Below are 56,247 nucleotides of genomic sequence, written 5' to 3' on the forward strand. Positions count from 1 at the left end.
CGCTACGACCGTTACGAGAAGCTCCTCGCCGCCCAGCCCCCCATCCACGTCCCCACCATCACCCTCGACCCGGCGCTCGACCCGTTCACCCCGCCCGGCAACGGATCCGCCTACCGCGATCACTTCACGGGCAAGTACGAGCACCGCACCATCGCGGACGTCGGTCACAACCTGCCGCAGGAAGCGCCCACCACCTTCGCCCAGGCCGTCGTCGACGCAGCCCGCCTTTGAGGACCACGGGGCGCGCCGGCTTCCGAGGAGGGGTTTCACGCGGGGTGGGGGTTCGTCACACTCCGGCGACGGTCGCCGGGGGTGGGCACGTTGGTCGCCGGTGCCGGCGCCGGTCGCGAACGGTTCGGGGCCGTGCGGGGAGCACGTGCGGCGGGTGCCCCGCGGGAAGTGTTTCACGCGCCCCTCTCCGTGACGGCCGCAGCGGGCCCCTCCGGGACGGATTCGCGGCCCCGCAGGCCGGTTCGCGGCTTGATACCAGGCAAGGCGCGCATCTCCGGGCGGTGCGGCGTAGCGTGTGGGGGCGGGGGCGCGCGGTGGAGCGGTCTGCCCCCGCCGTGCAGGAACAGCGGGCCATCGATTCCCCTGCCCGCCCATCGTCCGAGACAGGAGCGCCACCCATGACAGCACGTGTCCGCCGGCCAGGAAGGGGCCGTTCGGCGGCTCTGCGCACCGGCATCCCGCTCGTCACCATGCTGCTGACCGCGGTCGCCTGCGGCGAACCGGCCGCTCACGCGCATACCGTCCAGCCGGCCCGCGCCGTCGCCGACCCGGGCCCAGGGGCCCTCGCCACCACCTGCGCCGACCGCGTCTACTCCGGTATGACCCAGGCACAGCGCATAGGCCAGCTCTTCATGGGCGGAGTGTCCGCCGCGGCCCCCAGCGCGACCGACCTGCGTACGCTGCGTGACAACCACGTGGGCTCCGTCATGCTGACCGGGCGCAGCAGTGCCGGCACCAAGGCGACGCGCAAGGTCGTGGACGGCTTCCGGGGCCAGGCGGACACGGTCTCCGGCCGGCGGGTGGGCCTGATGGTCGCGACGGACCAGGAGGGCGGCCAGGTGCAGGTGCTGAGCGGCCCCGGGTTCTCCACCATCCCGGCCGCGCTCACCCAGGGCAGCTGGTCCACGTCGACGCTGCGCACCCGGGCCGCGGGCTGGGCGGCACAGTTGAAGTCCGCCGGACTGGACCTCAACCTCGCTCCCGTCGCGGACACGGTGCCGGCCAGCCTCGGCACGCGCAACGCGCCCATCGGCCGCTACCACCGCGAGTTCGGCCACACCCCCGACATCGTGGCCTCGCACAGCGGGGCCTTCTCCGCGGGGTTCAAGCAGGCCCACGTGATGACGACGCTCAAGCACTTCCCCGGTCTCGGCCGGGTGATCGGCAACACCGACACCACCGCGAACGTCGTCGACTCGGTGACGACGACCTCCAGTTCGTACCTCGAGCCCTTCCGGTCCGGCATCAAGTCCGGCGCGCCGTTCGTGATGATGTCCTCGGCCACCTACTCGAAGATCGACGCCCGTCACATCGCGGCCTTCTCACCGACGGTCATCCGCAAGCTGCTGCGCACCCAGCTCGGCTTCAAGGGCGTCGTCATCTCGGACGACCTCGGGCAGGCCGTCGCCGTGCGGTCCTTCACCCCGGGCCAGCGGGCCGTCAACTTCCTGTCGGCGGGCGGCAACATGATCCTCACCGTGAAGGCGTCCACCGTACCGGCGATGACGCAGGCGGTCAGCGCCCGGATGAAGACCGATGCCGCGTTCCGGGCCGATGTCGCCGACAGTGTGCACCGCATCCTCGCCGCCAAGTCCGCCGCCGGCCTCCTGAGCTGCGGCTGAACCACCCCACCGGACGCCGTCGAGCCCAGGCTTCCTGGGCCGATGCCGAGCCGTGGCTCCCTCACCGGCCGGGAAGGCTCCCTCCGCCGTCCACGCCGAGCACCTGGCCGGTGATGAAGCCGGCGTCGTCGCTCAGCAGGAAGGCGATGGCCGCGGCGACCTCCTCCGGGCGGCCGAAGCGGCCCATGGGCACGGAGCGGAGCATCCTGGCCTCGTCCGCGCTGCCCACCGGGTGCTTCTCGCGCAGGAGTTCGGTGTCCACCGGGCCCGGGGCGACCGCGTTGACCGTCACCCCGTGCTCCGCCAGCTCAAGCGCCCATGTGCGGGTCAGCCCCACCAGCGCGCTCTTGGCGGCCGCGTAGCTGCTGCGCGTACGCGAACCGTGCTGCGCGCGGCTCGTCACATTGACTATCCGGCCCCAGCCGCGCTCCCGCATCCCGCCGACGCACGCCTGGGTGACCTGCACGGCGGCGCGTACGTTGAGCTCGTACACCTCGTGCAACGCGTCGAGGGTGATCTCGCCGAGCGGTTCCGGCAGGACGATGCCGACGTTGTTGACGACCGCGTCGACGCGCTCCTCGCGGGTGACCGTCTCCAACAGCTCGCGCGTCGCCCCCGCGTCGGCGAGGTCGCACGCGTGCAGCACCCCCGGGAAATCACCGTCCGGGACACCGCGGGCGATTCCCAGCACCCGGTGTCCCTGGTCGGCGAGCCGGTGCGCGGTGGCGAGGCCGATCCCCTTCGACGCTCCTGTGATCAGCACGGTACGTCCGGACAACAGCGGTCTCCTTCTCCCTGAGCATCCCTGGCCGAACCCTGCCACAGATGCTTTCACCCGCCGCGTCCGGCATCACACCGCCGTGCGTGCGCCCCCGCGGAGGCCACGGGGTACGCAAGTGCCGGAGACCGGGTACGGAAAGACGTCAGGAGGGCGATTACGCCGTAATAGACGATGGCGTCGGACCGGTTCGCCTCGGAGTGGTCTCCGTCAAGAAACGCGGTGCACAGCGGACTTGGGTGCGGTGACGGTGCCGACCGCGTGCCGGGCCTGGTGGCGGGCCGGCGGTCCGAGGCCGGCTCCCGGGTGCTGCCGGGGCCGACCCCTACGACAGGACAGCCCCGGCGCACTATGAGGCGGCGGGCGGCCCCACATTCCGCGGGGCTGTCCTGTCGCGACCGGGGACAGCGGGCACGGCGGAGGAGACGCGCCTCCCGCCGGTGATCAGGCCCGGTGCACCGGCGCCTGCAGTTCCGTCACCCAGTCGTCGCGGTTCTCGGGACACTCCAGGTTCACCTCGCGGGGGTACCCGGCCGAGCGGTAGCCGCCCGCGTCGATCCAGCGGGCCAGGGTCTGGGCGGTGGGCAGCACGGTGTCCATCGAGCCGCGGTGCACGATGGTCGCCGCCTGTTCGAGGGCCGGCAGGTCGAGGACGCGGAAGGCGCCGCCGTCCTGGAGGGGGGCGGAGACCTGGATGGCGGCGTGGACGGTGATCCGGCCGCCGCCCTCCGGGGCGTCCTCGTAGTAGGCGATACCGGGTCCGGTGGGCGTGATGCCCGCCGTGTCGAGGCGTCGGAACAGCTCCTCGTAGAGCGGTCCGATGACCGGGCCGATGTCCTGGGGGCCGAAACCGGCGGCGGTCGCGGTCAGTTCGGCCACCCGGACGCCGGGGACCTTCTTGATGACGACGTCGTTCGTGGGCATGTGCCCCTCGCTCTCGATCGCTCGGAGCCTCGCCTCGACCTGGACCAGCCGTGCTCCCGCGGCGGCCATGGCGGTCTCCAGTTCGGCCCGCCGCAGCCGCAGCATGCCGCGCAGTTCCTCGGCGCCGACCTTCTCGTCCACGATGTCCCGGACCTGCCGGAGGGAGAATCCGAGGTCCTTGAGCGCGATGATCCGGTTGAGGCGGGCGAGCTGGGCGGCGGTGTAGTGGCGGTAGCCGCTGGCGGGGTCGACGTGGGCCGGGCGCAGCAGTCCGGTGGCGTCGTAGTGACGCAGCATCCGGACCGAGACGCGGCCGTGCCGGGCGAAGTCTCCGATGGTGAACATGATGTCTCCGAGCTGACCGCCTGACACGGTGTGAGGGTCAAGAAGCTACCCGGCGGCCGGAGAGCGGCGAGCACACGGGGCGGGTCCGCGGATGCGGACCGGACCTGCTGACTCGTCAGGCCGGCCTCACGAGAGGGGCGTTGGCTCGCATCGGTCGCGCCATCGGCGGCAGCGGAGGCATGCTGGAGTCAGCGCGAGTGACGGCAGCAGGTGGGTGACGTCACCTCGTGACGACCATGTGTCGAAAGGTGGTTCCTCATGGCCGGTTCCGCTCCGTACGGTGACGTTCCCTCCTACCGCCCGCGGGGCGGCCCCGGGTACCAGGCGCCCCCCGGCCCGCGGTCCGTCGCGGCCGGCCGGCTGTGGGCCACCGGCGCCGCGACGGCGGTGGTCGCGGCGCTGGTCGCGGTCGTGGCCACGATGTTCGTGCGCGGTGTCCTCGACGTTCCGCTGTTCGCACCGCGCGGGGCGGGCGTGTGGGGTGACGTGACGACGGGGTACCTGGCGGCCTGGGCGGCGGCCGGCGCCGTCGTGGGCACCGGGCTGCTGCATCTGCTGCTGCTGACCGTGGCCCGGCCGCGCGCCTTCTTCGTCTGGATCGCCGGCCTGGTGACCGTGGCGCTGGCCCTGCTGCCGTTCACCACGGACCTCGCGCTCGACGCCCGCCTCGCCATCGCGGCCGTGTTCCTGGCCATCGGCGGGACGATCACCGGCCTGCTGTCGGCGACCGCGTACAGTGTGGCGCCGGACCGTGGCGGCGACACCTGGTGACGTACGGCCCGGGAACACTCCGGCCCACTCAAGTCAATGGGTCGGGCCCCCGGCGATGACATTGACATAACATGTGCCACCCACTCCGCTACTTCACCTAACTTCGCCGGGCATATGCGGCTACATTGCGGTTCATGACTGTACGACGGGGGTACGGGAGCCGGCGGCTGGGGCTGACGCGACTCACGATCGTGGCGAGCGCTCTGCTAGCCCTGCTGATAGGTGTCGCGTTCGTCGTCCTGCTGTGGGCGATCGACGACGCGAACGATTCCACGTCGGCGCGCCGCGCCTCCCGCACGGCTCTCGTCGAGGCCGGGAACATGGAGCAGCTGCTCCTGGACCTGGAGACCGGGCAGCGCGGCTTCGTGATCACGAAGCGGGAGGACTTCCTGCAGCCGTGGCAGACGGCGCGGAAGGCGCTGCCCGCCGAGATCCGGCGGTTCACCGACTCCGCCACCGCCCCCGCGCAGCGACGCACCGCCGAGCGGATCTCGCGGGACCTCCAGTCCTTCCTGGACGACTACTCGGTCCCGCTGGTGGAGTCGGTCCGGCGAGGCGATCCCGCCGCGTCCGGTCTGGCGGTGACGGCCGAGGGGAAGCGGCGCGTCGACGCCCTGCGGACCCGGTTCGACGCCTACACGGCGGGCGAGCGGGCCCAGCTCGCCGCGCGTGAGGACACCGCCGGCGCCAACGCCCAGCGGGCGGTGATCGCGGCCGGCGTGGGCGTCGCGGCGTCGACCGCGCTGGTGGCCGCGTTCACGGTGCTCCAGCACCGCGCCGTCGTACGGCCCGTGCGCGGGGCGGCGGCAGCGGCCGGGCGGCTGGCGGGCGGCGACCTCGGTGTCCGGATCCCGCCCAGCAGGGTGGCGGAGATCGACGCGCTCGGCGCGTCCTTCAACACCATGGCGGCCTCGTTGCAGGACAGCCGCAGACGGACCATGGAGAGCGTCGAGGCGGTGCACCGGCGTACGGCCCGCGACCTGCACGACGGGGCACAGCAGCGCCTCGTCAGCCTGATGATCGGACTCCGGCTGGCGCGGGAGATGATGCCCGACACGGAAACGTCCGTGACCGAGCTGATGGACCAGTCGATCGACAACGCGCAGACGGCGATCGACGAGCTGCGGGAACTGGCCAGGGGCATCTACCCGCTGGTGCTCACGGTGAAGGGCCTGGCGGCGGCCGTGGAGGACCTGGCCGCCCGGTGCCCGATACCCGCCACCGTGCGCAGCGACCACCCCCGGCGGCTCTCCACCACCGTGGAGTCGAACGCGTACTTCGTGGTGGCCGAGGCCGTGACGAACGCGGTCAAACACGCCCAGGCGTCCAGGATCGACATCTTCCTCGACGTCACGGACGTCCTGCGGATCCACGTCGTGGACGACGGAGTCGGCGGTGTCGACGGTGCCACCGCCGGCAGCGGCCTGACCGGCCTGGCGGACCGTGTGTCCGCCTTCGACGGCACCTTGACCATCGACTCACCCCCCGGCGCCGGCACCTCCGTCCTGGTGCGGATCCCGATCCCGTCCTGAACGGAGACCTCTTCACGACTCAACTAACGTGTGTCGGGCGGCGCGTCCAACCGCCGCCCATGCCACAGGAGTTGAGTTGCCCATATCTCTGCTCGTATCCCGAGGCGCTGTGCCAGGCCGGCGCAGACGCGTGACCGCCTGCGCGGTCGCCCTGGCCACCGCCTTGCTGGCGGCCCTCGCCGCCCCCACCCCCGCCCGCGCGGAGGCCGGTGAACGGCCCGTGGAACCCGCCACGCAGACCGCACGGGACCACGTACGCCCCCTCTGCGGCCCGCCCGAGCCGCACGAGTTCACCTGTTTCGGCCTGCTCCGCACGGACGTGACCGATCGTCAGCGGCTGCGCGGCACCGATGACGCCCCCCAGGGCTACGGGCCGTCCGACCTGCGCAGTGCCTACGACCTCCCCGCGGACGGCGGCGCCGGCGCCACCATCGCCGTGGTCGACGCCTTCGACAACCCGAACGCCGAGGCGGATCTCGCCGTCTACCGCGCCCAGTACGGGCTGCCGCCCTGCACCACCGCCAACGGCTGCTTCACCAAGACCGACCAGCGCGGCGGCAGCCACTACCCGGACCCCGACCCCGGCTGGGCGACCGAGATCTCCCTCGACCTGGACATGGTCTCCGCGGTGGCGCCCAAGGCCCGGATCCTGCTGGTCGAGGCGGACACCGCCACGATCGACGACCTGGGAGCGGCCGTGGACCAGGCGGTCGCGCTCGGCGCGAAGTACGTCTCCAACTCCTACGGCTCCAACTACACCTTCTTCCCGGAGGACCCGGCGGAGTCGGCGGCCGACGTCCACTACGACCACCCGGGCGTCGCCGTCGTCGCCTCCTCCGGCGACTCCCGCTACGGCGTGGCGTACCCGGCCGCCTCCCCGCACGTCACCGCGGTCGGCGGCACCACGCTCACCAAGGACCCGGCCGCGACGCGCGGCTGGTCGGAGTCGGTGTGGGACCACGACGGCAACGGCACGGGCTCCGGCTGCTCCCGGTACGAGCCCAAGCCGGCGTTCCAGCGGGACACCGGCTGCGCGGGGCGCACCGTCGCCGACGTCGCCGCCGTGGCCGACCCGGACACGGGCGTCGCCGTGTACGACAGCTACGGCGACACCGGTGGCTGGGGGGTGGCCGGCGGCACCAGCGCCTCGGCACCGATCATCGCCGGCGTGTACGCGAACGCGGGCACCCCGGCGGCGGGCTCCCGGCCCGCCGTCTACCCGTACGCCACCGGCGGCCGGGGACTGCACGACGTGACCGCGGGAGCCAACGGCACCTGCGCACCGGCCTACCTGTGCACCGCGGGCCCGGGCTACGACGGCCCCACCGGCCTCGGCACCCCCGACGGCCTGACGGCCTTCACCATGGGCCCGCACGGCACGCTGACCGGCACGGTCACCGACGCGGGCTCGGGCGCGGGCGTCGCGGCGGCCGAGGTGACGGCCGGCCCGTACAGCACGGCCACCGACGCCCACGGCCGCTACACCCTGCCGCTGCCCGCCGGTGACCACGACGTCCGGGTGACGGCCTACGGCTACGCCCCGGGCACCCTGCCGGGCGTCCACCTCACCGACGGCGGCACCGCGAGCGGCGACCTGGGCCTGCGCAAGCTGGCCACCCACCGGGTCTCCGGCACCGTCACCGACGGCTCGGGGCACGGCTGGCCGCTGCACGCGAGGATCACGGTGGCCGGGGTGCCGGGCGCCCCGGTGTGGTCCGACCCGGTCACCGGCGCGTACCGCCTCGACCTCCCCGAGGACCACACGTACACCCTGCGCGTGGTCAGCGACGACAGCGCCTACCAGTCCCTGGAACGCGAGGTGAAGGTCGGCACCGCGGACCTCACCGTGGGCCTGGCCCTGCCCGTGGACACCTGGGCCGAGGACGATCCGGCGTACACCGTGCAGGCGGACACCGTCGGCAGCGAGCCGTTCGACGACACCTCCGGACCGCCCCCCGGCTGGAGCGTGACCGGCACTCCGGGCTGGACGGTCGACGACCCCGGCGGCCGGGGCAACACCACAGGCGGTTCCGGTGGCTTCGCCATCGCCGACGCCGACCACGCCGGGACCTCCCTGGACACCTCCCTCATCAGCCCCGCCTACGACTTCGGCAGCGCCGGAGACCCGGCGCTGAGCTTCGACACCGACTACGAGGGCTCCGCCGAGCAGAAGGGCGAGGTGCAGGTCAGCGCCGACGCCGGCCGGACCTGGACCACGGTGTGGCACCAGGATCAGCTGTGGACGAGCGGCCGGGTGGAGATCCCGCTGACCAGCTACGCCGGCGAGCGCGCGGTACGGGTGCGGTTCCACTTCACCGGACCCGGCCTGTTCTGGGCGGTGGACGACGTCACGGTCACCGAACGGGTGGCCACACCCGTGCCCGGCGGGGTCCTCACCGGCACGGTCACCGACGCGAACACCGGCAAGGGGCTGATCGGAGCCGTCGTACGCACGGGCCCGGCGGACGGGCCGGCCGCGCCGACGGTCGCCACGACCGGTGACCCGCGCCTAGGAGACGGCGCCTACCGGCTGTTCGTCCCCGGCTCCGGCCGGTCCGCCACCGCGACGGCGGCCAAACCGTCGTACGCCACGGCCACCCGCACCGTCCAGGTGCCCGCCGACCGGGTCACCGAGGCCTCGTTCGTCCTCAAGGCGGGCCGGCTGACGGTCCGGCCGGCCGGGATCGACGCCACCTCCCGACGGGCCACCGTGGTACGGAAGGTGACGGTCCGCAACACCGGCACCGCGCCGATCCGGCTCCGCGTCGGCGAGCGCACCGGCACCGTGCCGGGCTCCCCGGCCCCCGGCACCGCCTGGCGCACGCTGCCCGACCTGCCCGCCCCCGTCATGGACAACGCGGTCGACACCTACGGGGGCAGGCTCTACTCCGCCCTCGGCTCCGACGGCCAGGAACCCACCGCCGACCTGTACGTGTACGACCCCGCGACCCGCGCCTGGAAGCGGGGCCCGGCCGCACCCGAGCCCCGGCAGGCCACCGCGCACGGATTCATCGGCAGCCGCCTGTACACCGTGGGCGGCTGGGGCCCCCAGGAGACCGTCAGCCGGACCACGCAGGTCTTCGACGCGGTCACCGGCCGCTGGTCGAAGGCCCCGGACATCCCCGAGGGCCACTACGGCGCGGCGAGCGCCGTGCTCGACGGGCGGCTCTACGTGGTCGGCGGCTGCACGAACACCGACTGCTCGGACACCGTGTACGTCTACGACCCGGGCGCGCGGTCCTGGTCCCGGGCCGCCGCCTACCCGCAGACCGTCAGCTGGGCCAACTGCGGTGCCGTGGACGGCAGGCTGTACTGCGCGGGCGGCGTCCACGACTACGTGGAGACCGGCGCCGCGTACGTCTACGACCCGGCCTCCGACAGCTGGCAGCCCATCGCCGCCATGCCGGTCGGCCTGGCGACCGGCGCCTACACCGCCGCCAACGGACAGCTTCTCGTCTCCGGCGGTTTCAAGCGGGTCGGCTCCAACCGGGTGCTCACCGCCGAGGGGTACGCCTACGACCCCGGGACCGACGCCTGGAAGCGGCTGCCGGACGCCCCGACCGCCGTCTACCGGGGCGGCGGCGCACCCGGCCTGTACCGGGTGGGCGGCAGCGGCCAGCCCCGGTTCCCCGTCCCCGTGTCCACCGTGGACGCCCTGCCCGGATACGACCGTACCGAGACGGACGTCCCCTGGCTGACCGAGAACCCGCACCGCCTGACGCTCCGGCCCGGGCGGACCGCGACGTTCACGGTGACCCTCGACCCGCGCCGGCTGACCCGGCCCGGCGACTGGACGGCGTCCCTGACCCTGACCACCGACGGCCCGTACTGGGTGCCGGACATCCCCGTCCGGCTGCGCGTCCCGGCCCGAACGGCCTCGTAGCGGACCGCGCTGCGGCGGCCATGCGCACGGCCCCCGTCCCGGGACGCGTCCGGGGCGGGGGCCGTCGCGTCGCCGGCGGTGCCGAGCGGTCGGGTCACGCGCCGACGGGGGATCGCGGTCGGTGCCCTCTCGCCAGGCATGTCAGCATCCCGTCAAGGCCGACCGGATCGCCGTCAGCGTCCCGTCAGGGCCCGCCGGTACCCCCGGAGACCGGTCGTACCGTCGGTGGCGAGCCCCGGCCGCCTCCCCGCGGCCGGGGCGCCCCCGACCACTTTCTCCTGCCTTTCGGCGGAGGCACCCCATGGCAGAACTCCGCTACGGCGACGACGATCCCGAGCCCTGCGATCCGTTCCCGGCCGGACCCTTGTACGTCCCGGTCCGGCCGGCCCCCTCCGGTTGTGCGGCCCGGCTCTTCCGCACCCCGCTCGGTGACCGCACCGCCGTGGGCTTCACCTCCGCGAGCCGGCTGACCGCCACCCTCGGCGCCGGTCAGGCGTGGATCCGGCTCGCCGAGCCCGCACTGCGCGCGCTGACCGCGCCGCTCGGCATCACCACCGTCACGGTGGACCCGCGGCTCACCGCCCCGGCTCCCACGCCGGTCACGCCGGTCACATCCGGGTTTCCCGTACCGCGGACCGCCTGAGAGGGGCAGCACCGATGACCACGGTCCACGAACCCACCACGCCCGTCACCGGGTTGACGGTGTGGCCCGCCTCGGCCACCGAGCCCCGCCCGGGCGGCCTCGCCCGAGCGGGACCGGCACCCGTGCGATCCCGGGATCCCCGTCCTGGCACACCTGGTCGCGGACGACCGGGCGGCGCGGGCCGCCGTGGCCGTGTGGTCCCGCACGGCCGGACGCGGACCGGCCCACCCCGCCCTGTACGACGGGGGCCTGGGCGGCACGCTCGTCGGTCTGTGCCTGGGCGCCCGTGTGCACCCCGCGCTGCGGCCCGTGGCGGACCGGCTCGCCACTCACCTCCGCGGGAGCCGCCCCCGGTACCGCACCCACGACGTCGCCTTCCCGGACTACGACCTGATCTCCGGCCCCTCCGGCACGCTGCTCGCGCTGTGCGCGGCCGAACCGGAGGCGGAGCCGCCACGCCCGCTCGCCGCGCACCTGGCGCACCTGTGCGACGAGGAGGAGCTGCCCCGGCTGCGGACGGGACAGTACGCCGACCACCCGTACCTGGCCTGGGTGCACGGCCGTGTCAACACCGGCATGGGGCACGGCGTCGCCGGACTCGTCACCGCGCTCACCGCCGCACTGCGCCGTACCGCTACGGACGCTGCCCACGCCGACGGCCTCGCCGGGGCGCTCGGCCGGGCCACCCGCTGGCTGGTACGGCAGGCGTACGACGACGAGCGGGGCGTCCGGAGCTGGCCCGGCGCCGGACCCGTCCACCCGCCCGACCGCACCGCCCACCCCCGCCAGGCCTGGTGCTACGGCACCCCGGGGGTCGCCTGGGCGCTGTGGGACGCCGCCGACGCCCTCGGCGACACCGCCGCCGCCGACCGCGCGGCGGCCGCCTTCACCACGCTCGCCGAGCACTACGACGAGACCTTCCACCTCTACGGCGACACCCCCGGCGACCGCCTCGGCCTGTGCCACGGCGCCGCGGGCGTGCTGGCCGTCGCCGACGCCTTCGACCGGCACGCGCGGCTGCCCGCCGCGACCGCGCTCAAGCACCGTCTCGCGCGCCACCTGACCACCCGGCTCCCCGCCCACCCGGCCACCGGCTGGTCCACGGACCTCCTGAACGGGCTGCCCGGCGCCCTGGCCGCACTCCTCACCGCCACCCAGGAGGCGGCCCCCGCCCCTGGCTCTCCTGCCTGGGCCTGCGCTGACCGCACGCCCCGGGCCGGGTCACTCCTTGGTGGCGCCCGCCAGCATCCCCGACACGAGGGTGCGCTGGGAGAACAGGAAGAGGACCAGGACGGGGAGGATGGCGATGACGATGGCGAGGGCGAGTTCCGGGATCGTGATGTTCAGGCCCGCCCCGGCCACCGGGTTGAACGACGGGGTGGACGACAGCAGTTGGTTCAGTCCGACCTGGATGGGGAACTGGTCGCTGTTCGGCAGCACCAGATACGGCAGGAAGAAGTTGTTCCAGTTGCCGACGAAGCTGAAGAAGGCCACGAGGCCGATCACGGGCTTCGCCAGCGGCAGGGCGATGCGGATGAACAACTGCCGTTCGGAGCACCCGTCGATGCGCGCGGCGGCGAGCAGATCGCGCGGCAGGCTGGTGGCGAAGTAGATGTAGACCAGGTACACGCCGAACGGGTAGAAGGAGAACGGCAGGATCACCGACCAGGCCGTGCCGATCAGGTGGAACGCGTTGAGCTCCAGGAAGACCGGCAGGACGAGCGTGGCCGACGGCATGATCATGGTGACCAGCGTGATCGCCAGGAGGACCTTGCGGCCCCGGAAGCGGGTCAGGGCCAGGGCGTAGCCCGCCGGGACGCTGGTGACCAGGGTCAGCAGCAGCGAACCGCCGGCGTAGACGGCCGAGTTGCGCAGCCACACGAGGACCGCTCCGTCCTCGAAGGAGAACAGGTGCCGCCAGGCGTCCCCGATCCTGCCGAACGAGCCGAAGGACAGCGGGTTGTCGTGGACGATCTGCCCGGCGGTCTTGCTGGGCGCCAGCAGCAGCCAGAGCACGGGCAGCACGAAGAAGACCAGCAGGACGGCGAGCAGCAGGCCGACCACCAGAGCGGAGACGGCCCGCGAGGGCGTGGTCCGGGGGCGCGTGAGCGCGTGCGGCCGGGTCGTCATCTCTCCTCCAAGGTGAACATGCCGGAGCGCCGGATCAGCAGCCCCGCGCAAAGCAGGCCGAGGGCCAGCAGGAAGACGGAGATCGCGGCCGCACCGTTGAAGTCGCCCTGCTGGAAGGCGTACACGTAGGCGAGCTGGTTGGGTGACCAGGTCGGGCTCACCCGGCCCAGGCTGGCGGTCTGCAGCAGTTGCGGCTCGACGAAGAGCTGGGTGCCGCCCGCGAAGGCGAGGATGGCCATGTAGGTGATCCACTGCCGGATCATCGGGATCTGGACGGACCAGGCGATGCGCCAGGGCCCGGCGCCGTCGATGCGGGCGGCCTCGATCACCTCGTCGGGGATGTTGTTCAGCGCCCCGTACATCACCACCATCCAGCCGCCGGCCCCCGTCCAGAAGGCGATCAGCATGAGGATCACCGGGAGGTTGCCGGGGGCCAGCACGGCGGCGAAGCTGTCCAGGCCCATCCGGTGCAGCAGCCACGACACCGGGCTGACGTCCGGATCCAGCATGAACAGCCAGACCAGGACGCTCGCCACCCCGGCCAGCGCGCCGGGTATGTAGTAGAGGAACCGCAGCAGCGCGGAGACTCCCGCCCGGACCCGGCCGCGCAGGACGACGGCGGTCAGCACCGTCAGCACCACGAGGACCACCAGCCAGAGGGCGAGGTACAGCAGGATGTGGCCGAAGGCGGGCAGGAAGCGGTAGTCCCGGGCGACCCGGAGGAACTGGTTGACACCGGTGAACTGACCGCGGTCGTTGGTGAAGGCCAGGTAGAACGCGTAGCAGGTGGGGAAGACGCCGAAGGCGAGCAGCAGCAGCGTGTACCCGGCGGCGAAGAGGTACCCCGCCGTGCCGCCCCGCCGCCGCGGCGCGTGGCCGCGGCGGGTGGGAGCGGGTACGGCGACGGGCTGGGCGTCCAGCAGTGTCATCGGTCGGTCACCCGGTACCCGTCGGCCCTGGCCTGGTCGCTGATGGCCTTCTGCCACTGCGGCAGGGTCGCCGTGAGGGTCTTTCCGGCGGTCAGGGCCGGCAGGACGACGCTCGACCAGGAGGTGGCGTCGGAGAACCTGGTGTTCGACCAGCCGGTCCACACCTCGTCGGCCGCCTGCTGGAGCGGGCCGCTGACGTCGCCGGCGAAGTAGTCGCGGTGCGCCGGTTCGGCCAGCCAGGCCTTGGCGGCGGGCGTGTAGGCCGGGTAGGTGGGGGCCGTGGCCTGGTTCGCGTCCGACGTGGTCAGCCAGGTCACCAGGTCGGTGGACGCCTTGAGGTCGGCGCTGTGCGAGGAGACCATCCAGACGCCGCCGCCCACGTTGCCCGTGGCGGCGGTGGTCTCACCCGGCCACTTCAGCGGGGGAGCGGCGGCGATCCGCTTGGCCGGGGTGTGGAAGGCGGCCTTGAACAGGTACTGGCCGTACCAGGAGGGGCCGTAGGCCATCAGGACCTTGGAGCCGCTGCTCTTGGCGAATCCCTGGCTGAAGAAGCCCTGGGTGGTCACGGCCTTGGCGGAGATCAGCTTGTCGAGCAGGGTCGCCATGCGCGTGCACGCGGGGTCCTGGAGGTCGACCCGCAGGGTGTCCGGCGTGGTCAGGTGGAAGGCCGGGCACCGGCTGGACCAGAAGTACGACTCGTGCGAGTTGGTGTCACCGACCGAGCCGGCGAGGTAGCCGGGGTGCTCCTTGGCGACCTTCACGCCCAGGGCCTCGTACGCGGCCCAGGTGGTGGGGACCTGGTAACCCCACTTGTCCATGAGGGACTTGTCGTACCAGAGGACGACCTGGGCGATGTCGTTGCGCAGGCAGTAGGTGTGCCCGTGGAACTGGCAGGGCGTCAACGAGCCCTTGGCGAAGCCGTCCAGCGTGCTTTCCGGGACCAGCTTGTCGTCCAGCGGGGCCGCGAAGGCGGCGGCGCCCGGCTTGGTGGGGGAGGAGGCCCAGGTGACGTCCGTGGGGGAGCCGAAGACGACGTCGGGCCAGCCCTTGCCGGTACGGTCGAACAACTGCACCTTCGTCTGGAGGTAGGTCGAGCCGTCGGCGCCGCCGTCGTAGGTGACGATCTTCATCTTCACGTCCCGGTGCGACTTCTGGTACGCCTGCACCGACGGCAGCCGCGTGGAGTCGGTCCAGACGGTGATCTCGGAGCCGGCCTTCTGCGCCACGGGCGTGAACCGGGACGTGCCGCCCTGCTGGTCGGACCCGGTGGACGGGTCGGCGTCGGCGCAGCCGGCCAGCGCGGCGACGGCCGCGAGGGCGGCTGAGGCGGCGAGGGCGCGCACGGCTCTGCCGCGCCGGCCGGTGGTCGAAACGCGCGAAGACGTCATCGTCCTGCCTTTCGTGGTTCGGGATCGTGCGGGGGCGGGGACGGCGGCGGGTCAGCGGGGTTGTTCCACGAACCGCTGGAGCGCGGTGCCGTAGCCGAAGTCGAGGGGCAGGGCGATGCCCGGCCCGGTCGGGGCGTGCACCAGGCCCCGGTCGTCGACGTGACGCTCGCGGACGACCGTGGTCGAGGTGACCAGGGACTCGTAGTAGGTGGTGTTGGAGACGGCCATGCACAGGTGCTGGTTCGGGATGTCCGAGCCGTGCACCTCCGCACGCAGCCGGAAGGCGTCCGCCAGGTGCGCGGTGCGCATGGCGCCGGTGACACCGCCGCGCAGCGTCGTACTGGCACGGACGCCGAAGGTGGCGGCGCCGCTCCTGATGAAGTCGGCGGAGTTCATGTGGGCGCCGTCGGAGGTCTCGGCGACCAGCAGCGGTACGGCGACGGACTCGGCCAGCCGCCGGTAGGCGCTGATGCTGAACTCCCGCATCGGCTCCTCGTACCAGAGGTAGTCCGCCTCGGCCAGGGCGTGCCCCAGGTAGAGGGCGTCCGGCAGGTCGAAGCCGGCCGAGCCGTCGTACATCAGCGGCACGTCCGGGCCGACGTGGTCGCGCAGGGCCTGGCACAGGGCGGCGTCGCGGCGGGCGTCGCCCCAGGCGTGCAGCTTGATGCCGTGGTAGCCGAGAGCCAGGCACTGGTCGGCCACCGAGAGGAACTCCTCGGTGGTGGCGAAGGTGGAGGTGGAGGCGTAGGCGGGGATGGCCTCGCGGAAGCCGCCGAGGAGCTGCCACACCGGCCGGTCGTGCACCCGCCCCGCCAGGTCCCACAGCGCCACGTCGACCAGGCCGAGCACCGGCAGGGGCAGTTCGTGGATGCGGTCGAGCTCCCAGACGCGGTGCCAGAGCCATTCGCGCCGGAAGGGGTCGGCTCCGAGGAGTTCCTCCCGGAAGACCCGGTCGACCAGGTCGCGCAGGGTGACGGCCGCTCCCGGCCGGGCGAACACCGCCACCCCTTCGGCGCCCTCGTCCGTGCCGATGTGCAGGACCGCGCCGTCGCCCACCGGGGCGCTGCCGCTGAGCCCGTGCCGCCAGGAGAAGGGCGGGTCGGCGGCGGGGACGTCGATCCGGTGGACCTCGACATGTGTGATCTTCATGGTCGCTTTCTGTTCCGGAGGTGGGTACGGCGGGCCGGGAGCCGGGGGCCGGGGCACCTTGATGCCGGGAGCGGGGAGGCCGGGGGCCTAGAAGCCGCCGTAGGCCTGGAGTTCGTAGACGCTGCCGCCGTTCCAGCTCGAGGCGGTGACGGTCAGGCGCAGATAGCGGGCGTCGACCGGGGCGTCGGGGAGGGAGTAGGCGGTCTGCGCCGTGGTGTGGCCGGCGGTGTGGTCGTCCAGCGCCGACCAGTTCAGCCCGTCGGCGGAGTACTCCAGGAGGTACTTGTAGCCGCTGGGCTTCTCGAACGTCGTGACCACTCCGGAGACGCTGGTGACCTTGCCCAGGTCGACCTGGATCCAGGATGGGTCGGGCAGGCCGAGGCCCTGGGCCCAGCGGGTGGACAGGTCGCCGTCCACGGCCAGTGCGGGGACGTTCGGCTCGGAGTAGGAGGAGACGGTGACGGGTGCCTTCAGGGCGAGGTCATGGTCGGCCGGCATGGTGACCGTCGCCGCCGGGCTCGGCTCGGAGGCGTTGAGCGCCGCGTCCCTGGCCACGACGGTGAAGCCGTACTCCTTCCCGGGCGTGAGTCCGCTGACCCGCAGCCGCGTCGCGTCGGTGACGGCGATCCGCTCGCCGTCCCGGTAGACGGCGTAACTGGTGACGCCCTGGTCGTCCGGGGCGGCCGGCCAGCTCACCTGGGCGAGGCTGGGCAGCAGCGGGGTGACGGTGGGCCTGGGCGGCGCGTCCGGGGCGGTGTGGTCGTCGCCGGGGGCCAGCGGGGTGCCGTAGACCTGGAGTTCGTAGACGCTGCCGCCGTTGGAACTGGAGCCGGTGACGGTCAGCCGTACGTACCGGCCGTGGACGTCCTTGTCCGCGAGGGAGTAGTTGGCCTGGGCGGTGGTGTCACCGTCCGTGTGGTCGTCCAGGGTGGTCCAGTGCGCCTCGTCCGGGGAGACCTCCAGGCGGTACTTGTAGCCGCTCGCCTTCTCGAAGGTGGTGATGGCGCCGGTGACGTCGTACTGCGCGCCCAGGTCGACCTGGATCCAGGACGGGTCGGGCAGGCCGAGGCCCTGGGCCCAGCGGGTGGACAGGTCGCCGTCCACGGCCAGTGCGGGGGTGTTCGGCTCCGAGTAGGAGGAGACCGTGACCGGCTGGCGCAGCGCCAGGTCCGCGCCGTCGGGCAGGGTGACCGTCACGGGCGGGCTGGGCGGCGACTCGTTGCCCGCCGCGTCGCGGGCGGTCACCGTGAAGGTGTACGACGCCCCGGCGGTGAGGTTCGGGATGCGGACCGAGGTGCCCTTGGACGCGCTGACCACCTTGCCGGCGCTGTGGATCGCGTAGCCGGTGACACCGTTGTCGTCGGTCGCGGCAGGCCAGCTCAGATCGACGACGGTGGGCAGGCCGGCGACCGCGCCGGGCTTGCCGGGGGCCGTCGGCGCGGTGGGGTCGCCGGTCTCCGGGTCCGGGTCGAGGTGCCGGTACGCCGGCTGGAGTCCGGCGTTGTCGACGATCGAGGCGGGCAACTGCTCACAGCCGTCGACCGTCGTGTTGTTCGTGATCGTGTCGTCGGTGCTGTTGAACTGCGCGCTGAACCTCGGTGTGGTGGTGAAGTTGTAGTCGGCGGTGATGTCCATGCCGTGGTTGAGCAGCAGCCACTGGTAGGCGACATCGCAGAAGGCGTTGTTCGTCGTGTGCCAGTAACGGCTGCCCTCGTCCTGGTAGATGGCCCCGTAGGCCAGCTCCGGGACCTTCCTGACGTAGTTGCCGGAGACGATGCCGCCGGGGTTGGCGCTCAGGGTGTAGATCGCACCGCCGTCGGCCTGTGACTTCATGATGTCACTGATCTCGTTGTCGCTGATGACGTTGTCACGGGAGGTGGTGGGGGTGTCCCACACCGGTACGCCGGAGTTGCCCGGGTAGTTGGTGTCGCCGCCCGGATCGGTCAGGCCCCAGCCCCAGCCCACGGAGATGCCGCTGTACGGCAGGTCGTACACCTTGTTGTGGGTGATGACGGTGTGGTCGGTGTAGCCGGCGAAGATGCCCAGGGAGCCGTTGTACTGGTCGGCGACATGGGTGACGACGTTGTTGTCGACCGTGTTGTCCTTGGTGACGTCCCGTGGATCGTCCGGGTGCGCGTCCACGACCTCGACCCCGCCGACCTGGATGCCGGTGGCCGCGACCTGCCGGAACACGTTGCCGGTGACGTGGGTGCCCCGCGTCCCGGTGTTGAGGTTGAGGCCGACGGCGCCGAGGTGGGTGAAGGTGTTCCCCTCGAAGGTGATGCCGTGGCCGTGGCTGACGTTGACCGCGCCGGGTGTCTTGGCCCACTTCAGGCGGGTGGAGTCGAAGTCCGGGTTGTCGTCGCCGACGATCCGGAATCCGGCCTGGCCCTCGATCAGCCCGTCGTCCGAACTCGGGGCGAGCCAGGTCGAGTAGGAGAAGGTGATGCCCCGGAAGGAGACGTTGCCGACCGGGTGGTCCTTGGTGCCGTCCAGGTCCACGAGATCCTGTACGCGCGGGACGGTCACGGTCGCCTTCGCCAGGTCCTGGCCCTGCTTGGGCATGTAGTAGAGGTCGCCCTCGCTCTTGTCGAGGTACCACTCACCGGGGGTGTCCATCAGCTCCCGCGCGTTCTCCAGCCAGGTGGGGTTCTGGATCTCCTGGCCCTCGTGGAGGTTGGCGTTGTGGAAGCAGGGCTGCCGCATGGTCATCGTGGTGCCGGAGACGGACTGCACGGGGCAGCGCATCATCATCCAGCCCCACTTGCTGACCACCTCCATGTCGGACTGGTTCTTGTACGCGTCCAGACGGGTGTCGGTGATCTTGTAGCCGGTCGCCGTCTTGGAGAAGCCGGGCGGATTCTCCGGGCCCCGGGCCCGTGTCTGAAGCTCGCCGTCGACGTACAACTGCCGGGTGTCGAGGTCACCCACATGCGCCTTGTACACCGTGCGGCCGGCGTCGACCGGAGTCCAGCCGGTGACCCGGCTGCCGCCGCTGATCACGGGATGGGCTCCCGGCGCCGCCTCGTAGACGACGCGGTGGCCGTTGGTGCCCGAGTCGCGCGGCGTCAGGGTGAAGGTGTCGGTGAGCCGGTAGGTGCCGGAGAGCAGCTCGACATCGATGTCACGGCGCATGTCACGGTTGATCCCGCGCACGAAGTCCCGTGCGTGACCGAGCGTGCGGAACGGATGCTTCGAGGTGCCCGAGCCGGTGTCGCGGCCGTGGTCGGGCGAGACGTAGATCTTTAGCGGGGGCGGGTCGGCGGCCCGCTGGGCGGCCTGGGCGCCCGGGGCGGTGAGCGGGAGGGCCGCGGTGGCCAGGGCGAGTACGGTCAGTGCGCTTCTTCGCCGGGGGCGGCGGGGTGGCGCCGAGGGTATGGACATGGGAATCCAATCGCCTGCGGGGTGAGGAGGGGAGGGGAGGGGGAGATGGGCGGCTCGTTCCTGGGGACACCCCGACGGCGACCTCGGGTCAGGAGGCGGACGTCACCGGCGGGGTGGGCTCGGTGGCGGCGCCCGCGGCGTCCGTGCCGGTGGTGGTCTCCGATACGGCGGACGCGGCCGGTTCGGCGCTGCGGGCGGCGACATTGAACAGACGGTCGCGGATGCGGCGCTCGAACTGCTGCCGTGTCGTGGCGATGTGCTCGGTCATCAGCGCGGCGGCGCGGTCGGCGTCCCCCGCGGCGATGGCGTCGGCGATCGCCATGTGCTGGTGACCCGCCACCTCCAGCGAGCCCGGCGTGTCGCCGTGGAAGAGCAGCACGTCGGACTGCGCCGCCAGACGCCGTACGTTGGTGACGCTGGAGCGCAGGAAGATGTTGTGGGCGGCGATGCCGACGGCGTCGTGGAACAGCTTGTCGGCCACCGCGAACGCGTCGGCGTCGTCCTCACGGCCGGCCTCCAGGGAGCGCTCGGCGCCCTTCTGGATGTTGCGCACCTCGATCGGGGCCGCCTGGCCCGCCGCCCGGCGGGCGGTCTCGGCCTCGATCAGGCTGCGGTAGTCCAGCAGCATCAGCACGTGTTCCATGCTGGTCGGCTGGAAGTGCGCCATGTCGTCGTCGGCGAGCCCGCCGGGCGAGTCGGCCACGAAGATGCCGGCGCCCCGCCGGACACTGAGCCGGCCCAGGGCCGCGAGCACCTTCACCGCCTCGCGGGTGACATTGCGCGAGGTGCCGAGGATCTCGGCGAGCCCCGCCTCGGTCGGCAGCCGCGCGCCGGGCCGCAGACCCTGTTCGGCGATGTACCCGAGGAGCTGCTCGGCGACCAGCTCGTAGCCCGGCCGGTAAGGCCTGGGCGTCGTCCCGTCGCCCTTGGCCGATACCTTGCGCTCTGCTGACACGAGAACAACTCCCAGCACCCGGAATGAATCTGACTCATTGGCGGGGCAACTATGGCACCGGGGTGGGAGCTCGACAAGGGTTACGGTCAACTCCGTTGTGCTCACGTCCCGGCCATTGCGTCCGGAGGGAGCGGAAGTCTATGGTCCGTGCGATCCAGTCGGCGGGAGTCGGCAGCGAATGAATCAGATTGTTCACGGGACGTTCCGGCCGTCGGCACGGCCGACCACCCCCGCACGGCCCGGCGGGCTGACCGGGGCGCGCTTCCTCGTCCTCGGCCGCGAGGCACAGCACGTCACCCCGGCGCCTCCGCCTCCTGGGAAGGCATCAGCGGCCGCGGCGAGCTCCGGGAGGCCCCCGTCCCTCCGCCCAGGACCTGTTCCAGGCCCACCGGTTCGACATGGGCGTGGCCGGTGCCGGCCCGCACGGCCGCCAGGACGACCCGGCCCTGAGCGAGCAGGGCCACGTCCGCCGGCCCCCCGCCGGCCGGGGCGTCCCCCCGCTGGCCCGTCCGGCTACAGGACTGCGTCACCCAGCCGGACCGAGCCGGACCGGTTCACGCCGGTGGCCCGGTCAGGGCGGCCGTGATGTGGTCGGCGAGGCGGGGCAGCCAGTCGGGGCGGGCGTTGCCGAGGAGGTGGTCACCGTGCGGGACGTTCAGGTAGGTGCCGCGCGGTGCCAGGCGGGCCAGGGGTTCGCCGTCGGTCACGCCGGGGATGACGTCCTGGCCGCCGTCCACGACCAGCAGCGGGGCCGCGATGCGCGGGGCCAGGTCGGTGAGGTCGACGTGGCGGGCGAACGCGCGGGCGGCGTCCGCTCCTGCGGTGCGGCGCGTCAGGATGTCCCGCACCGGCGGGGGCAGTTCGGCCCAGTCGAGGCGGAAGGGACCGCTGACGGTGGCGACCGCCGCCACCCGTGGCTCCAGCGCCGCCGCGCGGGCCGCGAAGTAGCCGCCCAGGCTCAGGCCGACGAGCCCGACGCGGGCGACGCCGAGGGCGTCGACCACCCGGCCGACGACCTGCTCGTACTCCGGTCGCAGCACCGTCGTGGCCGCGAGCACGCCCTGACCCGGGCCGTCCATCGAGAACACCGCCAGGCCCCTGGCCAGCAGCGCGGCCACCAGGTCCGAGAACTCCTCCTTGGCGGAGTCGAGCCCCGGGACGACGACCACGGTGCCGGGCGCGTCGGCGGGGCCGCGGAGCCAGCCGGTGAACCCTTCACCCGTCACGCGCCGGGCACCGGGTTCCAGGAGGGCGAGGGCGCGGCCCAGGGCCCGGTCCGCCTCGGCCGCGGCACGCGGGGCCTGCGGGTACGGGGCCAGCGTGGCCAGGTGGAACCACCGGGCCGCCATGAGCAGGTGCCCGCCCGCCGAGAGGGAGGATCCGGCCTGCTCGGCGCGCTCCAGATGGGCGTGTCCGGTGCGTACGAAGGCGGGTCCCCAGTCGGCGACGGAGGCGAGGCCCTCGGTGACGCGCCGGTACTCGTGCGGGTCGACGCCCGCTCCGGTGGCGCGGGTCCACTGGGCGTCGGCGAACTCCGTGGCGTTCAACGTTCCTCTCCCGTCGTCAGGACTGCCTTGCCGCGTATCCGGCGCTCCCGCAGGTCGACCAGGGTTCCGGCGGTCTCGGCCCAGTCGCGGACCCGGCCGATCTCCGGACGCAGCCGCTCCCGTTCCACGAGGCGTACCAGCGCCGCGAGATCGGCGGCGTACGGGGCGCCCGCGTAGTGGAAGTGCTGGATGGTCACGCGCTCGGGCCCGCGCAGCAGCTCGAAGAAGTCGAGGGTCACCGGGGTGCGGCTCGCCTGGCCGAACCAGAGGAGCGTCCCGCCCGGCCGCACCTTCGACAGGGCCCGCGGCAGATCCGGCCCGCCCGTGGACTCCAGTACGACGTCGAACGGCCCCCGAGCCGCCGTCACGTCGTGCACCACCTCGGCGCCCAGCTCCGCGAGCCGCGCACCGCGCACCGGCGTTGCCGTCACCGCGGTCAGCTCGGCACCGGCCCCGACGGCCAGCTCGGTGACGTAGTGCCCGACCCCGCCCGAGGCGCCGGTCAGCAGCACCCGCCGGCCGGCCAGGGAACCGGCCGCCCGCAGCAGGCGCAGCGCGGTGATCCCGGCCAGGGGCAGGGCCGCCGCCCGTACGGCGTCGATGCCGGCCGGGAGCACCGCGAGGGAGTGCGTGGGCACGGCCGCGTACTCGGCCCAGCCGCCCCGCGCCGGATGCCCGGCCACGCGGGCGCCGACGCCGGGGCCCGAGCCGTCGGCCGCGGCCTGGACGACGAGCCCAGCGATGTCCTTGCCGGGCAGCAGTCCGGGCTCGGGGCGTTCGAGGAGGAACGTCTCGCCCCTGTTGGGTGCGAACGCCTCGACCTTGACCAGCGCCTCATCGGGCTCCGGGACGGGCAGGGGGACCTCGGCGAAGGCGACCGGACGCGCCGCGTCCCCCGTGGGAATCAGTCTTCGCATGCCGGGAATGCAACCCCGTGTCCCGTGCCGGGGTCCAACAACGAAACGGCACGACCGACAACCGTTGGTTGTCACCTATGGTGGAGGCCATGGATCTGGACGGGGCGCAGATACGTGCCTTCGTGCGCGCCGCCGAGGAACTGCACTTCGGACGGGCGGCGGGGACGCTCGCCATCTCCCAGCAGGCGCTGTCGAAGCGGATCGCTCGGCTGGAATCCCTGCTGGGCACCGAGCTGTTCGAGCGCGGCGGGAGCGGTGTACGCCTGACCGACGCCGGCCGGCGCTTCCTGGAGCCGGCCCGGCAGACCCTGGCCGCGGCCGACGCGGCGGTGGCGGCGGCGATGGGGGAGGACCGGCCGCTGCGGGTGGACGTCTGGGGGCATCTGTACGCACCTATGCGGACGTTGGCCGAAGTGGCGGTGAGCGGCGGGCACGCAGAACGGGACGTGTTCGCCGGCGAGTTGGTGCTGGGCCACGGGCGTGACCTTCCGTCGGTGACGGCGGCGCTGCTGCACGGCGACACCGACGCGGCCTTCGGGCGGGTCCACCCCCCGTTGCACTCCGGACTGGCACACCGCCTGGTCCGCCTCGAACCGGTGGACGCCGTCCTCGCCGCGGACCATCCCCTCGCCGCCGAACCGGCCCTGCGGCCGGACCAGTTGCGCGACAGCGTGCTGTGGGCGCCCGGCCCGCTGGACCGCCTGGACTTCCTCCACCAGTTCGCCGACCGGTTCGCGATCCGGAACAGTGCCACGAGCGTCAACCTGGGCCTCGCCCACTTCCTCGCCGAGGTGGCGGCCGAGCCGCGCCGCTTCTCGCTGCTCCCCGCCGACGTGCCCCTGCCCGACGTCCCCGGGCTGCGCTCCGTACCGCTCGTCCACCCCACGCCGCTGTACGCCTGGTCGCTGCTGTGGCGCACCGGCGCCGGGCACCCGGGGCTGCCCGGCCTCATCGCCGCCTGCGCCGCGCGGGCAGGGCGCAGCCGGTGGCTGGAGTACGACCCGGCCCGCGACTGGCTGCCCGAACCACCCGCGGACCGGGAATCTCCTCCGCGTCACGCGCTGTGACCCGGGGCCGAGTCACGCTTGGCCGTGTCCCGCCGGACGATGGCGTCGGCCACCTGCTCGATCGCCGTACGCAGCACGGCACCGTAAGCGTCCTGGGGCAGGTTCGGGGCGTGTTCCCGGGCCGCGCCGATGTGTTCGGCGGCGGCTTCGAAGGACCCGAGCCGCCGGTAGTCGTCGGCGAGGTTGAGGTGCAGGGACGGCTGGAAGCCGGCGACCTGGAGACCGGCGTGATGCTCCTGCACGCGCTGGTCGGTCAGGGCGTCGGCGGCGTCCAGGGCCCGGATGTCCCAGACCAGCGCCCGGGCGGGGTCGTCGTAGAGGTCTGCCATGTGGTGCGCGAGGGAGCAGCGGTGCAGCGGGTCCCCGGCGGGACCGATCGTGGACCAGAGGTCCAGGAGCTTCCGGCGGGCGGTGGCGGCGCCCCCGGCGCGGACTTCGGCGACGGCCCGGCCGATGGCTTCCATGGTCGGATCGGTGCCGGCGGAACTGGTGGTCATCGAAAGTGGTCCTCGTCTTCTGTCTCAGGCGGGGCGGTCGGGTCCGGCAGGCATGGCCAGCGTGGTGAGATCGCCGCGGTCGGCGGAGCGAACGGTGACGGGCCGGTCGGTTCCCCGCAGGTCGAGCATCACGTCGGAGCCGATGGCCGTGCTGACGGCCGGATAGAACGTGGTCAGCTCGAACGAGATCTGGAGGGGCGTTTGCCCCGTCACAGCGGCCGGGAGCGAGAAGCCGGGCTGCTCGTCATCGGCCGCCAGAGCCTTCAGCCCGTGGCGGGTCACGCACAACGACAGCCGCCCGCCCGCGTGTTGTTCCAGGGCCCGCAGGAGCAGGTCCTTGCGGACGGTCACCCGGGTCGTGACCTCGGACAGTGACGCGAGCATCAGCCGGTGGTCGGGGAACTTCGCCGACAGCAGTCGGCAGTACTGGTCGTTCCCGTCCGCCGTACGCAGCCGGATCCCGTGCGGCGTGGCTTCGACTCGTACCAGCACACTGCGGCGAATTCCGCCGACCGCGGCCCGCAACTCGTCCCCGCTCACCGTGGCCGCCCATGCGGAGGCCGCCGGTTCGACGGGAACGAGGGTTCGTGTCGCGAGCCGGTAGCGGTCGGTCGCCGTCAGCGTGACCGCGTCCTGGGCCGCCTCGACGTGCAGTCCCCCGAGCACCGGCATCCCCGGATCGCGTGCGGTCGCGGTCAAGACCTGCTCGATCGCGTCGGCCAGCACAGGACCCTTCAGCGCCGCGATCGGCACGCTCGGGACGTCGGCGAGCGACGACTTGATCAGAGCGGCCTTCCGCCGCACCGCCTCCGCGTCCTCCACGACCTTCCCGACGTGCTCGTCGATCAGCCGGGACGCTTCATCGGGCCCGGCGTCGAGAACCGCCTCGACGGCACTGAGGGGCATGGCGATCTCACGAAGCCGACGCAGCTCGACGGCCCGGGCCACCTGGTCGGCGCCGTAGTGACGGTAGCCCGTGACCGGGTCGGTCCGCGCGGGGGGCAGCAGCCCGGAGTCGGCGTAGAACCGCAGCGCACTGGACGTCAGCCCGGTGCGCCGGGCGAACACCCCGATCGGCATCAGCTCAAGGTTCGGCACCCCGCCATCGTGGAGCTTCAACCAACTCGAAGGTCAAGCGGGTGCGGGAGCCGAGTCACGGTTCCCGAGCCGGCGGCACGACCGTGGTGACGGAAGGCGAAGGACTGGCCCTCCTCAAGGGCGACGGGCTGTTCGAGCCTGACCGTCACCGCGCCCTTGTGAAGCGGCCACAGCGCGTCCGTGTCCTCGGTCGACGTCACCACGCCCGACACCACGGCGGTACGGATGTGGAACTGAAGACGCTCACCCGTGCGTACCTCGGCGCCCCCGTGTTCCTCGGACAGCAGCGTGGATGTCCGCGGCGAAGCCGGCGTGTGCGTCGATCGAACCCGGTGCCGCCAGCACCTGTCCCCGCGCGAATGCTTCCGCCACCACACCGCGCAGCAGCAGTCCCACGTTCATGCCCGCACACGCCTCGCCCACGGGCCGCTCGCCCGCGTCGATGCCCGTGACGTGCGCTGTCGCGCCACCGAGGCCGACGAGTTCCACCTCGTCGCCCTCGCGGACCCGGCCACGCTCGATCCGGCCCGTCGGCATGACCAGCCCGCCCCGGCGGAAGACGTCTTCGACAGGCATCAGGAACGGCTTCCGCGCGGCACTCACCGTGCTCCCCCTCACAGCCCGCCCACCGGTCACGAGGGCCCGGGGTGACGCCGTCGTGGCCGGCCACCGTTTGACATGGAGCGTACTCCAGTACCTAGCGTCCTCGGTGAACGTCCGACGAGTGCAGGAGGCAGCAGCATGACCGACGTCCCCACCCGCAAGCTGGGCGAACTGGCGGTCTCCGCGCAGGGACTCGGCTGCATGGGCATGAGCCACGGGTACGGCGCCGCGGACGACGCGCAGTCGGTCGCGACGCTGCACCACGCCCTCGACCTCGGGGTCACCCTCCTCGACACCGCCGACTTCTACGGCGCCGGGCACAACGAGGAACTGATCGGGAGGGCCATCGCCGGGCGGCGCGACGAGGTGGTGCTGGCGACCAAGTTCGGCTTCGCCAACCGCCTGGGCGAGCCCACCCTGATCCGCGGTGACGCCGCCTACGTGCGCCAGGCGTGCGAGGCCTCCCTGCGCCGGCTCGGGGTCGACCACATCGACCTCTACTACCAGCACCGGGTCGATCCGCGGGTGCCGATCGAGGAGACCGTCGGTGCCATGGCCGAGCTGGTGCGGGCCGGCAAGGTGCGGTACCTGGGACTGTCCGAGGCCGGCGCGGGGACCGTCCGGCGGGCGCACGCGGTCCACCCGATCTCCGCGCTGCAGAGCGAGTGGTCGCTGTGGACCCGGGACCTGGAGGCGGAGATCGTCCCGGTCTGCCGCGAACTCGGCATCGGCCTGGTCCCCTTCTCACCGCTCGGACGCGGGTTCCTGACCGGACGCTACAGCTCGGTCGACGGGCTGGCGGAGACCGACGTACGGCGCAGCCAGCCACGGTTCGCCGACGGCAACCTCGAACGGAACCTGGCGATCGTCGCGAAGCTGGAGGAACTGGCCGCCGCCAGGTCCGTCACCGCCGGCCAGCTCGCCCTGGCCTGGCTGCGGCACCGGGGCGACGACGTGGTGCCGATCCCCGGCACCCGGCGGCAGCGGTACCTGGAGGAGAACCTCGCGGCGCTGGACGTCGAGCTGTCCGCCGAGGACCTCGCCGCGATCGAGGCCGCGGCCCCGCCCGAGCACATCGCGGGCAGCCGCTACGACGCGACCAGCCTCACCTTCGTCAACCGCTGACCCGGGAAGGCGGGTGCTGCCGGATGGCGCCGTACGCGCCGGTGACCGCACCCGCCCGCTCATGCCCTGGCCGCGCCGAACCACCGGGACAGGTGGTCGAGCAGATCCCGCTGGTCCTCGCCGACCCAGGCCACGTGCCCATCCGGCCGCAGCAGGACCGCGGGCACCTCCAGTTCCTCGCTGACGTCGGCGACACGGTCGACCCGGTCCGCCCAGCCGGCCACCGAGAGCCGGCCGGTCTGGTCGAGCAGCAGGCCACGGCCGCCGTGCATCAGCTCATAGAGGCGGCCCCGCTTCAGCGGGACGTCCCGCAGACGCCGGCCGAGCAGGTCGTGCCCCTCCCCGAGGTCGTAGCGGACGTCGACCGCGGTGATGATCCCGGTGATGTACCGGTTCACCTCCTCGAAGTCCATCAGCCTGCCGAACAGTTCGCGCAGCGCGGTCGCACCCGGATCGGTTCCCAGCAGCGTCATCTGCGCGCGGGTGTTGTCGAGTACGGCGGCGCCCACCGGGTGCCGTTCGGCGTGGTAGCTGTCCAGCAGGCCCTCCGGCGCCCAGCCGGCCACCTCGGCGGCCAGCTTCCAACCGAGGTTGAACGCGTCCTGGATGCCGAGGTTGAGGCCCTGCCCCCCGGTCGGCGGGTGGATGTGCGCCGCGTCGCCGGCCAGCAGCACCCGGCCGACCCGGTAGCGCTCGGCCTGCCGGGTGGCGTCACCGAACCGGGACAGCCAACGCGGCGAGTGCGCCCCGAAGTCGGTGCCCGCGACCGCCCGCAGCCGCCCCTTGAACTCCTCCAACGTCGGCGCGGTCGTACGGTCCTCGGCCACCCCGTCGGCGGGGACGCCGATGCGGTACACCCCCATGTTCCCGTCCACGTCGGGAATGGCACCGAACCGAAGCTGGGTCCTGCGCACCTCCTCGACGACGGCGGCGATCGTCGCCGGGTCCTCGGTCACCTCCATGTCGCCCAGCAGAGTCTCGACCTTGGAGGGCTCACCGGGGAAGCCGACGCCGAGCAGCTTGCGCACCGTGCTGCGGCCGCCGTCGCAGCCGACGAGGTACCGCGAGCGCAGCAGCGTGCCGTCCGCCAGTTCGGCCGTCACCCCGTCCGCGTCCTGGACGAGCCCGACCACCTCGTGGCCGCGCCGGATCTCGGCACCGAGTTCCAGGGCACGCTCGTTCAGCAGCCGCTCGGTGGCCTGCTGCGAGATGGCGAGGCCGTACGGATGGGCCGTGTCCAGCCGCTCCGGCCACGGCTTCATGACGCCGCCGAAGAGCCCGCCGACCCGGAACTTCTCACCGGCCGCCAGGAACCGGTCGAGCAGGCCGCGTTGGTCCGTCATCTCCACGCTGCGCGCGTGCAGACCGCGTCCGCGGGACTGCTCGGTCGGCTCGGTCAGCTTCTCCAGCACGACCACGTGTACGTCGTGCAGCCGCAGTTCGCAGGCCAGCATCAAGCCGGTCGGTCCGCCGCCGACCACGAGCACGTCGATCATCAAGGCCCCCCATTTCCGCAGGTTCTGGTCGAGGCCGGAGATTCTGCATCACCACCGGGGCCTTGCCGCAAGGCCCCCCGTGCGCTATATGTTGAGAGTGGCAAGGAGTGGGTGACCTCCTTGCCTTCGTCATGTGTACCGGTTTCGCTCACCCGAACCGGCCCCGCGTACGCCTCAGCGGTGGAGGTGGACGGTGAAGTGCCGCTCGGTGGCGCCCGCCGGAACGGTGCGGACGAAACCCTGGGCGGTGCTGTAGGCGCCCGAGCCGCCGGTGATGCCGACGTCGACGGAGGACGGGGCCGGCAGGTGCAGCAGCGACTGCGCGGTGAACTGCCCCTCGGGAAGCGCGAAGGTGCCCAGGCACTGGAGGGCGGCCGGGCTGACCCGGGTGAAGGTGCAGGCCGAACTGTGGTCGCCCACCTTCACGCCGTCGCGGTAGAGGTCCTCGTGCACGATCCGCTGGTCGCCCACGCTGATGCCCGGTTCGCCCAGATCGACTTCCCCGGACGAGGTCTGCTTGCCGACCAGTTCGAAGGTCTTCGCGGGCGGCTTCGCGACCGCCGCGTCGGCCGACGCCGACGGTGCGAGCGCCGCACCTCCGGCGATGGCCACGGCTGCTCCGGCGGCTGCCAGCAGGTGGCGAGCCTTGCGTGTTGCGGTGATCTTCGGCATCTCTGCTCTCTTTTCGTTCATGGGTGTGCGTGGTGCGGTGGGAGGCGACCGGCCTGCCCGGCCTGCCGGGTCGGACCGCGACGGAGTCGATCCACGGGTCCGCGTAGTCGCGCCGGCCGCCCCGGCGGGGGCGCAGGAGCCGTCAGGCGGTGGCGGACGCGCGTCGCCGTTCCAGGCGGCCGCGCGGGACGAGCAGCGCCGCGGCGACGACGGCCCACAGGGCCAGCGTGACGACAGGCCGGGTCGCGTGCGCGCCGTGGAAGTAGCTGAGGTCGGCGATGGCGCGGACGGCGGCGCCGGGTGGCAGCAGCGCGGAGACGGCCCGGGCCGCGGTGGGCAGCAGGTCCGCCCCGATGGTGGCGCCGCTGGTGGCGTTGCCGACGGTGAGGAGCAGGAGGGTGGCGACCGGGAGCCCGACGGGGCCTAGGTAGGTGCCGAGCAGTTTGGTGGTGAAGGCGGCCGCCGCCGCTAGCAGGGCGAGGGTGGCGATCAACGGAACGACCGGTGCCGGAACCGCTCCCAGAACCGGCCCCGCGATGATCGCGGCCACGGTGCCGATGGCCGCGGAAGCGCCGGTCAGCAGCCAGAACCGGTGGCGCAGGTGCAGCAGGCCGGCCAGGCCGACGGCGTTCGAGCCGAGCACGAAACCGGCCAGGGTGACACCGAAGGCCACGTAGAAGCCGGCCAGCCCGCGGGCGTCGAAGTGGGCCAGCGGCCGGACGTCCTCGGTGGCGACGCGCATGCCCGCCCCCTGGGCGTAGGCGCCGACGAGGGACTTCACGGCGGCCGTGGTGGACGTGCCGTTGGCTCCCGCCACCTCCAGGCGCAGCTCGCCCGGACCGCCGGTGCTGAGCGCGGCGACGACGTCGTGGTGCTCCAGGGCCCGGTGGGCCGCGCCGGCGTCGGCGGCGGGGAGCACCTCGACGCTGTCGCCGAGTGCCCGGTGTATCTCGCCCGGCAGGTCGGCACCGGCGACGGCGAGGGGGACGTGGTGCGGCTGCGGGTCGCGCTGGAGACCCACGTAGCAGCTCACGAAGGCCGCCACGACGATCAAGGCGATGAGGGTCGGCTGCAGCCAGGCCTTCACCGGCGGGCGGCGGTGGACGGGGGTTTCCATGATGAGGCTCTCTGAGGGTCGGTCGGGGGGTGCGCGGGGGGGATGTGCGGGGCCGTGCGGGGTGCGACGTTTTTACGAGCATATGCTCCTATCTTGGCGGGGGCAAGGGCGGAGCTGCGGTCGGCCGTCGGCGGCACAGCGCCCTGCCGCGCCGAGCGGTGCTCCTATCATGGGCCGGAACCCACGGAGGAGATCATGACCAGCACCCCGCCGGACCTCGCCGAGCAGTGCAACAACCTGGCGCTGCGCAAGGCGGCCCGGTACCTCGGCGCGACGTACGACAAGGCGCTGGCCCCCGTCGGGCTTCGTGCGACGCAGTTCAGCATCCTGCAGAAGCTCGCTGCGCACGGGGAGACGACGATCACCGCCCTCGCCGACATGATCGCGATGGACCGTACGACGATGGCCTCGAACCTCAAGCCGCTGGCCCGCGAAGGCCTCGTGACCGTCGAGACGTCGCCGAACGACCGCCGGGCGCGCATCGCCGCGATCACGCCGGACGGCCGTACCCGGATGCGGGAGGCGGTCCCCCTGTGGAAGGACGTCCAGGCTCGCTTCGAGGAGGCCTTCGGCGCCGAGGACGCCGATCGCCTGCGCATGTCCCTCGCGGCCGTACTCGGCACCGGCTTCACGCCATGGGCCGAGTAGGACCACCGGCACGTCCGCGAACGGCTGCCTATTTCGTCGTGCCCCACAGCTGACCGGCCGGCACGTGGGACGGGTTGCCCATGAGCCTGGCGACCCGGATCTGCCCGGGCACCGTGGACCGGTGAGCGCGGTCCCCGGAGTGACCATGGCGGGGGGAGGCGTGGGTGAAGGTCATCGCGTAGGGGTGCGTGAAGTCCGTGGTCGAGCCATTGACCAGCGGGAAGTGCTTCTGGGCGGCGGTCGCGGGTGAATCCGCGGTGTCGATGATCCAGACGGTCCTGCCGGAGGTCCCGCATTTCTGCAGGGTGAGGCCCTCGTTCTGGTACGCGGTGGTGGCCAGGCCCGCACACAGGCCGGTGCCCTCGCCGTGCGGCGCGTACTCCACCTCCACCGCACGCAGGTTGCCGTAATGCCGGTTCACCTCGGCGGACACGAGGCCGTCCTTGTAGAAGTCGGACACCGGGCCCGCTCGGTGACCGACGATGTCCCCGGCCGGATCAGTGGTGCTGACGGGGCGCATCACGGTGGCCTGGCCGACCGCCGCCACTCCTCGATGCACGGTTTCCACCAGATCGGGGTGCGCGGCCGTGCCGAACTCGGCGCTGTAGATCTGTATGCAACGGTCGCCGCACTCCGCGGTGGCCGCGTCGGCGGCGACCGTTCCCGCGGTTCCGAGGCCACCGACCGCGGTCAGTATCGCCACGGCCGCGAACAGTTTGCTCCTGACAGGCACGAATGATTCCTTCGGGGAAAGGCAGCGCGTACTGGGCACTGCTCGGTTGGGCAGGGGTGAGCCGGCGCGGACGGTCCTCCGCCTGTGTGGGCGGAGGGCAGACGGCCCGGCGCTCTTCGGCTCAGTGCGGGTGCGGGTGCGGATGGGAGTGGTCGTCGGAGTGGTCGTGGCCGGGCGGGCGCTGGGCCAGGGTTTCGGCGCGCGCGGCGACCTCGTCCGTCGTCACGGCGCACAGGCCGACGAGCACGTCCTCCAGGGCGGCGAGCCAGAGCCGGTAGTACTGGTAGGGCTCCCCCGGCGCCGCCGTGGACTCCCAGGCCGCGATCCGGGCGGCCAGCGCGGCCTGGAACTCGGGCCAGGTGAACGCGCCCGCCTCGTACAGGCTGACGGCCATGCCGAAGGCGCGGCTCTCCCACGGCTCGGCGAACACCAACTCGCCGTTGGAGCGTGGCGGTGCGGCAGGTCCTTCGATGTCCAGGGGCGCGCTCATGGTGCCGCCACCTTCGCCACGCCGACCATCGCGTCCCTCGTCACGAGAGGCACCAGCTCCTCCTCGGACAGGTGCTCGGTACCGGCCGGACGTTCGGGGAGCACGAGCCAGCGCACCTCGGCGGTGGAGTCGTGGACGGTGATCCGGACGTCGTCGTCGAGGTCCAGTCCCATCTCGGACAGCACGGCGCGCGGCTCCTTGACCACGCGCGAACGGTAGGCGGGGTCCTTGTACCAGCTCGGCGGCAGGCCGAGCACCGGCCACGGGTAGCACGAGCACAGCGTGCACACCACCACGTTGTGGGTGGTCGCCGTGTTCTCCACCACGACGATGTGTTCGCCCTGCGCCCCGGAGAAGCCCAGCTCCTTGATGGCCGCCGTGCCGTCTTCGAGCAGCCGGCGGCGGTACTCCGGGTCGGTCCACGCCTTCGCGACGACCTTGGCGCCGTTGAGCGGGCCCACGTTGGTCTCGTAGGTGGTGATGATCCCGTCCATCGTCTTCGGGTCGATCAGCCCCCGCTCGGTGAGCAGTTGCTCCAGTGCCTCCGTGCGCAGGGAGGGGGGAAGACGGTCGCCCGTTCCGCTGGTGGTGGTCATGAGGTCTTCTCCAGATAGCTCTCGTACATCTCGACGGTGAGGGCGAAGGGTGCGGCGTCGGCGCCCCACAGCTCGCGCGAGTCGAACCGCACGGAGTAGACGTGCTGCGGGTTCTCCCCCAGGAAGTGCGCGTTGGTGTCCGGCAGGACGGAGGCGGGCTGGACACGCTCGACGACACCGGTGTGTCCGCGCACGTAGGCCGGCAGCCGGGTGTGGCCGGGCACCGGCACGTCCTTGGTCCGCACGCGCTCTCCGGTGGTGAAGGCCGGGGCGGTGTCCACGGAGCGCAGCGAGCCGGCGCCGACCGGCGCCGCGGTGGGCGCGTAGTCGGGCCGCGGGGCCGGGACGGGCGGCTCTTCGACGTGCTCGCCCCGCAGATTGCGGGCGCGGGCGTCGATCGCGCCCGGTGCCAGGGTGGCGCTTTCGGTGAGCATCAGCTCCGCGCCGTTGAGCCAGCGCCCGAAGTAGCCGTCGTCCAGGTAGGCGGCCCGGTCCAGGCGCTCCATGGCATGCCGGAAGGCGTCCGGGTTGTAGCCGCCGCACGCGATGCGGCTGGAAAGGAGCGCCAGTGCGAACGCCCGGCCCTGCCAGCGTTGCTCGAAGACCGGTTCGTCGGCCCTCGGCGGGCGAAGGGAGCCCCAGCCCGGGGTGCCCCCCATATCGGCGATGCCATCCATGGGTGACCTTTCGTAAATATGGCTGATAAGTAACATTTTCGATCAGGCTCGGGCGGGCGGCTCGATCTGCGAGGTGCGGGTTCGTACGAATCCGCCGCGCGGTGCCGTCCGTGGGGGGCGGCGGGCGCTCCACTCGCCCAGCAGGCCGTATGTCGCGCCCAGTGCCGCCCAGAGCAACAGTGCGGTGGCGACCGACCAGAGCCTGAAGTCCCACAGCGGCCCGGCCGGGACGTCGAGGGCATCGGGATTGTCCGGCAGGGTGAACAGGGCCGCCGTCGCCGCGCCGAGGACTCCCGCGACGCAGAGCTGCCGGGCCGGTGCGCCGTGGCCGCGGCGGGTCAGGTGGTCGTGCAGGGCCCAGGCCAGGGCCACACCGATCAGGCTGATGGCGATCGCCCCGAGCCAGGCCTGGGTGCGCAGGCCGACCGTGCCGGGGTCGCCGACACCGGGCGGGTTCGACGGGTAGCGCACGAACGGCAACAGCCACACGCCGGTGAATCCGGCCGCGGCCAGCCGCAGTGCCCGCCGCCAGGCCTCGGTGCCGGGGGCGCGCCGGTGCAGCAGCAGGTGGACGACCGCGAAGAGCAGGCCCAGGGCGAGGCCGGTGACGGTGGTCGCCACCAACAGGCCGAGATGCTGGGTGGCCCGGGAGAAGACCTCCGCGTGATGACCGGCGTGGTGCGAAGGCTCGGTGACCTCATGGGCCGACTCCCGGCGCACGGCGCGGTCCATCAGCGGCTCGACGAGGAGCCAGGAGAATCCTCCGCTGAGCAGACCGGCCACGGTTCCCGCTGCCGCGCCACGGCCCAGCGGTCTCATGACGGAACTCATGGTGCGGTACCTCGTCAGTGGCAGGGGGCGCCGAGCAGGTGCCGGCCGTCGTGGGCGAACTCGTGCAGGTAGTTCGCGCTCGTGGCGAGCTTTCCCAGGACGGGGGACAGCAGTTGTCCCTGGTCCAGGAAGACGGCGTACAGCGCCAGCAGGGCGAGGACGACGGCGGTGCCGGCGACGGCGGCGTCACGGAGCGGACGAGCCGCCAGCGCGGCAGAGCCGCCGGACGCGGACAGGGGCGGATGCGACATGAGTGCCTCCTTCGTGGGGGGCCTTGGGGGCGGTGGTCGGGGGAGGGCGGGCCGGCCCGGGACGTCACGACGGGCTCTGGCCTCGGCCTCGCGGCCACACTACGAGCATATGCTCCTAAATGGAAGAGCTGCTCCACCACTACCGAGACGCCCGGGACGACAAGGCGTTCGCGGGCCGTCGCCGTCGCCGTACGGTGTGACGATCTACGACGGCCGGCGGGGACCGCTCCCTGCCGCTCGCGTCACCGTGACGGCTCGGCGGGCCGCAGCAGGACGTCGCACAGCACCCCCGGTGAATCGGACGGGACGCACAGGCGCAGATGGCCGGCGGCACGGACGACCGTCAGGCCCGGGTCCGGGGCCGGGTCCGGCGGGGGATGGTCCGGCCGGTCCGGGGCCGGGTCCGGCGGGGGATGGTCCGGCCGGAGGGTCACCGACCTGCCACGGGCGTCGAGCGACCACCGCCCCGTATCCGTGAGCCCCGTGCCCGACGACGTGCCGACCGGAAGGCCGGTCGCCGAGAAACGGCCGTCGGCGGCGAACTCCACCTGCCCGCCCCCGTCGCCCTCCGCCCTCCAGGTGCCGAGGAGCGCGGACCGGGACGGGACGTCGGCGAACCAGGGCTGGGTGTTGTGCGCGGCGACCGCACGCCAGGCCGCCGCGCCGGCCACCACGGCGGCCACACCCGCGAACACCGCGCGACGCCGCCACCGCGCCGGTCGCCGTTCCCCCTCACGCACCGCGCCGCCGCCCGTACCGCACCACTCGCCCACCGATCCCCGTCACGGTGATCATCGAACCGGCCGGAAGGCGGCGAGCGCAAGCCGTCACGCCTCCGGGGCCGACGGCGGTGCAGTGGTCCCCCGTCGGGCGTGCGTTCGTACGCCCCCGGGTCCCGGAAAAGCTACCCCCGTCGTGGTAACAGCTGTTACCGTCAGGGGATGGCCAAGACACAGCTCGGCGCGCGCGTCGACGAGGAGATCGCGGAACTGGCCCGGGCCCGGGCCAGGGACCGGGGCCTGAGCGTCGGCGACTACATCGCCGCCCTGGTCCGGGACGACACCGGCGGACTGCGGCAGCGCGGCATGGACGCCGCCCGGCGCTTCCTCGACGAGCACCAGGCCGTCTTCGACGCGGCCGAGGACGCCGACCGGGGCACCCCGGGCGTGCACGCCGCGTGATGGAGCTGTACATCGACGTCCCCTGGATCCTCGACGTCGCGGAACTGGCCGGCGCGCGGGACCCGGCCCCCGAGGACTACGGCGTGCCGGTGTCCGCCGTCGCCTGCCACCGTGCCGAGCTGCTGGAACAACCCGTCTACGACGGCCCCTTCGCACGGGCCGCAGCCCTGGTGCACATCCTGGGCCGCTGCCGCTGGCTGGAGCGCTCCAACATGGCCGTCGCCGCGGCGACGGGCGTGATGTACCTGGAAGCCTCCGGCATCCCGGTCAAGCCCACCCACGACGACGCCGTGGCCCTGCGCGACCTGCTGCGGGACCCCCTGTGCACCGCGGCGGGGATCGCCGCCCTGCTGCGCACCTGGCCCCGGGCGACCTGACCGCCACCCCCGCCCGTCGCGCTCGGGACCATGTCGCCCGGGTGATGGCGGCGAGGTCTTCGCCGCAGCCAAGGTGGCCACCAGCCTCGGTGCCGCGTTGCTTGGCACGTCGGACGCGAGGGGGGAGGAGCAGGCGATGCGGACCGGCTCCTCGTCATCGCCGGCGCCGTCACCGGGCTCTCGCCGCTGACCAGGGTGACGGGGGCACCGGCCACCGTCGCGCCGGCTGCCGTGGAGCGGAGGGGTCAGCAGAGGTCGAGCGCCGCTCGCAGGTTGTGCTCGGCGATGCCCGCCATCGTCGCCCGGTCGGGAAAGTCCCCGTCGAGCAGCCGCAGCGGCCCCGCCGTCAGCGAGAGCCGCTGCGCCAGCAGGTAGAGCGCGAGCCGGTCCCCGTCCAGGCCGGCCACCGCCAGCGGCCCGTACGCGTCGCCCAGGCGGATCCGCAGGAAGACGTGCTCCCATTCGACGTCGAAGTACATCGTGCCCTCGATGTCGATCACCACGGGGTGGCCGTCCGCGTCGACCAGCACGTGGTCGGGTCCCAGCTCGCCGTGCACGACCGCGTACCGCTCGCGGGGCCGCACCGCGCCCGCCAGGTCCCGCAGCCGCTCCTCCAGCCGGACGCGGGCCGCGTCGATCCGCGGATCACGCGAGGCGGCCTCCGCGAGGTCCCGCAGCGCGCGGGCGAGGACGACCCCCTCGCACGACGTCCCGCGAGACGTCCCCCCGCCGTCGACCACGGCCACTTTGCCGTAACCGGGCGCCCGGTGACGCCGCATCGCCTCCAGCGCCTCCCCGAGCCGGTCCAGGACCGGGGCGGCGGCGCGGGGGTCGCGCGCCATGAGGTGCTGGAGGTTCTCCTCCCGGACGTCCTCCACGACCGCGAGATCGGACGGGCCGTGCACGCCGGCCCGCTCGGTCAGACGGATCGCCGGGACACGGACGCCGAGCGCGTCCAGCCGCGCGTGCGCGGCCTCGAACAGGTCCAGCCCGAGACCGGGCGAGAACGGGTCGGTGAGGTCGTCGTCGCCCGGGGCCGCCGGCCAGTAGTTCTCGCCGTCGTCCCACACATACGCGACCGCCGTCGACGCGTCGTCCATCACCAGCCGGTACACGCCCTTCTTGCTGCCGCCCGCGAGCCGCTCGACCGCCTCCAGCCGTCGCCCACCGCCCAGCGCGGCCCGCGCCGCACCTGCCAACCGCTCGTGCGTCACTGCCCTGGGTCCCACGTCCCCGCCCGTCCCTCCGTCACGTCAACTCGCGCACTGTACGGGAGCGTTGGGAGCGTGGCGACTCGGAGAGGAGGACGCGTGCCCTCTCGCATAAAATGGACCGGCAAGTCCAGAGAGTGGGGTGGAGGAGGGCACGTGAGCACGAGTGGAGGGACCGCGCAGCGGCTGACCCCCAAGGGCATGGCCACCCGGCGCCGCATCGTGGAGGGCGCGGCCGAGGAGATCCGCGAGCGGGGCGTCGCCGGGACGACGCTCGACGACATCCGGGCCCGCACCGCGACCAGCAAGAGCCAGATCTTCCACTACTTCCCCGACGGGAGGGAGGAACTGCTGCTGGCGGTGGCCGCCCGCGAGGCCGAACGCGTCCTGGAGGACCAGGAACCGCACCTCAGCGACCTGACCACGTGGTCGGCCTGGCAGGACTGGCGTGACGCGGTCGTACGGCGGTACGAACAGCAGGGCGTCAACTGCCCGCTCGGCACGCTGATCCTCGAACTGGGCCACACCACTCCGGCCGCACAGGCACTCACGGCCCAGTTGGTCAGGCAGTGGCAGGCGGCGCTGCGCACCGGCATCCAGCGCATGCAGGACAGCGGCGAGGTCGACCGCGGGCTGGACGCCGACCGGCTGGCCGCCGCACTCGTGGCCGCGGTGCAGGGCGGCGTGACCATCCTCATGGCGACCGGCGCCATCGGACACCTGGAGGCGGCGCTCGACACGACGTTGACCCTGCTGCGCACCCCCGCGCTTCCGCCGGTCCACCCCGGGACCTGACACGTGCGCGTCCCGTACGGCACCACCTCCGGTCAGGGCTCCGGCCCGGCGGCCGGCTGACGGCGCCGGTGGACCACCCCGTCGTGGCCCACACCTCCCGGGATCCCCGGCCCGACCAATCGGCCGACGGCCATGAAGACACCGGAGACGACCCGGGAGGTGACGTGTCCTTGGTCCACAGCAGGTACAGGTACGGCGGCAGGTACAGCGTCGCCCCGAACATCACGAAGCCGGTGAGCAGACCGGCGTCGGGGGCGTACTGGATCGTGTCTCGGCTCGACATGTCCCAATCGTTCCGGGGGCGGGCCGGGATTCAGGGCGGTGGGCCTGGACGAGCGTGCAGGCCAGAGGTGTGTCGTCGTCAGGGGCCGCGAGGATGTCGATCCGGTCCACGAGGAGGCCGTGGTCGACGAGGAGGTCTTCCCAGAGGGTGGGGGTGAGTACCCACATCTGCACGGTCAGGGAGCCGCCTCCTGCGAGGAGGAGCCTCTCGGGCCGTGCGGTGACGGAGGTGGACGGGCCGTCGCCGGCGGAAGTGGTGTGCAGGGCGGAGAAGACGAGCCGGCCACCTGGTGTCAGCGCGCTCGCCAGGGCGGGCAGGAGGCGGTGCGGGTCGATGTACGGGACGCCGTGGACGGAGTAGACGACGTCGTACGGCTCCGCCCCCTTCAGGTACTCCGCCGCGTCAGCGTGGATCAGTCGGAGGCCCGCCTGACCGCCGTAGCGGGCGACCGCGCGCTCGTGCTGGGCGCGGGCGCTCTCGACGGCATCGACGCGGGCGCCGTTGCGTGCGAGGTGCGCGGGGTACTTGCCGATCCCCGAGCCGAGGTCCAGGACGCGGCGGCCGGTGAGTTCGCCGAGGACTTCTTCGCCCGGGCCGGCGGTGGGCCAGTACCCCCAGGCCAGCCGGTCGACCTCGGGGATCTCGGTGCCGCGGGTCTGATGATGGGTGCCGTAGGCGTCCCAGGCGAGGAGTGTTCGGCGTTCGATGTCCAGCACGGTGGCTCCCATGGCGAGTTCGTCGGCGGTCAGGGTTCAGGGGTGCGGCTCGTCGGCGCGGGGGCGTCGCGCGTCTGCTGATTCTCTGTGCGGGCCGGTGTCAGCGTGGTCTCCCTGAAGGTCGTGCGGTCGGCTCGTCAGGGTCAACGACCGGGCCCGGATTTCGAACACATGTGTTTCGGTCGGGCTCCGGTCCCCGGGATTGCGCGCGTGCCGGAGTGTGCGGGATGCACCGACCCTTGTCGCCCAAGGACCGGGCCCGTACCGGCTCGTGGCCGAAACGCCGAGCGTGCCGCCGGCCCAGTCACGGAAGATGCGGCAACTACAGGGCCCGGGCCACGAGTAGGGCCACGTCGTCGTGGTCGTCGGGGTGTCGCAGGCCGTAGAGCAGGAGGTCGCAGGTTTCCTCCAGGGGGCGTTCGGGTGCGTCGAGGAAGCCGAGCAGGGTGTTCAACCGGTCGTCGATCGAGTGCTGCCGGGTCTCGACGAGGCCGTCGGTGTAGAGCACGAGCAGGTCCCCGGGCCCCAGTTCGGCCGTGGCGGTCTCGAACCGGATGCCGCCGACACCGAGCGGGGCACCGGAGGGCAGGTCGAGCAGCGCCGGGGGCTCGCCGGCGCGGGCCAGCGCGGGCGGCATGTGTCCCGCGTTGGCCATGCGGCACTGTCTGGTGTGCGGGTCGAACACGGCGTAGAGACACGTCACGATGTAGTGCTCCAGATCGCAGGTGATCTTGTCCAGGTGCTGGAGCACCTCGCCGGGGTCCAGGTCCAGGTCCGCGTAGGCGCAGGTGGCGGTGCGCAGCCGGCCCATCGTGGCGGCGGCGTCGATGCCGTTGCCCATGACGTCCCCGACGACCAGCGCGGTCTTGTCGCCGGTGAGGGGGATGACGTCGTACCAGTCGCCGCCCACCTCGCTGGTGGCCTGCGCCGGCTGGTAGCGGGAGGCCAGCTCCAGGCCGGTGTGGTGCGGCGGATGGTCGGGGAGCAGGCTGCGCTGGAGGGTCAGGGCGGTGTTGCGCACGCTCTGGAACCAGCGGGCGTTGTCGATGGCGATGGCGGCGCGGCTCGCCAGTTCGCCGGCCAGGACGACGTCGTCCTCGTCGAACGGGGCCGGATTGCGGGTGCGCTTCAGGTCGAGGGCGCCCAGCACCTCGCCGTGGGCGATCAGCGGCACGGCCAGGTACGAGTGGACACCGGAGCGCGCCAGCAGCGCGGCGGCCTCGGCGTCCCGGGCGATCCGCCGCAGATCGCGTTCGCGGACGTGCCGCACCAGGACGGGCCTGCCGGTGTGCACGCACAGCGTGACCAGGCGGTCCCCGTCGTAGGAGGCGAGGTCACCGGGGGCGTCGGCCGCGCGCAGCGCCACGGTGGGGTGGGCCGCCTTCAGGGCGAGGGCGCGGAACAGCTCCGGGCCGCCAGCCGGTTCGCGCACGCGGCGGCAGGCCAGAGCGGCGTCGAGTACGTCCACGGCGACCACGTCGGCGAGTTCGCTGCTGGCGATCTCGGCCAGCTCGGCGGCGGTCTGCTCCACCTCCAGGCTCGTGCCCACGCGGGTGGAGGCGTGGGCGATCAGGGCCAGCCGGCGCCGGGCCCGGTCCGCCTCGGCCGCCGCGCGGTGCCGTTCGGTGACGTCGACGACCGACGTGGCCGCGCCGAGCACCCGCCCGCCGGGGTCCTCCAGGCGGTAGAAGGACAAGGACCAGGCGTGCTCGTGCTCGGGGTCGGAGCGCGGCCGGCCCACGTGGTACTGGTCGAGCAGCGGGGTGCCGGTGGTCAGCACCTGACGCAGCGCGGACTCGACGGTGTCGACGTCGGGGAAGGGCAGGGTCTCCCGCAGCCGGCGGCCGAGGTGGTCCTCGGCGGGGATGCCGTCGATCCGCTCCAGCGCCGGGTTGACCAGCAGGTACCGCAGGTCGGGGTCCAGGAGGGCGAGACCGATCGGGGACTGGTTGATCAGCCGCTCGCACAGCGCGAGATCGGTCTCCACGCGCTGGAGCAGGCTGTGGTCGGCGGCGAGGCCGAGGGCGTAGACGTCCCCGAGGTCGTCGAGCAGCCGCATGTTGCGGAACTCCATCACGCGCATGCTGCCGTCCTTGTGCCGGACGGGGAACGCGCCGGCCCAGCTCCGGCCCGTCTCCATGACCTCCGCGAACAGCTTGACGACCGCTTGCAGGTGCTCGGGGTGGACGATCAGGCGGGCCGCCGGTCTGCCGAGTGCCTCGTCCGCGGAGTAGCCGAACAGGTCCTCGGCCTGCGGGGTCCAGAACACGATGCGCCCGTCGGTGTCGAGGACCAGCGCGGCCACGCTGAGCACGTCCAGCAGGCTGGTCCGCCGGGGCGGATCGGCGTCGTACGGATCGTCGTCGGGCGGGAAGGATTGGGCTGTCATCCCTGAGCCTCCTGTACCGGCCGGCGGCGCCCGGCCCAGGCCCCGGTCCCCGGCAGTCCCGGTTCCTTCCATGCTCCCTCCGGTCCCGTGCGGCGGCGACACAGCCCTGTGGAGCCCCGGCCACCGTTCGGGGCCCGCCCCGCTCCCGGAGCCGTGCGCATCGGCCGGACAAGCAGGACCATAGTCATGTAAAAGGACGGAACCCATGGATCCTGTGCGAAACGGCTCCGATCCGCCCACGCCCGGCGGCGCGCGCGACCTCTTCGACGCGTCCACCGACGCGGCCGTCGTGCTCTCCGGCCGCGGCATCGTGCTCGGCTGGACCCGGGGCGCAGAGGACCTGCTCGGCTACTCGGCGGCGGAGGCCGTCGGCCGGTCCGCCGCGCGCCTGGCGGCCCTGCCGGCGGACCCGGTGCGCATCGTCGGCATCGCCGAACGGTGCCGGGCCGGCATGGGATGGAGCGGCCTCATCCCCGTACGGCGCCGCGACGGCCGCCGGATCGAGGTCGACCTCCGGGTGTCCGCCGTCTTCCGCATCCGCGGCGACGAGTGCTTCCTGCTCTCGGCGCGCGAGCGGCGCCAGCGGTGGAGCGTGGGCGAGTCGGTCCTCGACGGGTTCTTGACCCGCTCGCCGGTCGGCATGGCGGTCGTGGACCGGCAACTGCGTTACGTGTGGCTGAACGACACCCTGGAACGCCTGGGCGGCGTGCCCCGGGAACAGCGGCTGGGGCGCCGGCTGAGCGAGCTGCTGCCCGGGCTGCAGACGGACACCCTCGAAGGGCTGATGCGGAAGGTCCTGGAGACCGGGGTCCCGGTCACCGACTACGAGTACGTGGGATGGAGCTGGTCCGACCCCCACCGCCAGCACGCCTACTCCACCTCCTTCTTCCCCCTGGTGGACGCGGACGAGTCGGTCACCGGCGTCTGTTACATGGTCCTGGACGTCACCGAGCGGTGGAACGCCCGCCAGTTGCTGTCGCTGGTCAACGAGGCCGGCACCAGCATCGGCAGGACGCTGGACGTGCTGCGCACGGCCCAGGAGCTGGCCGACTTCGCGGTGCCCCGCCTCGCGGACTTCGTCGTCGTCGACCTCCTGGAGCCCGTCCTCAGCACGGCGGGACACGGGGCGTGGCTGCCCGACGCGGGACCGGCGTCGGCGCGGCCGGTGATGCGCCGCGCCGCGATGAGCTCGGTGCGGGAGGGCTGCCCGGAGGCGGTGGCACGGATCGGGGACCGGGTGGACTTCCTCCCTCCGCCGCGCGACCCGGGCATGCTCATCAGGGGCGAGCCCACGCTCGTCCCGGTGCTCGACCCGGCCGACGAACTGTGGATCGCGGAACAGCCGGACCGGGTCGGCAGCATCCGGCGGTTCGGACTGCACTCCCTCATCTCCGTGCCGATGCGGGCCCGGAACACGGTCCTCGGCCTCACCACCTTCGTACGCTCGGTCAACCCCGTCTCGTTCCAGCCCGACGACGTCCTGGTGGCCCAGGAACTGGTGGCGCGGGCCGCGCTGTGCGTCGACAACGCCCGCCGCTACACCCGGGAGCACACGGCGGCCGTCACGCTCCAGCGCAGTCTGCTGCCCCACGCCCTGAGCGGCGGCACCGCGCTGGACGCGGCCTCGCTCTATCTGCCCGCCGACCCGGCGGGCGGGGTCGGCGGCGACTGGTTCGACGTGATCCCGCTGTCCGGTGCCCGCGTGGGCCTCGTGGTCGGAGACGTGGTCGGCCACGGCATCACCGCGGCGGCGGCCATGGGCCGGCTGCGCACCGCCGTACAGACCCTCGCCGACATGGAGATGCCGCCCGACGACCTGCTGGCCCATCTCGACGATCTCGTGCTCCGGCTCAGCGAGGAGAAGACCACCGACGAGGCCGACGACAGCGCGAGCGCGTTCCTCGGGGCGACCTGCCTGTACGCCGTCTACGACCCCGTCACGCGGCGGTGCGCGATGGCCCGGGCCGGCCATCCGCCGCCCGTCCTCGTCACACCGGACGGACACGTCGACTTCCCCACCCCGCCCGCCGGTCCGCCGCTCGGGCTGGGCGGGATCGGATTCGAGACCGGCGAGATCGAACTGCCCCCGGACAGCCTCTTCGGCCTCTACACCGACGGCCTCATCGAGGCGGCCGACCGCGACATGGAGCTCGGCATGACCCGGCTCGGCGAGGCCCTGGCCCGGCCCGGCACCGACCTGGAGACCCTGTGCCGGACCACCGTCCAGCGCCTCGTCCCGGGCCCCCAGTCCGACGACATCGCCCTGCTCCTGGCCCGCACGCACGCGGTACGGCCCGACCACGTCGCCTCGTGGGACGTCGCGCCCGACCCGGCCGCCGTGGCCGACGTCCGGGCCCGCGCCGCCCGCCAGGCGGAGGCGTGGGGCTTCGGGGACCTGGCCATGACGACGGAACTGATCGTCAGCGAACTGGTCACCAACGCGATCCGCTACGCCACCTCACCCATCCGTCTGCGTCTGCTCCGTGACGCCCGCCTGACCTGCGAGGTCGCCGACGGCAGCAGCACGGCCCCACGGCTGCGGCACGCCCGCAGCACGGACGAGGGCGGCCGGGGGCTGTTCCTGGTGGCCCAGCTGGCCCACCGCTGGGGAGCCCGGTACACACCCGAGGGGAAGGTCATCTGGGCGGAACAGGAAATTCCGTGAGTGCGGCCGCGGCGCACGGCCCGGCCGCGCCGGTCGTGCACCGTCGGCAGCCGCCGGAGGTTACGACACGCGGCCGGAGCGCACCGGCAGGCGGGCGGTGAGCGCCTGGCCCAGCGCGAGCGTGCTGAGGCCGAACATGAGGACGCCCAGGGGGACATGGAGCGACGGGACGTGCGCGATGCCCAGGACGACCTGCGCCGAGGCGAGGACGAGGAAGCCGGAGGCGTGCAGGACGGGCCGGGGCGATCCGCCGCCCGGCCGCCACGCCAGGACCGCGGCGAGCACGTACAGCATCGACGCCCCGTACATCACGCGGGCACCGGCGCTGTGCAGCGTCTCGCCGTAGGAGGAGGACAGCAGCAGCCCGGCGGTGGCCGCCTGGAAGAACAGGGCCAGGGTCTGCAGGGCGATCGAGGCCTTCAGGAGGGCGGGGCCGCGGAGCGCTTGGCTGCCGCGGTGTTCCGCCGTCGTCCGTGCGGTCATGGTGGGTCCCCCTCGTGTGCGTGCTGTGCGGACAGGCGGTGTCCCGGTGGTGGGCCCGGCGCGCTCAGCGCAGGGTGAGCGTCGTCTCGGACGCGATGCGGGTGAGCTTCTCCGGGTTGCGGACGTAGTAGAGGCCGGTGATGCGGGCGTCCTCGACGCGGACGGCCATGACGCCGTCGAGCTCGCCGTCGAGGCGTACGACGAGTGCGGGGCCGCCGTTGACCACGGTGGGTTCGCAGGTGACCGTGCCCCTGTTCCCGTGGGAGCCGCCGAAGTAGAAGCGGAACACGTTCTCGGCGCCGACGATCGGCCGTAGCGCGGCCCGCTTGAGGCCGCCGCCGTCGCTCACGAGGACGATCTGCGGGGCGAGCACGTCGAGGAGGTCCTGCGGGTTCCCGGTTTCCAGCGCGCGCCGGAACGACTCCAGGGCCGCCCGGGTGGCGCCCGGCGACACCACCGTACGAGGGCGGCCCGACTCGACGTGCCGGCGGGCGCGGTGGGCGATCTGCTGGACGGCGCCGGTGCTCTTGCCGAGGGCCTCGGCGATCTCGGAGTAGCCGACGTCGAACACCTCGCGCAGGACGAACACCGCCCGCTCGGTGGGCGAGAGCCGGTCGAGGACGAGCATCATCGCCATCGACACGCTCTCGGCCAGCTCGACGTCCTCGGCCACGTCCGGCGCGGTGAGCACCGGCTCGGGCAGCCACTGGCCGACGTACGCCTCCCTGCGGCGCTTCAGCGCGCGCAGCCGGTTGAGCGCCTGCCGGGTCGTGATCCGGACCAGGTAGGCGCGCCGGTCGCTCACCCGCGCCAGGTCGACCTCGACCCAGCGCAGCCAGGTCTCCTGGAGGACGTCCTCTGCGTCGGCGGCCGAGCCGAGCATCTCGTAGGCGACCGTGAACAACAGGTTCCGGTACTCGACGAACGTCTCGGTCGCCGGATCGTCGGCATGATCACCCATGTCTCGCCTCTCTTCTCGCCGGCCTCGTACTCAAGACACCGGAGAAGCGCAGGCGTTGACAGTTTGTGAGGCAGATCACATGTCGACGTCAGGGCAGGATGGAGTCCACGTAGCCGCCGTCGACCCGGAGGGCGCCTCCCGTGGTGGCGGAGGCGTGGGGCGAGCTGAGGTAGACGACCATGTTGGCGATCTCCTCGGGCTCGATGAGCCGCTGGATCAGGGACTGGGGCCGGTACTTGACCATGAACTCGCGCTGCGCCTCGTCCCAGCTCGGCTCGTCCCCGACGAGTTCCCGGACGAACTCCTCGACACCGCCGGTGTGCGTCGGCCCGGCGATCACGGAGTTGACGGTGACACCGCTGCCGGCGGCTTCCTTGGCGAAACCGCGGCTGACCGCCAGCAGGGACGTCTTCGTCATGCCGTAGTGGATCATCTCCGCCGGGATCACCACGGCGGAGTCGCTCGCGATGTTCACGACGCGGCCCCAGCCCCGTTCCCGCATGCCGGGCAGGCAGGCGCGGATCAACCGGACCGCGGAGAGGACGTTGACCTCGAAGTAGCGGACCCACTCGGCGTCCTCGATCTCCAGCGGCGGGGCGGCGCCGAAGATCCCGAGGTTGTTGACGAGGATGTCGACCTCGGGCACGGCGTCGAGCACGGCACGGGCGCCCTCCGCGGTCGCCAGGTCGCCGGCCGCGCCCATGACGTCCGCCCCGTCGGCCTCGGCGCGGACCTCCTGCACGGCTTTGTCGACGGTCTCACTGCGACGGCCGTTGACGACCACCCGCGCGCCGGCGCGGGCGAGGCCGACGGCGATGGCCTGGCCGATGCCCTGGGTGGAGCCGGTGACCAACGCGGTCCGGCCGGTCAGATCGATGTGCACGGGAAACCTCCTCGGTTGGGGGCGGGGCGGTACGGCGCTCAGTTGAACGTGTCGGGGTCAGGACCGGTCCGCAGGCCCCGGTCCGAAGCGGCCAGGCTCCGCAGGTCCTCGTCGGTCAGCTCGAAGCCGAAGACGTCCAGGTTCTGCCGGATGCGCTCGGGCGTCACCGACTTGGGGATCACGATGTTGCCGATCTGGAGGTGCCAGCGCAGTACGACCTGCGCGGGGCTCACCCCGTACTTCCCGGCGAGGTCCGCCACCGCCGGGTCGTCGAGGACCGCGCCCTGCGCGAGCGGGCTCCACGCCTCCGTGGCGATGCCGTGCCGCTCGTGGAAGGCGCGCAGTTCCTCCTGCTGGAGGCCGGGATGCAGCTCGACCTGGTTGACCACGGGCGCGACGCCGGTGTTCTCCAGCAGCCGCTCCAGGTGGGACACCTGGAAGTTGGAGACGCCGATGGCGCGGGTGCGGCCCTCCCCGAGGATCTTCTCGAAGGCCCGCCAGGTGTCGAGGTACAGGTCGCGGGCCGGAGCGGGCCAGTGGACGAGGTAGAGGTCGACGTAGTCGAGGCCGAGCTTGTCGAGGGAGGCGTCGAAGGCCGCGAGGGTCGCGTCGTAGCCCTGGTCCTCGTTCCACAGCTTGGTGGTGACGAACAGTTCCTCGCGCGCGATGCCGGACTCCGCGATGGCCCGGCCGACGCCACGCTCATTGCCGTAGATCGCGGCCGTGTCGATGCTGCGGTACCCGGCCTGGAGCGCGGTGGTGACCGCCGCGGTGGTCTCGTCGTCGGGGACCTGGAAGACACCGAAGCCGAGCTGCGGCATCTCGATGCCGTTGTTCAGCGTCACGTTCGGGATCGGGTTCATGGCAGTGCCGTCCTTCCGGAAGTGCGCCGCTCGCCGCGTGCGAGGGCGTCCCGTCTGGGTACCCCCTCGTCGCGTAGTGCGCGGGCGACCGTTGTACTTTCCAGGCGTGGCGATCCATGCGCACACGCCTTTCGGTCGTCGACAATAGTTGCAGGCGCGGTATACGCGCAAACGCAAGCAATCGGAGGGGGGCTGCGGCTACTTGGGTTCCACCCGTCCGAACGCGTCCGGGCCGGTGGTCAGGGCGTCCTGGGCGTCGCGCCACGCGCTGTCGCCGGGGCTGAGCGCGCTGCGCAGGTAGGCGGCGGTGAGCCGGGCGAGCGCGGCGACCCGTCCGGGGTGCTCGTCCGTCGTCTCGGCGGCGTCGTACCCGGCGATCCCGCCGAGGCCGTGCTCCGCGTCGAAGAGGGTGAGCAGGGTCTTGGGGGCCGGTGCGAGGTGGTACGGGTCGGCGTGCCAGGCGGGCCCCATGTCCGTGAAGTGCCGCGAGTCGTCCTTGTCCCCGGCGACGACCAGCGCGGGCGTGGTCATGGTGGAGAAGTCGAGGGTGCGGAAGACCGGCACCCGCTCGGCCATGAAGCCGTTCAGGACGTCACCGCCCCGGCCGGGGGCGGCCAGCAGGACGCCCTGCTTGATCCGGGGCTCGAAGAGGCGCACCTCGCGACCGTCGTCGGGGTCGGTGAGCCGGGCGCCCAGCAGCAGGCTCGCGGTGAAGCCGCCGAGCGAGTGCCCGGCCACGGCGACGCTGTCGCGGTCCAGGCGCCCGGCGAGCCGCGGTACGGCGTTCTCGATCACGTCGAGCCGGTCGAGGACGTGGGTCATGTCCTCGGCGCGGGAACGCCAGAAGAAGGGCGCTCCGGGCGCGTCGGCGAGCACGTGCCCGAGCGTCCTGGAGCTGAGGTGGGTGGGCTGGACGACGACGAAGCCGGAGGCGGCCCAGCGGTGGGCGAGCGGGGCGTAACCGTCCAGGGAGGACAGGTGGTTGGAGTTGCCGTGCCCGTGGGAGAGCAGGACGACGGGCAGGTCGGTCCCGGTCGCCGGTGCGGTGACGCGCACCTGGAGGTCCACGGGGCGCCCGGGAACGGGCAGTACCACCGGGCTGTACGAGAGGACGGGGCGCGGCGGGGTGACGGTGGCGGGGGAGTGCGGTGTGCTCATGGTGCGGCCTTCCCTGGATTCGAACATGGCCGAGATGAAACGGAACGTCGTTCCGGTTAGCTGGCGGCTACGATACGGAACGTCGTTCCGCTTCACAAGCGCATGCGGAACATCGCTCCGCTTAGCGGCGAGAGGGAAGGAGAGAGCGGTGTCCACTTCACGCGGGACGGGACGGGCGCCCGCCCCGGGCAAGCGGGCCGACGCGGTGCGCAACCAGCAGAAGCTGCTGGCCGCGGCCGCCGAGGTGTTCGTGACCTCCGGCGTCGACGCGCCGATCCGCGAGATCGCGGCCAGGGCGGGCGTCGGGACGGGGACGATCTACCGGCACTTCCCGACCCGGGCCGACCTCGTCGTCGCCGTCTTCCGCCACCAGGTCGAGGAGTGCGCCGAAGCGGGCCCGCGCCTGCTGGCCGAGGCCGGCTCGCCGCTCGCGGCGCTGCGTCAGTGGATCGACCTCTTCGTCGACTTCCTGGTCACCAAGCACGGCCTCGCCGACACACCGCAACCGGACAGCAGCGGGTTCGCCGCACTCCACACCTACTTCCTCGACCGGCTGCTGCCCGTCGCCGAGCAACTGCTCGACGCGGCGGCCGAGGCGGGCGAGATCCGGCCCGGCACACAGCCGTACGAACTGATGCGCGGCATCGGCAACCTCTGCGTCGCCCCCGACAACGACCCCCGCTACGACCCCCGCCGCCTGGTCGCCCTGCTCCTCGAGGGACTCCGGCGACCGCGGCCGTCCTGACGCCGTCCGACCCGGAGCCGGGGTCGCGGCGAGGCGCGGCCCACGTGATCCTGGACCAGGCCGTCCGCACCACACCCGCCCAAGGAGCAACCATGCGGTACCGCAAGCTCGGCAGTTCGGACCTGGAGGTCTCGGAGATCTCCCTCGGGTCCTGGCTCACCTACTCCGGTGGCATCGAGGCGGACGCGACCCGCGCCTGCACCGAGGCGGCGTTCGACGCCGGCATCAACTTCTTCGACACCGCCAACGTCTACGGCCGGGGAGCCGCCGAGACGGCCTGGGGCGAGATCCTCTCCGCCCACCCCCGCGACTCCTACGTCCTGGCCACCAAGGTCTACTTCCCGATGTCGGACGACCCGGCCGACCAGGGCCTGTCCCCGGCGCAGATCGCCAAGCAGATCGACGCCTCCCTCACCCGCCTGAAGACCGACCACGTCGACCTGTACCAGGCGCACCGCTTCGACCCGACCGTGCCGGTCGAGGACACCGTCGAGGCGTTCCAGAAGGTCGTCGAGCAGGGCAAGGCCCGCTACATCGGCTTCAGCGAGTGGACCCCCGAGCAGATCGAGTCCGCGATCGACATCGCCGGACCCGGCCTGTTCGTCTCCTCCCAGCCCCAGTACTCCATGCTCTGGCAGGCACCCGAAGCCGAGCTCTTCGGCCTGTGCGCCGCCCACGACATCTCCCAGATCGTCTGGTCCCCGCTCGCCCAGGGCGTCCTGACCGGCAAGTACAAGCCCGGACAGCCCGTACCGGAAGGCAGCCGCTTCGCCTCTGCCGACATGGCCGTTTCGAAGGACCTCGTCTACAACGACGCCACCCTGGAAGCGGTCCAGCGCCTGGTGCCGATCGCCGAGGAGGCCGGGATGAGCATGCCCACTCTGGCACTCGCCTGGGTCCTGCGCCGTAGCGAGGTCGCCTCCGCGATCACCGGCGCCTCCCGGCCCGAACAGGTCCACGCCAACGCCGCCGCCTCCGGCGTGCAGCTCTCCGACGACGTGCTGACCGCCGTCGACCAGGCCCTCGGCGACGCCCCCGTCACCGAACCCACCGTCGCCCCCGGCGCCCGGCCGGGCGTCAAGCACCGCTGACCGGCCGGGCGCCGTCCGCGAGGTCCGTCAGGCGACCGCCGCCCGGCCGCCGTGCCCGTTCTCGTTCTCCCGATGGATCGGCGACTTCCCGCCGGTCAGCGGAACTCCCGTACCGCCCCGCCGTGCGGCGACGATCTCCGCCGTGATGGACAGGGCGGTCTCCTCCGGTGTGCGGGCGCCGAGGTCGAGGCCGATCGGCGAGCGGAGCCGGGACAGCTCCCGTTCGGTGACGCCCTCCGCCCGCAGACGCCGGTTGCGGTCCTCGTGGGTGCGGCGCGAGCCCATCGCCCCGACGAACGCGACCGGCATCCGCAGGGCCACCTTCAGCAGCGGCACGTCGAACTTCGCGTCGTGGGTGAGCACGCACAGCACCGTACGGGCGTCCGTCGCGGTGCTCCGCAGGTAGCGGTGCGGCCAGTCGACGACGACCTCGTCGGCGTCCGGGAACCGGTCCCGCGTGGCGAAGACCGGGCGGGCGTCGCAGACGGTGACGTGGTAGCCGAGGAACTTGCCGGCCCGGGCCAGCGCCGCCGCGAAGTCCACCGCGCCGAAGACGATCATGCGCGGGGGCGGCACGTTCGACTCCACCAGCAGCATCAGGCCGCCGGGGCAGTGCGAACCCTCCGCTGAAAGCTCCACCGTGCCGGTGCGGCCCGCCTCCAGCAGGGCGCGGGCCTCGGCCGCCGCCACCCGGTCCAGCTTCGGGTGGCCGCCGAGACCGCCCTCGGACGTGCCGTCGGGCCGGACCAGCAGGGCCCGGCCGAGGAGTTCGGCGGGGCCCCGGGCGACCCGGGCGAGGGCCGCCGGTTCGCCCTGCGCGGCGGCAGACAGCGCCGACCGCAGGACGGTCCGGACGGGCGCCTCGCCGCGCACCGGCGTGACCAGCACGTCGATCGTCCCGCCGCAGGTCAGTCCCACGGCGAAGGCGTCCTCGTCGCTGTACCCGAACCGTTCGCGCACGCTCCGGCCGGTCCGCAGCGCCTCGACGCACAGGTCGTAGACCGCGCCCTCCACGCAGCCGCCGGAGACCGAGCCGATGGCCGTGCCCGCGCTGTCGACGGCCAGGGCCGCGCCGGGGCCGCGCGGCGCGCTGCCGCCGACCGCCACCACGGAGGCGACGGCGAACTCCCGGCCCTCCTCCGCCCAGCGGCGCAGCTCCTCGGCCAGGTCAAGCATCCGGCGCTCCCGCGGCGGCCGACAGGACCCGGTCGGGCCGGATGGGCAGGGCGCGGTGGCGTACGCCGGTCGCGTGCCAGACCGCGTTGGCGATGGCCGCGGCGGCGCCGACGATGCCGACCTCTCCGATGCCCTTGATGCCGACCGGGTCGTCCGGGTCCGTGTCGTCGATCCAGTCCGCCTCGACGCGGGGCACGTCGGCGTGGGTGGCCACGTGGTAGCCCGCGAGGTCGGCGCCGACATGGCCGCCCGAGGCGCGGTCCCGGACGGCCTCCTCGTGCAGGGCCATCGAGATGCCCCAGATCATGCCGCCCCGCAGCTGGTTGCGGGCGGTGAGCGGGTTGACGATCCGGCCCGCCGCGAAGATGCCGAGCATGCGCCGCACCCGCACCTCCCCGGTGCCGACGTCCACGGCGACCTCGGCGAACTGCGCGCCGAAGGAGTGGCGTTCGGCGGGCGGCAGGGCCGCGACGGCTTCGGCGGTGTTCGAGCGTACGGTGACGCCCTCCGGCGGGATGTCGGCGCCGAGGGCCAGCCGCTCGCGCAGTTCACCGGCCGCGGCCCGGACCGCCCAGGACCAGGAGCGGGTGCCCATGGAACCGCCGGCGATCATCGCGGGGCCGAAGGCGCTGTCCCCGATGCGCACCTGGATCCGTTCCGGCGGCACCTGGAGGGCGTCCGCGGCGACCAGGGTGAGCGCGGTACGGGCCCCGGTGCCGATGTCGGCCGCGGAGATCCGCACGGTGAAGGTGCCGTCCGGGTGCGCGGTCGCGGCGGCGGTGGACGGCGCGGCGCCCGCCGGGAACGAGGCCGCCGCCGTACCGGTGCCGAGCAGCCAGCGGCCCTCCCGGCGCACCCCGGGACGCGGGTCCCGGTCCGCCCAGCCGAATCGGCGGGCGCCCTCGCGGAAGCAGGCGGCCAGATTGCGGCCGGCGAACGGCAGACCTGACACCGGGCCCTTGTCCGGTTCGTTGCGCAGCCGCAGCTCGACCGGGTCGATCCCGCACTTCTCGGCGAGTTCGTCGAGCGCCGCCTCCAGCGCGAACGATCCGGGTGCCTCGCCCGGGGCGCGCATGAACGTCGGGGTCGGCACGTCGAGCCGTACCAGGCGGTTGGCGGTGTGGTGGGCCTCGGCGCCGTACATCACCCGCGCCACCCCGGCGCTCGGTTCGACGAACTCGTACACCGTGGAGGTGGCGCTGACGGCGCTGTGCTCCAGCGCGCGCAGGCGTCCGTCGGTGTCTGCGCCGAGCCGGACGCGCTGGGTGGTGGGGCTGCGGTAGCCGGTCAGCGAGAACATCTGACGCCGGGTCAGGACGACCCGTACGGGCCGTTGCAGGACGGTCGCGGCCATGACGGCGGCCACCTGGTGGGCGCGGAGGCCCTTGCTGCCGAAGCCGCCGCCGACGTGCTCGGAGCGTACCCGCACGGAGGACGGGTCGAGCGAGAAGAGGTTAGCGAGTTCGCCGGCGACCCAGGTGACGCCCTGGTTGGAGTCGATCACCTCGAGCTGTCCGCCGTCCCAGCGGGCGGTCGCCGCGTGCGGCTCCATCGGGTTGTGGTGCTCTTCGGGGGTGGTGTACTCGGCGTCCACGACGATGGGCGAGGAGGCGAGCGCGGCGTCGAGGTCGCCCTTCTGCGTCACCGCCGGCATGTGGCCGTCCAGCGGGTACGCGTCCGGGTGCTCGCCGGCGAACTCGACGTCGTGCGGCTGCTGTTCGTAGTGCACGACGAGGGCCTCGGCGGCCTCCCGCGCCTGCTCGGACGTCTCCGCGACGACCAGCGCCACCGGCCAGCCCCGGTGCGGGACCCGGTCGTGCTGGAAGACCGCGCAGGTCGGGTCGGGGCGCATGCCCATCAGACCGGTGTAGTCGGTCTCCAGGCGCAGGGCGTTGCGGTGGTCCAGCACGGCCAGGACGCCCGGCATGGCGAGGACGGGTTCGGTGTCCAGGGCGAGGACGCGGCCACGGGCGACCGTGGACAGCACCAGCCAGCCGTGGGCGAGGTCGGCGAAGGGCACCTCGCCCGCGTAGCGGGCCGCTCCGGTGACCTTGTCCCTGCCCTCGACACGGGTGTGGCCGGTGCCGACGGAGGGCGCGTGCGCGGAAGTTCCGGTCGTGACGGCGGTCATCGTGCGGTCTCCTCGGCGAGTTCGGTCAGGACGGCCACCACGAGGTTGCGGACGAGGTCCACCTTGTATCCGTTGTGCGGCAGCGGCCGTGCCGCCGCCAGCTCGGCGTCCGCCGCGGCGGCGTAGGTCTCCGCGGTGGCCGGTGCGCCGGTCAGGACCCGCTCGGCCGCGACGGCCCGCCACGGACGGGAGGCCACGGCGCCGAGTGCCAGGCGCACGTCCCGGACGACGCCGTCACGGACGTCGAGCGCGGCGGCGAGGGAGCCGATGGCGAAGGCGTAGGAGGCGCGCTCGCGGACCTTGCGGTAGCGGGAGCGGGCGGCGACCGGGGCGGGCGGCAGCGTGACGCCGGTGATCAGCGCGCCCGGCGGCAGGGCGGTCTCCCGGTGCGGGGTGTCGCCGACGGGCAGGTAGAAGTCGGCGAGCGGCACCTGTCCGGGCCCGTCCGCCGTCTCGAACCGGACCACGGCGTCGAAGGCGGTCAGGGCCACGCCCATGTCGGAGGGGTGTATGGCCACGCAGTGGTCGGAAGCGCCCAGGATCGCGTGGTTGTGGTGCTCGCCCTCGATGGCGGGGCAGCCGCTGCCGGGCACCCGCTTGTTGCAGGGCTGGGTGACGTCGGTGAAGTAGCCGCAGCGGGTGCGCTGGAGCAGGTTCCCGCCGACCGTGGCCATGTTGCGCAGCTGGCCCGACGCACCGGCCAGCACCGCCTGGGCGAGCGCCGGGTAGCGGCGCCGGACCTCGGGGTGGGCGGCCAGGTCGCCGTTGGTGACGGTGGCGCCGATGCGCAGACCGCCCTCCGGCGTGGTCTCGATCTCGTCCAGCGGGAGTTCGCGGATGTCGACGAGCCGCGCGGGCCGCTCGACACCGGTCTTCATCAGGTCGACGAGATTGGTGCCGCCACCGAGGTAGCGGGTGTCCGGATCGGCGCCGAGCAGGGCGACGGCCCCGGCGACGTCGTGCGCCCGCTGATAGTCGAACTCCCTCATGCCACGACCTCCTCGGCGCTCGTCACGGGCTGCACGCGTCCCTCGTCCGAGCGGGCCCCGGCCGCGCGGGCCACCGCGTCGACGATCGAGACGTACGCGGCGCAACGGCACAGGTTCCCGCTCATCCGCTCCCGGATCTCCTCCGCGGTCAGGGGTGGTGGCCCCGCTTCGGGGCGGACGTCCTCGGTGACGGCGCTCGGCCAGCCCGCCGCGTGCTCCTCGATCATCCCGATCGCCGAGCAGATCTGGCCCGGCGTGCAGTAGCCGCACTGGTAGCCGTCCAGGTCGAGGAAGGCCTGTTGCACGGGATGGAGCTGATCACCGTCGGCCACGCCCTCGATGGTGGTGATCTCCCGGCCCTCGCTCGCCACGGCCAGTTGCAGGCAGGCGACGGAGCGGCGCCCGTCCACCAGGACGGTGCAGGCCCCGCACTGCCCTTGGTCGCAGCCCTTCTTGGTGCCGGTGAGGTCGAGGCGCTCGCGCAGGGCGTCGAGCAGGGTGGTGCGGTGGTCGACGGGCAGTGTGTACTTCTCGCCGTTGATCTTCAAGGTGATGACACTGGACGTCGATGAGGCCATGGGCTGCTTCTTTCGCATTTCCAGGACAGACGGGAAACCGGCGGCCGGCGGGTGCGGGCGCGGGGGGTGCGTCGTGCGGTGTGTGCCGTGAGGGGCGAGGCGAAGGTGCAGGTTACGAAGGTGCGGGGGGTGAGGTGCTGGGCGCGGGGGTGGACCCCGATGGGGGCGACTGGCGACTGCCGTAGGGCTGCCCCAGCCGCTATGGTGAACGTAAACGGATAGCTGTCCGGTCACAGGAAACGTAACGGACACTTGTCCGCTTAGCAAGGGCGAGGTTCGGCCACGCCGTGAGGAGGACGAGTGCCGCAGCAGAAGGACTCACCCCGGCGCTCGGACGCACAGCGCAACCGCGAGCGCATCCTGGAGGTGGCACTCACCGAGCTGTCGCACTGCGCCGACGCCCCGCTGAGCGTGATCGCCAAGAAGGCCGGTGTCGGGCAGGGCACCTTCTACCGCAACTTCCCCAACCGGGAATCACTCGTCCTGGAGATCTACCGCCATGAGATGCGGCAGGTCGCGGACACCGCGGAACACCTGCTGGCC

53 protein-coding genes and 1 pseudogene (1 of these 54 only partly in view) are annotated in these 56,247 nt (G+C 72.9%); 17 read left to right on the top strand and 37 right to left on the bottom strand.

Features of this window, described 5'->3' with window-relative positions:
• Together OO52_RS36860 and OO52_RS36865 are read left to right on the top strand one after the other, a co-directional pair.
• Nucleotides 1-231: alpha/beta fold hydrolase (locus OO52_RS36860; protein WP_030652530.1), on the top strand; the 231-nt coding region annotated here is incomplete at its 5' end.
• A gap of 398 nt (nt 232-629) precedes the next feature.
• Entirely contained in the window at nt 630-1,853 is a 1,224-nt protein-coding gene (locus tag OO52_RS36865) for a glycoside hydrolase family 3 N-terminal domain-containing protein (RefSeq protein ID WP_030652532.1), read from the top strand.
• 61 nt (nt 1,854-1,914) lie between these two features.
• Here the strand turns inward: OO52_RS36865 and OO52_RS36870 are convergent, their stop codons facing one another.
• Both OO52_RS36870 and OO52_RS36875 read right to left on the bottom strand, forming a co-directional pair.
• Nucleotides 1,915-2,631 (bottom strand): SDR family oxidoreductase, encoded by a 717-nt coding sequence (locus OO52_RS36870; protein ID WP_030652534.1) that lies wholly within the window; start codon nt 2,629-2,631, stop codon nt 1,915-1,917.
• A gap of 444 nt (nt 2,632-3,075) precedes the next feature.
• Nucleotides 3,076-3,900, bottom strand: coding sequence for a MerR family transcriptional regulator (locus tag OO52_RS36875; RefSeq protein WP_030652537.1), 825 nt, complete (start codon nt 3,898-3,900; stop codon nt 3,076-3,078).
• Between the two features lie 258 nt (nt 3,901-4,158).
• Between OO52_RS36875 and OO52_RS36880 the strand changes: the two genes are divergently transcribed.
• From OO52_RS36880 to OO52_RS48370, 5 genes and pseudogenes are all read left to right on the top strand, one after another.
• The gene (locus OO52_RS36880; protein ID WP_030652539.1) at nt 4,159-4,671 is read left to right on the top strand and encodes a DUF6069 family protein; all 513 of its coding nucleotides are present in this window, start codon (nt 4,159-4,161) and stop codon (nt 4,669-4,671) included.
• 134 nt (nt 4,672-4,805) lie between these two features.
• Nucleotides 4,806-6,203: a CHASE3 domain-containing protein gene (locus OO52_RS36885; protein WP_030652542.1), complete on the top strand. Its 1,398-nt coding sequence runs from the start codon at nt 4,806-4,808 to the stop codon at nt 6,201-6,203.
• Between the two features lie 76 nt (nt 6,204-6,279).
• Nucleotides 6,280-10,086: a Kelch repeat-containing protein gene (locus tag OO52_RS36890; RefSeq protein WP_030652546.1), complete on the top strand. Its 3,807-nt coding sequence runs from the start codon at nt 6,280-6,282 to the stop codon at nt 10,084-10,086.
• A gap of 301 nt (nt 10,087-10,387) precedes the next feature.
• Nucleotides 10,388-10,729, top strand: coding sequence for an SAV_915 family protein (locus OO52_RS36895; protein WP_030652549.1), 342 nt, complete (start codon nt 10,388-10,390; stop codon nt 10,727-10,729).
• Nucleotides 10,730-11,038: 309 nt separating this feature from the next.
• Nucleotides 11,039-11,767: pseudogene (locus OO52_RS48370) on the top strand (lanthionine synthetase LanC family protein); the annotation flags it as partial.
• Between the two features lie 183 nt (nt 11,768-11,950).
• Here the strand turns inward: OO52_RS48370 and OO52_RS36905 are convergent.
• The 9 genes from OO52_RS36905 to OO52_RS36945 form a co-directional block, all read right to left on the bottom strand.
• Nucleotides 11,951-12,859, bottom strand: a complete 909-nt coding sequence (locus OO52_RS36905) for a carbohydrate ABC transporter permease (RefSeq protein ID WP_030652557.1) — start codon at nt 12,857-12,859, stop codon at nt 11,951-11,953.
• On the bottom strand, nt 12,856-13,788 hold the full coding sequence (locus OO52_RS36910) for a carbohydrate ABC transporter permease (RefSeq protein ID WP_030652560.1): 933 nt from the start codon (nt 13,786-13,788) through the stop codon (nt 12,856-12,858). Before OO52_RS36910 ends, OO52_RS36905 begins: the two co-directional genes overlap by 4 nt.
• Nucleotides 13,785-15,176, bottom strand: a complete 1,392-nt coding sequence (locus tag OO52_RS36915) for an ABC transporter substrate-binding protein (RefSeq protein WP_030652563.1) — start codon at nt 15,174-15,176, stop codon at nt 13,785-13,787. The genes OO52_RS36910 and OO52_RS36915 overlap by 4 nt, the downstream gene beginning before the upstream one ends.
• Nucleotides 15,177-15,227: 51 nt before the next feature.
• Nucleotides 15,228-16,325: an enolase C-terminal domain-like protein gene (locus tag OO52_RS36920; RefSeq protein ID WP_030652566.1), complete on the bottom strand. Its 1,098-nt coding sequence runs from the start codon at nt 16,323-16,325 to the stop codon at nt 15,228-15,230.
• An 87-nt stretch (nt 16,326-16,412) separates the two neighbouring features.
• Complete coding sequence (locus OO52_RS36925) at nt 16,413-19,709, bottom strand: discoidin domain-containing protein (RefSeq protein WP_051818792.1); 3,297 nt, start codon at nt 19,707-19,709, stop codon at nt 16,413-16,415.
• Nucleotides 19,710-19,797: 88 nt separating this feature from the next.
• A complete protein-coding gene (locus tag OO52_RS36930; RefSeq protein WP_051818794.1) occupies nt 19,798-20,664 on the bottom strand; it encodes a FadR/GntR family transcriptional regulator in 867 nt (288 codons plus the stop codon).
• 293 nt (nt 20,665-20,957) lie between these two features.
• Nucleotides 20,958-21,128 (bottom strand): hypothetical protein, encoded by a 171-nt coding sequence (locus OO52_RS36935; protein ID WP_158712605.1) that lies wholly within the window; start codon nt 21,126-21,128, stop codon nt 20,958-20,960.
• A gap of 90 nt (nt 21,129-21,218) precedes the next feature.
• Nucleotides 21,219-22,211, bottom strand: a complete 993-nt coding sequence (locus OO52_RS36940; protein ID WP_030652577.1) for an alpha/beta hydrolase family protein — start codon at nt 22,209-22,211, stop codon at nt 21,219-21,221.
• Nucleotides 22,208-23,128, bottom strand: coding sequence for a zinc-binding dehydrogenase (locus OO52_RS36945; protein ID WP_030652580.1), 921 nt, complete (start codon nt 23,126-23,128; stop codon nt 22,208-22,210). The genes OO52_RS36940 and OO52_RS36945 overlap by 4 nt, the downstream gene beginning before the upstream one ends.
• 89 nt (nt 23,129-23,217) lie before the next feature.
• On the opposite strand from OO52_RS36945, the gene OO52_RS36950 reads away from it, so the two are divergent.
• Nucleotides 23,218-24,195: a LysR family transcriptional regulator gene (locus tag OO52_RS36950; protein WP_030652583.1), complete on the top strand. Its 978-nt coding sequence runs from the start codon at nt 23,218-23,220 to the stop codon at nt 24,193-24,195.
• Here the strand turns inward: OO52_RS36950 and OO52_RS36955 are convergent.
• The 4 genes from OO52_RS36955 to OO52_RS53240 are packed head-to-tail and all read right to left on the bottom strand — an operon-like array spanning nt 24,183 to nt 26,366.
• Nucleotides 24,183-24,692 (bottom strand): hypothetical protein, encoded by a 510-nt coding sequence (locus OO52_RS36955; RefSeq protein WP_030652585.1) that lies wholly within the window; start codon nt 24,690-24,692, stop codon nt 24,183-24,185. The genes OO52_RS36950 and OO52_RS36955 overlap by 13 nt on opposite strands.
• A gap of 24 nt (nt 24,693-24,716) precedes the next feature.
• Nucleotides 24,717-25,790, bottom strand: a complete 1,074-nt coding sequence (locus tag OO52_RS36960) for a MerR family transcriptional regulator (protein ID WP_037630240.1) — start codon at nt 25,788-25,790, stop codon at nt 24,717-24,719.
• A gap of 17 nt (nt 25,791-25,807) precedes the next feature.
• On the bottom strand, nt 25,808-26,077 hold the full coding sequence (locus OO52_RS53235; RefSeq protein ID WP_234339869.1) for a hypothetical protein: 270 nt from the start codon (nt 26,075-26,077) through the stop codon (nt 25,808-25,810).
• Nucleotides 26,034-26,366 (bottom strand): EF-Tu/IF-2/RF-3 family GTPase, encoded by a 333-nt coding sequence (locus OO52_RS53240; RefSeq protein WP_234339865.1) that lies wholly within the window; start codon nt 26,364-26,366, stop codon nt 26,034-26,036. The genes OO52_RS53235 and OO52_RS53240 overlap by 44 nt, the downstream gene beginning before the upstream one ends.
• A 165-nt stretch (nt 26,367-26,531) precedes the next feature.
• Here OO52_RS53240 and OO52_RS36970 point away from each other — a divergent pair, with 165 nt between their 5' ends.
• The gene (locus OO52_RS36970) at nt 26,532-27,518 is read left to right on the top strand and encodes an aldo/keto reductase (RefSeq protein WP_030652591.1); all 987 of its coding nucleotides are present in this window, start codon (nt 26,532-26,534) and stop codon (nt 27,516-27,518) included.
• 59 nt (nt 27,519-27,577) lie between these two features.
• On the opposite strand, the gene rox is transcribed toward OO52_RS36970, so the two are convergent.
• The 3 genes from rox to OO52_RS36985 all read right to left on the bottom strand — a co-directional run bounded on the left by rox (nt 27,578) and on the right by OO52_RS36985 (nt 30,803).
• A complete protein-coding gene (gene rox, locus OO52_RS36975; protein WP_030652594.1) occupies nt 27,578-29,014 on the bottom strand; it encodes a rifampin monooxygenase in 1,437 nt (478 codons plus the stop codon).
• A 174-nt stretch (nt 29,015-29,188) separates the two neighbouring features.
• Entirely contained in the window at nt 29,189-29,686 is a 498-nt protein-coding gene (locus OO52_RS36980) for an allene oxide cyclase barrel-like domain-containing protein (protein ID WP_048910546.1), read from the bottom strand.
• Between the two features lie 142 nt (nt 29,687-29,828).
• Nucleotides 29,829-30,803 carry a hypothetical protein gene (locus OO52_RS36985; protein WP_053212519.1) on the bottom strand — a complete coding sequence of 325 codons (975 nt, stop codon included), beginning with the start codon at nt 30,801-30,803 and terminating at the stop codon, nt 29,829-29,831.
• Nucleotides 30,804-30,998: 195 nt separating this feature from the next.
• On the opposite strand from OO52_RS36985, the gene OO52_RS36990 reads away from it, so the two are divergent.
• A complete protein-coding gene (locus OO52_RS36990) occupies nt 30,999-31,451 on the top strand; it encodes a MarR family winged helix-turn-helix transcriptional regulator (RefSeq protein ID WP_030652603.1) in 453 nt (150 codons plus the stop codon).
• 28 nt (nt 31,452-31,479) lie between these two features.
• Here the strand turns inward: OO52_RS36990 and OO52_RS36995 are convergent, their stop codons facing one another.
• The 7 genes from OO52_RS36995 to OO52_RS51775 form a co-directional block, all read right to left on the bottom strand.
• The gene (locus OO52_RS36995; RefSeq protein ID WP_030652604.1) at nt 31,480-32,184 is read right to left on the bottom strand and encodes a hypothetical protein; all 705 of its coding nucleotides are present in this window, start codon (nt 32,182-32,184) and stop codon (nt 31,480-31,482) included.
• Between the two features lie 121 nt (nt 32,185-32,305).
• Entirely contained in the window at nt 32,306-32,674 is a 369-nt protein-coding gene (locus OO52_RS37000) for a nitrile hydratase accessory protein (RefSeq protein ID WP_030652608.1), read from the bottom strand.
• Nucleotides 32,671-33,270: a nitrile hydratase subunit alpha gene (gene nthA / locus OO52_RS37005; protein ID WP_030652611.1), complete on the bottom strand. Its 600-nt coding sequence runs from the start codon at nt 33,268-33,270 to the stop codon at nt 32,671-32,673. Before nthA ends, OO52_RS37000 begins: the two co-directional genes overlap by 4 nt.
• Nucleotides 33,267-33,983 (bottom strand): nitrile hydratase subunit beta, encoded by a 717-nt coding sequence (gene nthB / locus OO52_RS37010; protein ID WP_324608317.1) that lies wholly within the window; start codon nt 33,981-33,983, stop codon nt 33,267-33,269. Before nthB ends, nthA begins: the two co-directional genes overlap by 4 nt.
• A gap of 6 nt (nt 33,984-33,989) precedes the next feature.
• Nucleotides 33,990-34,778, bottom strand: coding sequence for a CbtA family protein (locus OO52_RS37015; RefSeq protein ID WP_078877285.1), 789 nt, complete (start codon nt 34,776-34,778; stop codon nt 33,990-33,992).
• 14 nt (nt 34,779-34,792) lie between these two features.
• A complete protein-coding gene (locus OO52_RS37020) occupies nt 34,793-35,029 on the bottom strand; it encodes a CbtB domain-containing protein (protein ID WP_078630015.1) in 237 nt (78 codons plus the stop codon).
• Nucleotides 35,030-35,271: 242 nt separating this feature from the next.
• Entirely contained in the window at nt 35,272-35,724 is a 453-nt protein-coding gene (locus tag OO52_RS51775) for a hypothetical protein (protein WP_030652623.1), read from the bottom strand.
• Nucleotides 35,725-35,970: 246 nt separating this feature from the next.
• On the opposite strand from OO52_RS51775, the gene OO52_RS37030 reads away from it, so the two are divergent.
• Both OO52_RS37030 and OO52_RS37035 read left to right on the top strand, forming a co-directional pair.
• Nucleotides 35,971-36,210, top strand: coding sequence for a hypothetical protein (locus OO52_RS37030; RefSeq protein ID WP_030652626.1), 240 nt, complete (start codon nt 35,971-35,973; stop codon nt 36,208-36,210).
• Entirely contained in the window at nt 36,210-36,587 is a 378-nt protein-coding gene (locus tag OO52_RS37035; RefSeq protein WP_030652629.1) for a hypothetical protein, read from the top strand. Before OO52_RS37030 ends, OO52_RS37035 begins: the two co-directional genes overlap by 1 nt.
• Nucleotides 36,588-36,832: 245 nt before the next feature.
• On the opposite strand, the gene OO52_RS37040 is transcribed toward OO52_RS37035, so the two are convergent.
• Nucleotides 36,833-37,801, bottom strand: a complete 969-nt coding sequence (locus OO52_RS37040; RefSeq protein ID WP_030652631.1) for a phosphotransferase family protein — start codon at nt 37,799-37,801, stop codon at nt 36,833-36,835.
• 153 nt (nt 37,802-37,954) lie between these two features.
• Here OO52_RS37040 and OO52_RS37045 point away from each other — a divergent pair, with 153 nt between their 5' ends.
• The gene (locus tag OO52_RS37045) at nt 37,955-38,593 is read left to right on the top strand and encodes a TetR/AcrR family transcriptional regulator (protein WP_030652634.1); all 639 of its coding nucleotides are present in this window, start codon (nt 37,955-37,957) and stop codon (nt 38,591-38,593) included.
• A gap of 222 nt (nt 38,594-38,815) precedes the next feature.
• On the opposite strand, the gene OO52_RS37050 is transcribed toward OO52_RS37045, so the two are convergent.
• Together OO52_RS37050 and OO52_RS37055 are read right to left on the bottom strand one after the other, a co-directional pair.
• Entirely contained in the window at nt 38,816-39,604 is a 789-nt protein-coding gene (locus tag OO52_RS37050; protein ID WP_063738837.1) for a class I SAM-dependent methyltransferase, read from the bottom strand.
• Nucleotides 39,605-39,914: 310 nt separating this feature from the next.
• Nucleotides 39,915-41,981, bottom strand: coding sequence for a SpoIIE family protein phosphatase (locus OO52_RS37055; RefSeq protein ID WP_030652639.1), 2,067 nt, complete (start codon nt 41,979-41,981; stop codon nt 39,915-39,917).
• Between the two features lie 205 nt (nt 41,982-42,186).
• Here OO52_RS37055 and OO52_RS37060 point away from each other — a divergent pair, with 205 nt between their 5' ends.
• Nucleotides 42,187-44,646 (top strand): SpoIIE family protein phosphatase, encoded by a 2,460-nt coding sequence (locus OO52_RS37060; protein WP_030652641.1) that lies wholly within the window; start codon nt 42,187-42,189, stop codon nt 44,644-44,646.
• Between the two features lie 60 nt (nt 44,647-44,706).
• Here OO52_RS37060 and OO52_RS37065 read toward each other — a convergent pair whose 3' ends face one another.
• From OO52_RS37065 to OO52_RS37085, 5 genes are all read right to left on the bottom strand, one after another.
• Nucleotides 44,707-45,129 (bottom strand): hypothetical protein, encoded by a 423-nt coding sequence (locus OO52_RS37065; protein ID WP_051818799.1) that lies wholly within the window; start codon nt 45,127-45,129, stop codon nt 44,707-44,709.
• Nucleotides 45,130-45,193: 64 nt separating this feature from the next.
• Nucleotides 45,194-46,090, bottom strand: coding sequence for an RNA polymerase sigma-70 factor (locus OO52_RS37070; RefSeq protein ID WP_030652644.1), 897 nt, complete (start codon nt 46,088-46,090; stop codon nt 45,194-45,196).
• A gap of 88 nt (nt 46,091-46,178) precedes the next feature.
• A complete protein-coding gene (locus tag OO52_RS37075; RefSeq protein ID WP_030652645.1) occupies nt 46,179-46,973 on the bottom strand; it encodes an SDR family NAD(P)-dependent oxidoreductase in 795 nt (264 codons plus the stop codon).
• 38 nt (nt 46,974-47,011) lie between these two features.
• A complete protein-coding gene (locus OO52_RS37080) occupies nt 47,012-47,836 on the bottom strand; it encodes an aldo/keto reductase (protein ID WP_030652646.1) in 825 nt (274 codons plus the stop codon).
• A 198-nt stretch (nt 47,837-48,034) separates the two neighbouring features.
• The gene (locus OO52_RS37085) at nt 48,035-48,994 is read right to left on the bottom strand and encodes an alpha/beta hydrolase family protein (protein ID WP_030652648.1); all 960 of its coding nucleotides are present in this window, start codon (nt 48,992-48,994) and stop codon (nt 48,035-48,037) included.
• 148 nt (nt 48,995-49,142) lie between these two features.
• Between OO52_RS37085 and OO52_RS37090 the strand changes: the two genes are divergently transcribed.
• Nucleotides 49,143-49,739 carry a TetR/AcrR family transcriptional regulator gene (locus tag OO52_RS37090; protein ID WP_030652651.1) on the top strand — a complete coding sequence of 199 codons (597 nt, stop codon included), beginning with the start codon at nt 49,143-49,145 and terminating at the stop codon, nt 49,737-49,739.
• A gap of 92 nt (nt 49,740-49,831) precedes the next feature.
• Nucleotides 49,832-50,830: an aldo/keto reductase family protein gene (locus OO52_RS37095; RefSeq protein ID WP_030652653.1), complete on the top strand. Its 999-nt coding sequence runs from the start codon at nt 49,832-49,834 to the stop codon at nt 50,828-50,830.
• A gap of 27 nt (nt 50,831-50,857) precedes the next feature.
• Here the strand turns inward: OO52_RS37095 and OO52_RS37100 are convergent, their stop codons facing one another.
• The 4 genes from OO52_RS37100 to OO52_RS37115 are packed head-to-tail and all read right to left on the bottom strand — an operon-like array spanning nt 50,858 to nt 55,704.
• Nucleotides 50,858-52,006, bottom strand: coding sequence for an XdhC family protein (locus tag OO52_RS37100; protein ID WP_030652656.1), 1,149 nt, complete (start codon nt 52,004-52,006; stop codon nt 50,858-50,860).
• The gene (locus tag OO52_RS37105; protein ID WP_030652659.1) at nt 51,999-54,137 is read right to left on the bottom strand and encodes a xanthine dehydrogenase family protein molybdopterin-binding subunit; all 2,139 of its coding nucleotides are present in this window, start codon (nt 54,135-54,137) and stop codon (nt 51,999-52,001) included. The genes OO52_RS37100 and OO52_RS37105 overlap by 8 nt, the downstream gene beginning before the upstream one ends.
• Nucleotides 54,134-55,126 (bottom strand): FAD binding domain-containing protein, encoded by a 993-nt coding sequence (locus OO52_RS37110; protein WP_030652664.1) that lies wholly within the window; start codon nt 55,124-55,126, stop codon nt 54,134-54,136. Before OO52_RS37110 ends, OO52_RS37105 begins: the two co-directional genes overlap by 4 nt.
• Entirely contained in the window at nt 55,123-55,704 is a 582-nt protein-coding gene (locus tag OO52_RS37115; RefSeq protein WP_030652667.1) for a (2Fe-2S)-binding protein, read from the bottom strand. Before OO52_RS37115 ends, OO52_RS37110 begins: the two co-directional genes overlap by 4 nt.
• 300 nt (nt 55,705-56,004) lie before the next feature.
• Here OO52_RS37115 and OO52_RS37120 point away from each other — a divergent pair, with 300 nt between their 5' ends.
• Nucleotides 56,005-56,247: the 5' end (the start) of a TetR/AcrR family transcriptional regulator gene (locus OO52_RS37120; protein WP_030652671.1), read on the top strand. It continues 336 nt past the right edge of the window; 243 of the gene's 579 nt are visible here — the first part of the coding sequence; it begins with the start codon at nt 56,005-56,007; its stop codon lies beyond the right edge, outside the window.

This window comes from Streptomyces flaveolus, assembly GCF_000716535.1.
Classification (GTDB): domain Bacteria; phylum Actinomycetota; class Actinomycetes; order Streptomycetales; family Streptomycetaceae; genus Streptomyces; species Streptomyces flaveolus_A.

Excerpts from the sequence above, each read along its gene's own strand:
- OO52_RS36865 (WP_030652532.1), top strand. The coding sequence starts at position 630 with ATGACAGCACGTGTCCGCCGGCCAGGAAGGGGCCGTTCGGCGGCTCTG.
- OO52_RS36875 (WP_030652537.1), bottom strand. The coding sequence starts at position 3,900 with ATGTTCACCATCGGAGACTTCGCCCGGCACGGCCGCGTCTCGGTCCGG.
- OO52_RS36880 (WP_030652539.1), top strand. The coding sequence starts at position 4,159 with ATGGCCGGTTCCGCTCCGTACGGTGACGTTCCCTCCTACCGCCCGCGG.
- OO52_RS36885 (WP_030652542.1), top strand. The coding sequence starts at position 4,806 with ATGACTGTACGACGGGGGTACGGGAGCCGGCGGCTGGGGCTGACGCGA.
- OO52_RS36895 (WP_030652549.1), top strand. The coding sequence starts at position 10,388 with ATGGCAGAACTCCGCTACGGCGACGACGATCCCGAGCCCTGCGATCCG.
- OO52_RS36905 (WP_030652557.1), bottom strand. The coding sequence starts at position 12,859 with ATGACGACCCGGCCGCACGCGCTCACGCGCCCCCGGACCACGCCCTCG.
- OO52_RS36910 (WP_030652560.1), bottom strand. The coding sequence starts at position 13,788 with ATGACACTGCTGGACGCCCAGCCCGTCGCCGTACCCGCTCCCACCCGC.
- OO52_RS36915 (WP_030652563.1), bottom strand. The coding sequence starts at position 15,176 with ATGACGTCTTCGCGCGTTTCGACCACCGGCCGGCGCGGCAGAGCCGTG.
- OO52_RS36920 (WP_030652566.1), bottom strand. The coding sequence starts at position 16,325 with ATGAAGATCACACATGTCGAGGTCCACCGGATCGACGTCCCCGCCGCC.
- OO52_RS36925 (WP_051818792.1), bottom strand. The coding sequence starts at position 19,709 with ATGTCCATACCCTCGGCGCCACCCCGCCGCCCCCGGCGAAGAAGCGCA.
- OO52_RS36945 (WP_030652580.1), bottom strand. The coding sequence starts at position 23,128 with ATGCGAAGACTGATTCCCACGGGGGACGCGGCGCGTCCGGTCGCCTTC.
- OO52_RS36950 (WP_030652583.1), top strand. The coding sequence starts at position 23,218 with ATGGATCTGGACGGGGCGCAGATACGTGCCTTCGTGCGCGCCGCCGAG.
- OO52_RS36955 (WP_030652585.1), bottom strand. The coding sequence starts at position 24,692 with ATGACCACCAGTTCCGCCGGCACCGATCCGACCATGGAAGCCATCGGC.
- OO52_RS53240 (WP_234339865.1), bottom strand. The coding sequence starts at position 26,366 with ATGCCTGTCGAAGACGTCTTCCGCCGGGGCGGGCTGGTCATGCCGACG.
- OO52_RS36970 (WP_030652591.1), top strand. The coding sequence starts at position 26,532 with ATGACCGACGTCCCCACCCGCAAGCTGGGCGAACTGGCGGTCTCCGCG.
- rox (WP_030652594.1), bottom strand. The coding sequence starts at position 29,014 with ATGATCGACGTGCTCGTGGTCGGCGGCGGACCGACCGGCTTGATGCTG.
- OO52_RS36980 (WP_048910546.1), bottom strand. The coding sequence starts at position 29,686 with ATGCCGAAGATCACCGCAACACGCAAGGCTCGCCACCTGCTGGCAGCC.
- OO52_RS36985 (WP_053212519.1), bottom strand. The coding sequence starts at position 30,803 with ATGGAAACCCCCGTCCACCGCCGCCCGCCGGTGAAGGCCTGGCTGCAG.
- OO52_RS36990 (WP_030652603.1), top strand. The coding sequence starts at position 30,999 with ATGACCAGCACCCCGCCGGACCTCGCCGAGCAGTGCAACAACCTGGCG.
- OO52_RS37000 (WP_030652608.1), bottom strand. The coding sequence starts at position 32,674 with ATGAGCGCGCCCCTGGACATCGAAGGACCTGCCGCACCGCCACGCTCC.
- nthA (WP_030652611.1), bottom strand. The coding sequence starts at position 33,270 with ATGACCACCACCAGCGGAACGGGCGACCGTCTTCCCCCCTCCCTGCGC.
- nthB (WP_324608317.1), bottom strand. The coding sequence starts at position 33,983 with ATGTTACTTATCAGCCATATTTACGAAAGGTCACCCATGGATGGCATC.
- OO52_RS37015 (WP_078877285.1), bottom strand. The coding sequence starts at position 34,778 with ATGAGTTCCGTCATGAGACCGCTGGGCCGTGGCGCGGCAGCGGGAACC.
- OO52_RS37020 (WP_078630015.1), bottom strand. The coding sequence starts at position 35,029 with ATGTCGCATCCGCCCCTGTCCGCGTCCGGCGGCTCTGCCGCGCTGGCG.
- OO52_RS37030 (WP_030652626.1), top strand. The coding sequence starts at position 35,971 with ATGGCCAAGACACAGCTCGGCGCGCGCGTCGACGAGGAGATCGCGGAA.
- OO52_RS37035 (WP_030652629.1), top strand. The coding sequence starts at position 36,210 with ATGGAGCTGTACATCGACGTCCCCTGGATCCTCGACGTCGCGGAACTG.
- OO52_RS37050 (WP_063738837.1), bottom strand. The coding sequence starts at position 39,604 with ATGGGAGCCACCGTGCTGGACATCGAACGCCGAACACTCCTCGCCTGG.
- OO52_RS37055 (WP_030652639.1), bottom strand. The coding sequence starts at position 41,981 with ATGACAGCCCAATCCTTCCCGCCCGACGACGATCCGTACGACGCCGAT.
- OO52_RS37060 (WP_030652641.1), top strand. The coding sequence starts at position 42,187 with ATGGATCCTGTGCGAAACGGCTCCGATCCGCCCACGCCCGGCGGCGCG.
- OO52_RS37065 (WP_051818799.1), bottom strand. The coding sequence starts at position 45,129 with ATGACCGCACGGACGACGGCGGAACACCGCGGCAGCCAAGCGCTCCGC.
- OO52_RS37070 (WP_030652644.1), bottom strand. The coding sequence starts at position 46,090 with ATGGGTGATCATGCCGACGATCCGGCGACCGAGACGTTCGTCGAGTAC.
- OO52_RS37080 (WP_030652646.1), bottom strand. The coding sequence starts at position 47,836 with ATGAACCCGATCCCGAACGTGACGCTGAACAACGGCATCGAGATGCCG.
- OO52_RS37085 (WP_030652648.1), bottom strand. The coding sequence starts at position 48,994 with ATGAGCACACCGCACTCCCCCGCCACCGTCACCCCGCCGCGCCCCGTC.
- OO52_RS37095 (WP_030652653.1), top strand. The coding sequence starts at position 49,832 with ATGCGGTACCGCAAGCTCGGCAGTTCGGACCTGGAGGTCTCGGAGATC.
- OO52_RS37100 (WP_030652656.1), bottom strand. The coding sequence starts at position 52,006 with ATGCTTGACCTGGCCGAGGAGCTGCGCCGCTGGGCGGAGGAGGGCCGG.
- OO52_RS37105 (WP_030652659.1), bottom strand. The coding sequence starts at position 54,137 with ATGACCGCCGTCACGACCGGAACTTCCGCGCACGCGCCCTCCGTCGGC.
- OO52_RS37110 (WP_030652664.1), bottom strand. The coding sequence starts at position 55,126 with ATGAGGGAGTTCGACTATCAGCGGGCGCACGACGTCGCCGGGGCCGTC.
- OO52_RS37115 (WP_030652667.1), bottom strand. The coding sequence starts at position 55,704 with ATGGCCTCATCGACGTCCAGTGTCATCACCTTGAAGATCAACGGCGAG.